Source organism: Planctomycetota bacterium (assembly GCA_035574235.1).
Lineage (GTDB): Bacteria > Planctomycetota > MHYJ01 > MHYJ01 > JACPRB01 > DATLZA01.
Genome location: DATLZA010000019.1, coordinates 1 through 49,172, shown reverse-complemented (window position 1 = coordinate 49,172; position 49,172 = coordinate 1). Strand labels below are relative to the sequence as shown.

Here is a 49,172-nt window from a genome sequence, read left to right as displayed (position 1 = left end):
GGATCTGCGCGACTCGGATTTCCTGGCCCGCGAGGTTCGCGGCCGGACGGCCTTTCCTGCGGGGACCCGCGCGGAAGGGGCGGCCCTCGAAGCGATGAGGAGCCTTCCGGGGGCGATGTTCCCCGTGGCTTCGCGGGCGCGACTCCTGGAGGCGGCGCGGGCCGCGGAATACCTCGCGCGCGGGGGGCGGTCGCCGGCGCGCCCTTTCCGGCCGGACCCCGTCCAGGACGCCGCTGCTGCGCCCGTGTACTGGCCGGCCGCGCCCCGGGCGGAAGTGCTCGTGACGCTTCCGGACGACGCGGCGCGGCTCCGGCTGGTCAACGCTCTTTTGACCGCCGGGCATGGTGCGCGGGAGCAGCGCGGCTGGAACCTGCCGCAGGGGACGAAGGGGAAGATCGACGTGGTCGTCGTCGCCCTTGCGGACGCGGCGCGCGCCGCGGCGGAGATCCGGCGTGAGCCGATGCTCCAGTTCTGCGCGATCCTGGCGGTCGGCGAGGACGCCCGCGGCCCCGCGGCGTTCAAGGCGCTTCAGGGCGGGGCCAACGACGTCCTGTCCCTGCCGGTGCGCCCCGAGGTGTTTCTGGAAAAGGTGCGCGCCTGCGTGGGGCTTCAGGGCAAGAGGCTTCGATGGGCTCCCTTCGTCCTTTCGGAGCGGCGCGCGGGGCCGCGCGAACGCAAGCCGACCACCTGCCGGCTCCGCGATCCGTTTCTCTCCAAGCCGCTGCCGATCAGCACCGCCACGGTGCTCGACCTTGCGGACGGCGGAATCCGGATCGAATACGGGCTGCTCGAAGGAATCGATCTCCGGCACTACCAGCCCCACGCGGTGCACCCCTCGCACTTCTTCTACGGATATGCCCGCCTGAACCCGCTGGGGCGGGACCTCGAGGTGGCGATCGTGCGCCCGGGACTGCCGGACCTCGTTTCGCCCGCGCGCGTCGTCCACGTATCGCGCGCGCTCAACGCGGAAGTCGCCGGGCTCGCGTTCATCAAGAAACAGCCGGGGATGTCCACGCGAATCCGCCCTGTCATCGATCGTTCCTAGACGTATTACTTAAGGCGGGAACGAAGAGAAGAAAGGAACGGCCGGTCCCGGTGGACAAGCCGTCCCCGCTTTGATAGGCTCAGCCCCGATGTCCGCTTCTCCATCGAAAGATTCATGACGTCCTCTCCGCGGCCCAAGGACTGGACCCGCCACCCCGTCACGCGGTTCCTCGGCTCGCTCTGGCTGCTTCTGCCGCTGCTGGTGCTCATGCTCCTCGTGCTCGTGGGCAGCAGCAAGTGGGGCCTGGACGAGTCGACCGGCGCCATCCGCAAGGACGTCTATCAGCCGGCGTTCAACGTGCTCATGGGGCTGCTCGTGGTCAACCTCGTGACCTGCACGCTCATGCGCCGGCCTTACAAGGTGTGGATGTGGGGCTTCCTCTGCACGCACGCGGGCGTCTTCACGATCATGCTCGGCTCCTGGATGAGCTACAACTGGAAAGAATACGGGCAAATGCGGATCCGGGAGGGGGAGACCGATCGGTTCTTCGAGCTCGAGGACGTGCGGACGCTCGTGGTGGAAACGTCCGGGGACCGCCGGTACGAGCACGCGATCGAGGAGAACCTGTACCGGCCGTCCGAGCCCCGCAAGGTCTGGCGGATCGCCGAGGAGGATCTGACCGTCTTCATCGACCGGTATCTCCCGCACACGGAATTCAAGCCGCCCAAGTATCCGGCGTTCGAAGAGGTGCCCGAGGGCGGCCAGCCGGCGGCCGAGATCGAATATTTCTTCGAGGGCCAGTCGAGCGGCACCCAGTGGATTACGGAGGGGATCAGCGAGGGCGTAGGCGGCCTCGAGATGCTCGTCCTCCAGCAGATGAGCGAGGAGAAGTTTCGCGAGTTCACCGAGCGATTCAAGGACGGCGTGGCGGTCTCGGCGGTGTTCTTCGTCCGCCTGCCGTCCGGATGGAAGTACGTCTTCATGAGCCGGCGGGGGGCGTCCCCGGAGATCGGCGACTATACGCCGGGAACGCTCGTGCGGTACCCGTTCATGCCGATGCGGCTGGAGTTCCGGATGAACCGGTATCTCCCGCGCGCGGAGAAGGTTCCGGTGCCCCGGGAAATCCAGAAGGACGATCCCGACAAGTTTCCGGCCCTCTACGTGCGTTTGCGCGGTTCTTCCGGGGAGCGCGGCGGATGGGTGTTCTGGCGCGAGCCCCGCACGCTGGAGCTGCCGGACCGCAGCGTGCGGCTACGGTTTACGGGCAAGCAGCGGGACGCCTTCGGCCTGGAGGTGCGCCTGCTGGCGTTCCGGAAGGTGGACCATCCGGGCACAAGCCAGGCCCAGAGCTTCGAGAGCGACATCGAGGTGATCGACCACGCGCGCGGGGGGGTGTCCTTCAAGGAAACCGTCAAGGTGAACGATCCTCTGGACTACCGGGGCGTGGTCTTCTACCAGGCTCAGTACAGCCGCGATTCCGACGGCCGCTGGGTGAGCATTTTTCAGGTATCGCGGGACCCCGGCAAGAAGATCGTCTACCTGGGAGTGCTCATCACGATCTCCGGTTCCATTTACATGTTCTATCTGCGCCGGTTCCTCATGCGCCTGATGCAAGGCATGGTGGGGGCCTCGGACCCGCCGCTTTCGAGCGCGGCCCAGCTGGGGTACCTGGCGCTCGGCACGTCCGGAACGCTCGCCGGGTTCCTTCTCGTGGGCATGGCGGAGTGGCCGATGCTGGCCGTTGTGGGCGCGGTGCTCGGCCTGGACGTCCTGGGGCTGGCGATCATGATCCTGCAGGCGCAGGGATGGGCGGCCGTTCGGCCGGCGCGACCCCTGGCACGGCCGCTGGCGATGCTGGCGGGAGGGGCGGCGCTGGGGGCGGGACTGGTGGCCTGGGCGTTCCGGCTGCCCTGGACGGGGCCGGCGACGGCGGCGGCGGTGCTGGCGGCGGCGGTCGGGTATCTTTTCTACCTGGGCGCGCGGCCCACGGTGCAGGCCCGGCCCGGACGGGCGGGACAGGTGGGCCAGCTCCTGGCGTGCTCCTGGCTTCTCAACACGGCGGGGCTGACGGTGCTGCTTCTGACGCAGACCGCCTGAGCGGGAGGACGCATGCACAAGCTCGGCGACTTCGAGCTGCACGCCATCAGCGACGGGTTCTTCCGCCTGGACGGAGGCGCGATGTTCGGAATCGTGCCGAAGCCCCTCTGGGAAAAGGTCCTGCCACCGGACGATCGCAACCGGGTGCGGCTCTCCCTGACGGCGCTTCTGGTCAAGACGGGACGGGTCAACGTTCTGGTCGACACGGGCATCGGCGCCTCGAAGCGGTCGGGGAAGTTCCTGGAGCTTTATGGAGTCGAGCAGCCGCCGCGCCTGGAGGAAAGCCTGGCCGCCGCGGGAGTGGGGCCCGAGGACATCGATTTCGTGGTTCTTTCGCACCTCCACTTCGACCATGCCGGAGGAGCCACGGTCCGGCGGGGGGAGGCCTTCGTGCCGGCGTTTCCGAAGGCCGTGTACGTCGTCCAGGAAGGAACCTGGGAGGAGGCGCTCGACCCGAATCCGCGCACGCGGGGAAGTTATATGCAGGAGGACTTCGTGCCCCTGCGGGAGGAGGGCCGGGTGCGTTTCGTTCGGGGTGAGGAGGAACTTGCGCCGGGCGTGCGTGTCCGCCGGAGCGGCGGGCACTGCGGGCACCACCAGGTGGTGGAACTCGAAAGCGGCGGTCGCAAGGCGATTTATTGGGCGGACCTTCTGCCCACGACCCGGCACGTCCGTCCCGCGTGGGTGATGGGCTATGACCTCTATCCCGCGGAAGTGGCGGCCCTCAAGGCGCGGCTTCTCGAACGGATCGCGGCGGAACGGTGGGTGAACGTGTTCGAGCACGATCCCGAGATCGCGATGGCCTACGTGGTCCGGAAGGAGAAGGACTTCGCCGTGGAAACGATTGAACGCGTCCCCGAAAGGCCGTTAGGATAACCGCTATGAGGAAGTCGCTCGCCGCCCTGTCGTTTCTGGCTCTCCTGGCTTCGTGCTCCCGCCGCGAACCGGCCAGTCCGGGATTCGACTTCGACACGCTGGCTTCGGTGGCGGTACTCGACGGCGGAAGGCACAAGCCGCTCGATACGCAGGCCCGGGAGCTTCTGCACGAACTGACCGGCAAGGAGAACTTCCGCGGATTCAAGGGGCCGGACGGAGCGTTCGTGGAGGTCTTTCCGAGCGCGCATCCCGTGGAGTCCGTGATCCGGATGGCCGCGCAGCCGGAAGTCTACAAGTCGAAGCCGCTCATTCGAATCCAGTTTCCCGAGGTGCGGGAAAAGTACGGCAAGGACCGCTCGCGCCAGTACTTCTCGCCGGAGGAACTGACGCGGTCGGCGGGCGAGCTTCAGCGGGAGCTCGAAGAGATCTCCCGCATGGAGGCCAAGGATCGCCGGCCGTACCACCGCGCGGTCCAGCATCTGGCCGAGCAGATGGGCGTGGTCCGCACGATTTTCGACGAGGTCCGTTTCCAGATCGTCCCGACCCCATACGGCGAAAAATCCCGCTGGCCGAGCATCGTGGATCTCGAGGGATATCTCGAAGAGGGCGACCGCGTCCGCGGCCAGAACCCTTCCGGGGACATCAAGGCGTTTCTGGACGTCATGGATCGCTTCGACCGCGCGAAGCTCAAGCGGATCGTGGACCTCTGGGGATCGCTCAAGAAGAATCTGGCCGAGGGGAAGGCGGCGGACTTCAACCGGGCGGCGGCGGAGCTGCGGGACGCCCTGAAGACCCTGAATCCGGTGTCGTATCTTCCGGAGGACAAGATCCAGGTTGAGCTCTTCTATAATGCATTCCGCCCCTTCACCAAGGCGTGGCTCTGGGGCTACGGACCCGGGGTGCTCTTCTTTCTTCTGTCCTTCGCGTTCTCCTCGTCGCGCTTCCGGGCTCTGGGGCTCGCCGCGCTTCTGGCGGGCATCGCGCTTCACGTGTACGGATACGTGCTCCGCTGGCAGATCGCGGCGCGCTATCCGCTGGCGAACATGTACGAGTCGATGATCGCCATGGGGCTTCTTCTGGCCCTCATTGGAACCGCGATGGAATTCATCATGAAATCCCGCGTCTTCGGGATCAGCGCGGCGACGATCGCGACGCTGTGCGTCGTGGCGGCGGAGGAGATCACGATCTTTTCGCCCTTCGTCTCGCAGCAGCAGCCCGCCCTTCTGAACGAAGTGCTCATGACGATCCACGTGCCGACGATCATGGCGGCGTACGGATGCGGACTGCTCTGCACGGGGGTGGGCTTCGCGTACATCCTCACGTGGCTCTTCGCTCCGCACAAGGAGGAGACGCTCCGCCATCTCGACCTGTGCCTGTACCGGATTCTTCAGATCACCACGTTGCTTCTCATCGGGGGCATTTCGCTGGGGGCGGTGTGGGCGGGGGAGGCGTGGGGGCGCTGGTGGGGGTGGGATCAGAAGGAGGTGTGGTCGCTCATCACGCTTCTCTGGTATCTCGCCATGCTGCACGCGCGCTTCACGGGGAAGGTGAAGGGCCTGCTTCTGGCCAACGCGGCGCTCGTGGGGTTCGCCGTCATCATGCTTTCGTACGTGGGCGTCAACATTCTCTTCGGCACGGGACTTCATTCGTACGGCCACGTTCTCGGAGCCACGTGGGGGCCGCTTCTGGGCATCTTCGCCGTCGAAGCCGCGCTCATTCTGACGAGCGCCGTCGTTTACCTTCGGCGCCGGGCGCATGGACAAGCTCGAATCCCTTCGGAAATCCCTGGCTGACATGGGAAGCGTTCTCGTCGCCTTCTCGGGCGGCGTGGACAGCACCTTCCTGCTCAAGGTCGCGCGCGACGTCCTCGGGGACCGCGCGGTCGCGGTCACGGCGCTGAGCGAGTCCTTTCCGGAGGCCGAGCGCCGCGAATCCGAGCGGCTGGCCCGGCTGATCGGCGCCCGACAGATCTTCGTCGAGACGAAGGAGCTCGACCGGGAGGGCTACCGCGCCAACGCTCCGGACCGGTGCTTCTTCTGCAAAGACGAGCTTTTCACCCGCCTGGCGCCCCTGGCGGAGCGGGAGGGCTGCCGGTACGTCGTCTACGGGGAGATCGCCGACGACCGCGCGGATCACCGGCCCGGAGCGCGGGCGGCGCGCCTGCACCGCGTGCGGGCGCCTCTGGCCGAGGCCGGCCTGACCAAGCTCGAGATCCGCCGGCTCTCCCGCGATCTCGGGCTTCCCACGTGGGACAAGCCCTCCATGGCCTGCCTTTCTTCGCGTATCCCGTACGGGAGCGAGGTGACGCCGGAGAAGCTCCGGGTCGTGGAGCAGGCCGAGGACGTCCTTCGGGGTCTGGGGCTGCGCCAGTTCCGCGTGCGTCACCATGACACGATCGCGCGCCTGGAGCTCGATCCGAGGGATTTCGAGGAGATCGTGCGGTCGCCCGTGCGGGATCTGGTGGTCGGGCGGCTCAAGGAACTGGGGTTCCGATACGTCGCCCTCGACCTTCAGGGGTATCGGACGGGAAGCCTCAACGAAGGAGTCGTGCCTCCCGCGGCTACGCGCGCGGATGATGGCGCCGGTGGACGGCCTTGAGGCGCGCCTGGTCCACCTGCGTGTAGATCTGAGTCGTCGAAATCTTCGCGTGCCCGAGCATTTCCTGAACGTAGCGCAGGTCGGCCCCGTTCTCGACGAGGTGCGTGGCGAAGGAGTGGCGCACCGCGTGGGGATAGGCGCGGCGGTCGATTCCCCCCCGGCGCGCGAGCTTGCGGACGATCCTCCAGACGGTTTCCCGCGCGAGGGGTCCGCCCCGGAGACTGCGGAACAGGGGAGCGTCCGGGGGCGCCTCGGGATCCTCCGCCAGGTACGCCGCGAGGGCCTCCCGGGCGGGCCGGCCGAGGGGAATCACGCGTTCCTTGGACCCCTTGCCCAGGCAGCGCACGTAGCCCGCGTCCAGATGCGCGTCCGATCGTCTCAGGCCGGCCACCTCCGAGGCGCGCAGGCCGCAGGCGTAGAGAAGCTCGGCGAGCGCCCGGTCGCGGGCGGCCAGCGGTCCCGAGGACGGGGCTTCGAGGAGCGCCTCGACCTGATCCCGGGACAGAGGATTGGGGAGGAGGCGGGGAATCTTCGGCGTCGGGACGTGCGAGAGGAGGTCCTCCCGCCCCAGGAAACGGAGGAACGAGCGGAGGCTCGCGGCCGCGCGGGCCAGGCCCGACGCGCGCGTCCGGCACGTCCGGAGGGCGGCGAAATAGGCGCGGATCCCCTCGCGGGAGAGCGGCCCGCGGAAAAACGAGAGATCGCGGCGGTACGCCTGCCGGGTGTGGGCGCTGTATCCGCGCTCCACCTCCAGATGCGTGAGGAATTCCTCGATCCGGTCCTGCATCGCGCCTTCCCGGAAAAGATCGACACGTTCCGGGGACGTTCTTGACAGCGCCGCGAAGGCGTCCGTATGATGCGGTCGTCATGCCCCTTCTGCGCGTTTTCGCGCCCGCGCTGATCCTGGCCGCCTGGAGCGCGTGTTCGGGCGGCGGTCCGGAACGCCCGGCGGATCCCGCGCGGGCGACCCGCCCCGCGCCGCCGGAGACGGCGATCCGGCCGCAGGACGCCAACGGGGCCGACGGCCCGCTGCCGGGCGTGCTCGCCGACGGCATCGCCGCGCGGATCAACAACGAGATCATCACCTGGAAGGACGTGGACGACAGCCTCCGGAACGTGAAAGGGGAGATTACGCCGGAGCTTCGCCTGTCGAAACGTCGCGAGCTGGCCGAAGAGAAACTTTTCCTTCAGGCCGCCCGCCAGCACGGCGTCCAGGTGAGCGAGCAGGAGCTTGAGGATTATCTGCGCCGGGAACGCAAGAACTTCCGGGACGAGGACGACTTCGAGCGATGGCTGCGCCTTCAGGGGATCACCCGCACCGAATACCGGGAACTGCGGCGGCGGACGTACCTGGTCTTCAAGCTCTACCGGCATTTGCTCCAGAAGTCGTTCACGAACCCGGACGAGAAGACGCCCGGCCTCATGATCGACTCCGTGCCTCCGGAGGAAATTCGCCGCTACTACGACAACCACCGCGAGCAGTTCAAGGCGATCGAGAACGTCAGCGCGGTGCGGGTGGCCTTCCAGTTCTCCACGGAGCGCGAGAAGGAATATAAGCGCGCCCTCGCTGAGTCCGTGCTGCGGAAGCTCCAGGAAGGGGCGGATCCTTACCTCGTGGCGCATTTCTATTCGGATGTCCGGCGGGGCGCGGGCGGCGAAGTGATCCTGCGGGGCGTGTCGCGCGAGGACGCCTCGAAGTTTTTCTCGCCGGCCACGGTGCGGCTCCTTTTCGACACGATGAAGGTGGGAGAGACGAGCGACATCGTGGAGGACGGATCGACGCTGAACATCTTCCGGCTCGAGCAACGCATCAACCAGCGGGAGGAGACCTTCGCCGAGGCGCAGGGCCGGATCCGGAGCTTCCTCGAGAACCAGAAGCGGGAGGAGAACCGCCGGAAGCTTCGCGACCATCTGGTGCGACAGGCGTACGTGTGGCCTCCGGACCTTTTCGCCTCCGAATGAAGAAGATCCTGCTCGTTCGGGCCCCGGGCCTTTCCGCCGGCGAGGCGGTTCGGGGAGACGTGGCCTGGACGCTCTCGGACCTCATCGCCGAGGGCTCGTTCGCGGCGCTGGCGGAACCGCCGGACTGGACCGCCCTGGCGGGGGAAGCCGGCGTGGAGGCCGTCGAGATTCCCTACCGGGACGCGGCGTCCTTCGACGCGGCTCTTTCGGAGGCGCTCCGCCGGGCGGGCGATGCGCCGGTGGCGATCGTTTCCGAAGAGGTTTTCGTCAGTCGCCGCTTCTTTCGGGAGCTTCGGCCGGGGGCGCGGCTGCGGGCGGAGGACGTTCTGCGGCTGATTCGAGGGATGAACGGCTAGGGTCCCGGGGGCGGCGCATGGATCGGGCGCGGCTGCGGGAGAACCTGGAGAAGGTGCGCGGGCGGATCGCCGAGGCCTGCCGTCGCGCGGGGCGCGACCCGGCGGGCGTGACGCTGGTGGTGGTAACCAAATCGGCGCCCGTGGAACTTATTCCTGAGCTGGCCGCTCTGGGGGTCACCGACGTGGGAGAGCACCGTCCGCTCGAAGGCCTGCGCCGGGTCGGGCCGCTGCGCCAGTTCCGGAGACACATGATCGGCCACATTCAGACCAACAAACTGCGCAGGACGCTCGAATGGGCGGAAATAATTCATTCGCTCGATCGTCCGGCCCTCGTGGAGGCCATGGCCCGGACGGAGCCCAAGCGGCCGGTCTACGTGCAGGTGAACGTCTCGGGCGAAGCCACGAAGGGAGGCTATCGCCCGGAGGAGGTTCCCGCGGCGGTCGCCGCGGCCCGCGGAGCGGGTCTTGAGGTGCTCGGCTTGATGACGATGGCTCCCCGCGGGGGCGATGCCCGCGGCTGCTTCCGGCGGCTGCGCGAGCTGGCGGCGCGCGAAGGGCTCGCGGGGCTCTCGATGGGGATGTCCGAGGATTTCGAGGCCGCCGTCGAGGAGGGATCCACCTGCGTTCGGATCGGCAGCGCGGTTTTCGAGGGCGTTCGGGTATAATTAGCCGGGGGTTCGAGCCGCGCCGGACGATACGAACAGGGGCTTTCGGGCTATCTCCGGAGGGAGCTCCGCCGCCGAGCCGGCGCGTCGGAACGGGAAGAGGGTATGCCGTTACTCATCGTCGAGAAGGGCCACGACAAGGGCAGGGCGGTGCCCGTCCCTTCCAAAGGCACGGTCCTGCTCGGCCGGGACTCCTCGACGGCCCTTCCGCTCCGGGACACGATGGCCTCGCGGATGCACTGCAAGATCGAATCCCGCGAGGACGGATACTACCTGACCGATCTTGAGAGCCTCAACGGGACCTACCTCAACGGCGCCCGGATTCGGGATACCGTCAAGCTTTCCTTCGGCGATCTCGTCAAGGTGGGGGAGACGCTCTTCACGTTCCAGTCCGACGAGGCGTCCACCACGAGCCTGGCCGGCCAGAGAATCGGCGGCTACCGGATCCTCGAGCGGCTCGGGCGGGGCGGCATGGGAACGGTCTACAAGGCCGAGCAAATCGATCTCCAGCGCCTCGTGGCCCTCAAGGTGATTTCCGAGGAGCATACGAAGGACAAGGACTTCGTCGAGCTGTTCATCCACGAGGCGCGGGCCGCGGCGAAGCTCAACCATCCCAACGTCGTGCAGGTCTACGACGTCAAGCGGCACAACGACGTCTACTACTTCTCCATGGAGTACGTCTCGGGCGGGAGCGTCCAGGATGTGCTCAATAAACAGCGGCGCATTCCCGTGGACCAGACGGTCCGCTGGATCCTGGACGCCGCCCGCGGCCTGGATTACGCCCACAAGAAGGGGATCATCCACCGGGACGTGAAGCCCGACAACCTGATGATCTCCGAGACCGGGATGGTCAAGATCGGGGACATGGGGCTGGCCCGGGGCCTGAACGAAAAAGTCGGTCCCGAGGAGGAGACCTCCGTCATCGGCACGCCGCATTACATCGCGCCGGAGCAAGTGCTGGGGCGCCCCGCCGATTTCCGAAGCGACATTTATTCCCTCGGAGCCACCGCCTACCGGATGCTGGCGGGGGTGACCCCCTTCCAGGCCCCGAGCGTCCGGGAGCTCGTCAATAAGAAGGTGCGCGAGGATGCGCCTTCGGTCCGCGACTTCAACCCGGACGTGCCGGAGGAACTGGCCCGGATCGTGACGCGGATGATGGAGCGCGATCCGGACAAGCGGTATCAGACGATGGCGGAGGTCGTGGCCGATCTGGAGCGTTTTCAGCGCGGCCAGGCGGGAGCCGAGGCGGCCGCCCGGGGCGAGGGTTCCACGGCGATTCAGATGCTCGTGACCCACAAGAAACTGCTCGGAGCGGCCGTGGGGCTTCTCATCGTGGTGGTCGTGGGGGGGATCGTGGGCGCCTCCTTCTTCCGGGAAGCGCCCCCGCCGCCTCCCCCTCCGACGCCCGCGGTCGATCCGCGCCAGGCGCAGCAGGCCCTCGAGGTGGTCGTCCTGACGGAGCTCAAGAAGATGGACCGCTCCGACCCGCGCTCGATCGAGCGGGTCATGGAGGACTACGCGCGTGTGATCCAGGCGTACCCGGGGACCGAGGTCGCCAAAAAGGCCGCCGAGAACCGGAACGCGCTGGCGAGGCTCCTTCGCGAAGTCCGGGCGGAGCAGCGGTTCAAGCTCCTGGAGGCTCAGGACGTCGCGCAGTGGCGTCAGGCCGTGGAGACCGCCGGTCCGGCCGGGCCGGATCTTTCCCTCATCGAGGGCACGGCGGCGGAGTACGAGGCGTTCGCCCGCTCGGAGGAGGCGCGGGGGACGCCGGCGGCCGACCGCGCGCGCGCGCGCACTGAGCATATCCGGCGGTGGAAGGAGGCCGTGGAGCGGCAGCGCGCGGAATTCGAAAGCGCGGTCCGCCGCGCTCAGGCGCTGCGGGATCAGAAGAAATACGGGGAGGCGTGGAACCTCCTGGCCGCCTTCCAGGAGGAGGCGCGCAAGGCGGCGCTGGAGTGCGACTTCGCCAAGGACCGGTACCGGTCGGTCCTCTACGACCAGGCGGCCGCGCGGGAAATCCAGGCGCTCGTGGCGGAGGCGCGCTTCACCTGGGGGCAGGTGGAGGAGCAGGCCCGGGCGCTGGCGCGCGAGAAGAACTTCGAGGCGGCGCTGCGGCTTCTGGAGGGCGTCCTGCAGGACTCCGTCCCGGAGGTGGCGCAGCTCGCCCGGCCGGTGAAGGAGGCCCTGGAGCTGGAGGCCGCCGCGATCGTCCGGGCGGAGGAGATGGCCCGGGAGGCCGCGCGGGAGGCGGCCCGCGCCCGCGCCCGGGCGGCCATCGCCCAGGAAGCGCGGGCGATCCGGGAGCTCGTCCTGCGGTTCGACTTCAAGGGAGCGCTTCAGCGGATGAAGGCCCTCCGGGACGCCCACGGAATCGAGGATCTGCGCGAGCGCCTCGACCGGCGGGTGTCGGAGCTGGAGCGGTGCGCCCACCTGAAGGAAAGCCTCATCAACGTGATCAACGCGCGCGTCGCCGGAGGAGTCAATCCCCACCGCTTCCGCAGCGAATTCCAGACGGCCACCGGCAGCGGCACCATCGAGAGCGCGGACGAGAAGTCCCTCAAGATCCGGCTCTCCGGAGGCGGGGGCACGTTCGAATACTACTGGAGCGAGTTCACGGGGTCGGCCTTTTACGAGTTCATCAAGCGGCATTGGAAATACAACCGGGAGCAGAACGCCGATCCCAACGACCGGTGCAACCTCGCGGCGATCTGCATGGAGTTCGGACTCTACGAAGACGCCCTGGCGGAAATCGAGTCGGTCCTGACCTCCATGAAGGACCCGCTGTTCGTCGTTTCGGAGTCCGTCCGGAAGTTCTGCACGGAGTACAAGGAGCGGATCGAGCGGGGCGAGTCCGCGGAGGAGGACGAGATCGAGGCCCAAAAACGGCTGGTGCGGCTGGAAATCTTCATGAAGAACGACGAACTCAACGCCGCCCGGCGCGAGATCGACCTTCTGCGCGGCCGCTACGGCCGGACCGACGCGGTGCGGCAGGCCCAGGCGCGCCTCGAGGAGCACGCCCAGAAGATCCGGGAGAAGGGGGGAGAGCTTCTCAACCGGACCCGGCGCGAGGAACGCTGGCAGAAGATCCAGACCCGGGTGGGCGAGGAGGTGGCGGCCGCCCGCCGGTCCTATCAGGACGTGGTTTCCCGACTGACCCGCCTCGAAGATTCCTTCGAGCGCAACCTCCACCTGGGCGCCGCCGCCGCGGCGGTGGGCGACTGGCGGACCGCCGCCGAGCGGTACAACGAGGCGCGCCGCGCCGGAGACGCCATGATGATCCGCCGGGAGGTCGGCCGGGATTTCGCGCGGATCCTGGCGGAGCAGGTGTACGGCGAGCTCTACCGGTGCTATGTCCTCCTCAAGGACCGCAAGTCCGCCGATCTCGTGCGCGCCGAAGGGACGCGCCGCTTCATCAACCCCGACACGCGCGCGGAGGAGGAGTGGTGGACCGCGCTCGTGAAGTGGCTGACCTACTGGAGCGAGGAGGCGTATCCCCTCCACGAGAAGAAAGCGGCCCAGCTTCGCGAGGAACTCAAGAGCAACCCCGAGGATCCCCAGAAGATCTGGGCCCTGGCGCAGGTGTCGGGAGCGCTTCAAAACTTCGCCGAGGCCCGGGGGTATTACGCCTATCTCCTCGAGAACCACCCGGAGTTCTCGCAGGTGCAGAACGGAAACTGCCTCTACGCACTGGCGGAGCTCCTGTTCGCCGCGCGCGACGTCGTCCAGGCGAGGAAGCGCTACCAGGAACTGGAATCCCAGCACCGCCAGCATCCCAAGGTGGTCGATACGGAGGCGCGCGACGGCGTGCGGCGCCGGCTGGACGAGTGCTACAAGCTCCTCACCAAGATGGGGTATGCGTCCCCGTCGGGCGGCCGCGACCGCGCGAAGTAGACCCCCCTACGCCGCTCCGGACAGCTCCCGCAGGCGATCGAACGTGTAGATGCCCGAAGCGTGGCCGTCGCTCCAGACGAAGTTGAGGGCGTAGCGGCCGACGGGACGGATCTCCTGGGGCCACACCTCGCGGGAGACGGCCGCCGGATCCAGACGGCGCGCCCCCGTGACCTCGTCCACGCACTGCGCGCAGGGGCAGTTCACCCGCAGGTCGTAGGTGCGCACCGCGCTCGTGCGGCCGTCGCTCCAGGTAATCGTCAGCTCCTGGCGGCTGCGAAGCTCGATCTTCTGCGGCACGGGCCGATCCTCCGGGGCGCCGCCGGCGGCCCGGACGCTGATCTGGGCGGCCAGATTCTCGGCGATCCGGAAGAAGGCCTGCGCGGCGGGCGAGTCGGGCCGCGAAACGACGATGGGCCGCCCCGCGTCGGACGTTTCGCGCACCTCCGCCGAGAGGGGGATCTCCCCGAGGAACGGGATGCCGCGCTCGAGGGCGTACCGCCGGGCGCCTCCGGAGCCGAAGACGTCGTCCCGCCGGCCGCAGTGGCTGCAGACGTAGCCGCTCATGTTCTCGATCAGCCCCAGGACGGGCGTGTTGAGCCGGTGGAACATGATGATCGCCTTCTCCGCGACCTTGAGGGCCACGTCCTGCGGAGTCGAGACGACCGCGGCTCCGGTCAAAGGAATCATCTGGCAGAGGCTGAGCTGGATGTCCCCGGTGCCGGGCGGCAGGTCCACGATCAGGTAATCGAGCTCGCCCCATTCCACCTGACCCAGGAACTGCTCCATCGCCTTGTGAAGCATGGGGCCGCGCCAGATCACGGCGTCTCCGGGCCGGATGAAAAAGCCCATGGAGACGACCTTGACGCCGTGAACGACGGGGGGCACGAAACGGTTGGGGTTGCCCCCCGGCGCCGGAACCGCGCCCGTGAGGGTGGGGATGCTGGGCCCGTACACATCGGCGTCCATGAGCCCCACCTTGGCCCCCATCTTCGCCAGCGCGAGCGCCAGATTCGCGCTCACCGTGGATTTGCCCACGCCCCCCTTGCCGCTGGCCACGGGGACGACGTTTTTCACCTGCGGGATCAGGCGCTCCTTGGCTTCGGACCGGGCCGCCGGGCCCCGGACCTGGGAGGTCATCTTGATGTCCACCTGGCGGACGCCGGGCACGGACATGACCTGGCGGTAGGCCTGCTCCTTCATCTGCTCCCGGACGGGGCAGGCGGGGGTCGTCAGCTCGATGGCGAAAGAAACCACGCCGTCGCAGACTTTGAGGTCCTTGACGAATCCCAGCGAGACGATATCCCGGTTGAGGTCCGGGTCCTTCACGTGGCGGAGCGCTTCGAGGATTTGCTCTTGCATGACGAGGGCAGACTATCAGAATGGATCGCGATGGTCAACCTCGATGGGTCCCGGGGCGAAGGGGGCGGCCAGATGCTGCGCACGGCCCTCGTCTGGAGCCTCGTCACGGGCCGGCCGTTCCGCATGGACAACATCCGCGCCCGGCGGCCGAATCCGGGACTCAAGCCTCAGCACGTCCAGGTCCTCCAGTCGCTTCGCTTCCTGGGCCCCGTCCGGTTCGAGGGGGCCGTGCCGGGGTCGCCCTCGGTGACCTTCCACCCCGCGCCCCTCCGGGGAAGCTCCTTTCGGGTGGATATCGGGACTGCGGGATCGGTTACGCTGCTCCTTCAGACGCTCCTTCCGGCCCTGCTGGTGGCGGAGGGGCCGAGCCGCGTCGAGATCATCGGCGGCACGGACGTCCCCTGGAGTCCTCCCGCGGACTTCCTGAAACGGGTGGTGTTGGAGCTCGTGGCGGCACGGAGCCGCCGTCTGAGCTTCGAAATCCGCCGCCGCGGGTTTTACCCCAAGGGAGGGGGGGAAGTCGTGGTCGAAGCGGAAGGACCGCTTGCGCCGCTTCCCTTCAGCCTGACCGAGCGGGGCGCGCTCCGCGAGATCCGGATCGTCTCTTTCGCCTCGGAGGAGTTGGCTTCAAGAAGGGTGTCGGAACGGCAGGCGGAGGCGGCCGCGCAGGCGCTGGCCGGACTGGGCGGGCGGACGGAAACCGAAGTCCTTTACGGGGCGACACGGTCTTCCGGCAGTGTCCTCGTGGCCGTGGCGGGCTTTGAGGGAGAGGCGCGCCTTGGAGCCGGCGCGCTGGGGGAGCGGGGCAAGCCTGCGGAAGAGGTCGGCCGCCAGGCGGCCCGGGCCTTGGCACAAGAGATAGCCTCGGAAGCGGCGGTGGACGAACACGCGACCGATCAGCTGGTGCCTTGGCTTGCATTTTGCGGAGGATCGCTTCGCGCCAGCCGCCTGACGGAGCACACGCGGACCAATATATGGGTGACGGAGCAATTCACGGGCCCACTCTTCGAGATCCATGGGACGACGATTCAATGCACAAAGCCCGTTCGAGCCTCTTCTCGGTCATGATGTTAGGATGACTGATCAATCACGCGGCCGCCTGTGCGCGCGCGTTGCCGGGCACGCGATTTGCCCAAACGCAGACGAGCGAGCGTCGTATAAATGATGTGTTGCCCGGAAGGGGCAGAGGAATAAGCCCTTGGGCTCGAGCGTTTTTTAGTTGACAGCTCTTTGGAAGGGGGCTATACTTCGGGGTAGAAGGAACCCCCAAAGGCGGGTGTAAGGGGAGAGGGAGCTGGAAGCAAAGTTTGGAAGAGAAGTCATGGGGAAGCGGAAAACGCCTCCCCCGACAGATTTAAGTCGAATGCTCTTTAGGTGCCCTTAGGGGCGCCGAAAATGGGGCTCGCCCGGCTGTGGGCAGGGGACCCAAAGCTTCGGGCACGACGAGGCCAAGCTAGGATTGAGTGCTCAGCACGTATGTTTGGCCTCTCAAGCCCAAAATCTGTTTCCCCCTCTCTCCAGGGCCAGGCCGCCTGACAGGGTTACCCCTCGAAGCGGTGGCCTGGCTCCTTTTATTTTAAATCCAAGCATCCGGCCGCTATACTTCCGGCGGGGACGGGAAAGATATGGGACCTCGAGTCTTCAGCGCCCGGGAAGCCACGGCGCTCATTCCCCAGATCGAGCGGATTCTGGGCGAACTGGATCAGATCCGGGACCGTCTCCGCAAGATCAAGGCCAAGTCGGACGTCCTCGAAATGATTTGGGGGGAGGAAGTCCAGTCGGAGACCAACCCGGACCATCGGGAGTACACCCACTACCTGGCCGAGCTGGAGCAGGCCAAGAAAGACTTCGACGCCACCGTCCGCAAGCTTGGGGAGCTCGAGGTGGTCCTCAAGAGCGTCGAGCACGGGCTGATCGATTTCTACGGAGTCATCGACGGAAGGCTGGTGTTCCTCTGCTGGAAGCGGGGAGAGCGGGCGGTGGAGTACTACCACCACCTGGAAGACGGCTTCCAGGGCCGACACCCCATTCCCGCCGAAGAGCTGGCCCGCTGAACCATGCCGTTCGAGGACTACAACGCCACGGTCATGGACCACTTCCTCAACCCCCGCAATACGGGGGAGCTTCCGGGGGCTACCCACCAGTCTCTCGTGCGTAACCCCGCCTGCGGGGATATGGTCAAGCTTACGTTGCGGGTCGAAGGAGGGATTATCCTCGACGCCCGGGCCAAGACATTCGGCTGCGCCGCGGCCATCGCCTCAAGCTCCGCCTTGACCGAGCTCCTGAAGGGCCGGACGGTGGCGGACGCCCGGCGGATCCGCAACGCGGACGTGGTGGCGTTTCTGGGGGGCCTGCCGGAACACAAGGTGATCTGCTCGGTGGTGGCCGAAGAGGCGGTCCGGGAGGCCTTGCGGGGGGAGCCGGCGGCATGATCCGGGCGGGGTACGCGGTCTACTTCCTGGCTCTGGCTCTCTGGGTCGGAGGGCTGGCTGCCCTCTCCCTGGTCGCCGCCCCGGTCGTCTTCAAGACCGCCCCCTCTCGACCCGTCGCCGGCGAAATCTTCGGGTCCGTCCTTCGGGCGTTCGGCTACGTGGAGATGGCCTGCGCGGCGGTCCTGGCGGTCTCCTCGGTCGTCCTGGGACTCCGATCGCCGGAAGAAGGGTGGGTAAAGGGCGTTCGTCTGGCCCTGGTGGGGCTCATGCTGCTGCTTCTGGTGACCTATGCGCTGGGGGTCCACCCCGCGATCGCCCAGGAACGGGCCCGGATCCCCAACTTCGCCGCCCTGGGCGAAGGGGATCCCGCCCGGGCGCGCTTCGACCGCCTCCACCGCTGGTCCGTCCGCCTCGTGGGCGCCAATCTCCTGATCGGAGCGGCGCTTCTGGTTTTCTCGGCCGCGGTGCTGAAACCGGCGCGGTGAAGGACGACCCCCGGTATCGAGAGGGCATCCGCGCGTTCAACGAAGGCGACTACTACGCCGCCCACGACGCGTGGGAATCGCTCTGGCTGGAGCGCTTCGGGGAGGAAAAGGACTTCCTCCAGGGACTGATCCTGTGCGCCGTGGCCCTCCACCATTACGAACGCGGGAACTGGAACGGGGCACGGTCGCGGTTCCGCCTGGCCCTGGAGAAGCTGGAAAAGTATCCGGCCGAGTACGGCGGGATCGATCTTCTCAACTTCGTACGCCGCATGCGGGGGGCCCTGCATCGGCTTCTCACCGAGGCGTCTCCGCCCCCCTTGGATCCCCGCCGGGTCCCGAAGATCCGCCCCCCGGGCGATTCGGGCTTGCCCCCCGACGCTCCGGGTCTATAATCACGGCGGAGCGCGTTATAAGGAGGGAGGCCCGGGAGACCGATGCCGTGAATCTGCTCAAGAAAGTCCTCCTGACGATCCAGGGGTACGACCTGATCCGCCCCGGCGAGACCGTCCTCTGCGCCGTCAGCGGCGGGCCGGATTCCATCGCCATGCTCCATATCCTCCGGGAGCTCAACGACCTTCAGCAGTTCAACTGGAAGCTCCACGTCGCCCATGTGAACCACGGCCTGCGGGGGAAGGCCTCCGACGAGGACGAGGCCTTCGTCCGCGCCCTTTGCGAGACGCTGAAGATTCCGTTCCATGCGACTCGGCTCGATGTCCGGGCCGCCCAGAAGCGGGAGAAGAAGTCCCAGGAGGAAGCCGGGCGGATGCTCCGCCACGAGTTCCTCCAGAAGGTGGCTCTCCAGGTGGGGGCTCAGAAGATCGCGCTGGCCCACAATCTGGATGACCAGGCGGAAACCATTCTTCACCGGATCCTGCGGGGCACGGGCCTCCGGGGCCTCAAGGGCATGGCCCCCATCCGGGTTATTTCCCGTAAGCACGATCTTTTCGTGGTGCGCCCGCTCATCGAAATCGAGCGGCACGAAATCGAAGCTTATCTGCGGGAGAAGAAGATCGAGTACCGCACGGATCTTTCGAACTTCGACACCTCGATCACGCGCAATAAGATCCGGCACAAGCTCATCCCGATGCTCGAAGCCGAATTCAACCCGCGCGTCAAGATGGCGCTCGTCAAGCTGGGGCAGACCGCCGGATCGTTCTACCTGCTCCTGCGGGAGATCGCCAACGAGGTGTATGAGAACACCAAAATGATCTCCGGCGAGGGGGAGGTCTGCCTCTCCGTGGAAGAGTTCCACAAACTGCCGCCCGCCATCCAGACGCTCATCATCGACCGGGCGGTCAAGACCGTGCTCGGACGGATGCCGCAGCTCAACTTCGAGCATTACCTCGAAATCATTTCGCTGTGCGGGGATCAGGCCTACCACAAGGCGATCCGCCTGCCCCGGGGGCTGGAGGCCCGGCGGGAGGGGTACATCCTTCGGATCGCCCGCCCCCAGGAGCCGCCGCCGCCCCTCAAGTTCACCCATCGCAAGCTCAAGGTGCCGGGCAAGACCGTCATCAAGAAGCTCAATCTCCAGATCGAGACCGAGCTTCTCGAGGGAAAGGTCGTCGGCCTCAAGGAGTACATCCGGAACAAGGACTACACCGAGGAGATCGTCGATTACGACAAGCTCCAGGGACCGCTCATGGTCCGTTTGCGCAAGGGGGGCGACCAGTTCGTTCCGCTGGGCTCCAAGGGATCGACCAAGCTCAAGAAGTTTTTCATCGACAACAAGGTGCCCAAAGCGCTGCGCGACCGGGTGCCCCTGATCACGGACGGCTCGCGCATCGTCTGGGTCGTCGGCTACCGCATCGGCGACGACGTGAAGATTACGGACGCCACCAAGCGCGTCCTCAAGCTCAAGGTCAAGCGCATCGAGGCGCCCGAGCCCGCGCCGTGAACGCTCCTTCGTTCCAGGATCCCTTCGAGGAGGCCCGGCGCGCGATGGTCGCGTCCCAGCTCGCGGGGCGCGACATCCGCGACGCCCGGGTGCTGGAGGCCTTTCGGCGCGTGCCGCGGCATCTTTTCGTTCCCCCGGGGGAGGAGGGCCGGGCCTACGAGGACCGCCCCGTCGGAATCGGCTACGGCCAGACCATCTCGCAGCCGTACATGGTCGCGTTCATGACGCAGGCGCTGGACCTGCGGGGCGGCGAGAAAGTGCTCGAAATCGGAGCCGGTTCGGGGTACCAGACGGCGATCCTCCTGGCTTTGGGCGCCCGCGTCTGGTCGGTGGAGCGGATTCCGGAGCTGGCGGACTTCGCCCGGAGGAACCTCGAGCGCGCGGGCTTCCGGGAGGCGCGCCTGCGGGTCGCCGACGGGACGCTCGGGTGGCCGGAGGAGGCCCCCTTCGACCGCGTGCTGGTCGCGGCCGGAGCGCCGTCGCTCCCGGTGGCGCTCGTGGAGCAGCTCCGGGAGGGCGGACGGCTGGTGATTCCCATCGGGAGCCCCGAGGAGCAGGACCTTTATCTCGTGACGCGCGAAGGGGGCCGGGTCGAGCGGCGGAAGCTTTGCGCGTGCGTTTTCGTGAAGCTGGTGGGGCGCGAGGGATGGTGAAGGGACGGGGGCGCCGCGCGGGGATCCTTCTGATGCTCGGGCTGGCAGCCTGCCATGGGGCGGGGGAACCGCCTCCCGTGGCCGTGCCGAACGACCGGGAGGAGCTGCGCCGGACGCTCGCGGAGATCGCGGATCGGCGGGACATGGAGGCGTCCCTCGCCCGGGCCCGCATTTACGCGCGACTCCGGGAGCTGGAAGGAACCTCGCCGGAGCTGCTCGGCCGCGGCGACGGAGCGGACATCGAGGTCCTTTCTCAGCCGTCCCCGATCGAGTACAGGCTCGAATCGGCGGCGCGCCTGGCGCGGAACTTCCGGGAGCGCGGCCGGCGTCCGGAGCTTTGCCGGACGGCTCTCGAGGGGCCGGCGGCAGGCGCGTTGCGGCGGTTCGTCCTCTTCACCGCGGCCGCCTGGTACGGGGAGTACGTCTCGCGGGCCGAGCACGCGCGGGCGCTCGACGGGCTTTCGGAGGCCGCGCAGGAGATTTCACGCCTGCCGGAGCTCCGAGCCGAGGCGCGCGGGGCGTGGGACCTGAGGGCGCGGCAGTACGCGCTTCGCGCGGAGGACCTGCGGGCGGCGGACGCGCCCCGTTCGCCGTCTCCCGAGGCGCGGGCGTTCTGCGAACGGGACCTGGCGCGGCATCTGGAGGAGGCGGCGCGGACGGCCGACCAGGCCACGCGCGAAAGGGCCGACCGGGGCGATCCGGAGCGGGTCCTGGAAGGATACCTGGCGTCGCTGACGCACTACGTCGTCGTGCGGGAATGCCTGTGGGACGCGGGGTCCGCCCAGGAGCGCCGTCTGGACGGCATGGGGCTCGTGGCGCGATGCGTCACGGATCTTTTGTGCCGGTAGGGGGCGCAACAGACGGCCAAGGCGCGCGGAGCAGGCGCCGGACGTTTCGCGCCGTCGCGGGAGGCGCTCCATCGCGAAGCGCTCAAAGCTTCCGAAAAGTCTTCGCGTCATGAGCGGCCTGGAGGTCGGGGATGCGGGAGCGGAGGCGCCACGAGCGCCGCAGCCGCTCGCCGGGCGAGAGCCGGAGCCACAGGTCCCGGTAGGGATCGGGTACCGGCGGGGGAGGGGAAAGCGTCCTTGGGCGCGGGATGCGTCTCATGGTTTTCTTATATCCTCCGAAGAAGCCTCCGGCAAGCGTGGACATCCGACGCTTGTCTGCGGAGCGGCGGCGGAGTTGGATCGCCTCGCGAACGCGTCCCGCGGGGGCGTCGCCGTTTCGGCGTTCGGCGACGTCGGACGCCTGCGGCTTCAGTCGATCTTCTTGTAGTACCGCCGGAGGTTTTCTTCGGTGGGCCAGTCCTTGGGGTCGGAGGCGGATCCGCCGACCGCGCCGGAGGCCAGGGGATAGCCCGGGGGAGCGGCGCCCGTGGGCCGGACGTTCCCGACGAGGTCGCGCCGATAAACGACGGCGGTCTCGTTCATGACGAAAAGATACTTCCCGAAGCCAATGGAATCCGGATAGGCGCCGAAGGCATAGCCGGACATGTTGTGGTGCAGGTTGGCGGGCTGGTCGTCGGTGGGCTGCTGGTAATCCACGGCGGCGCCGCCGCTCAGGTCGCTGTCCAGGGCGAAGAACCAGTGGCCCGATTTGTGGGACCGGGTCGCCAGCGCGGTGATGTCCAGAGCGGCGTATCGGGGCGTGGAAAAGGGGGTTCCTCCGCCGGGCGTGGCGTCCGCGCCCGCCACGGCGGGGTCGATGAGCTTGATGGGAGAGTTCGGCGTGGATGCGGGGTAGATCGTGTAGAGGCCCGCGACGTCCTTCGTCCAGAAATCGTTGACGAGGTTCTGGTCGCGGTCGTTGGTGCGGAAGTCCATGGAGGCGGGGGCCAGGGTTCGGAGGGTGGCCGCCGTGCTTTGTTCGTGGCCGCTGCGCTGCGTGGCCAGGAGCGCGGGGATGGAGATGGCCGCGAGGATCGCGATGATGACGATCACGATCATGAGCTCGATGAGCGTGAACGCCCGGATCGCGCTCCGAACCCTCATCCCTTCCTCCGGCGCCTCCTGAGATTGTAAGGGAAGGCCCCCCGGCCCGTCGGGACGAGCCGGGGGGCCCATGGCGAACTCTCCGCTTAGTCGAGTTTGCTCGCCAGCTTGATGTCCGTATCGCTCGGCCAGTTATCCCAGCTCGAAGGATGTCCGGACCCAGTATTGATCGGACGGGCACCCGGAGGGAAAGACGCCGGATTCGGCCTTACCGTCCGGTTCAGGGGGAACTTGATCACCGTGGCCGACTCGTTAATCATGAACAAGCTCCGGCCAGAACCGAAGCTATCCGGAAAACAACCGAAGCCGAACTTGGAAGGATGGTGCACGTTCGCAGTGGTTCCATCCGTCGAACCCTTGTATGCCTCCAGGCTTCCTTCGCTTGCGTCAGACACCAAGGCGTAATACCAATACCCGGACTTCGGTCCCCGAGTAGGAATATTGGCAGTTTGACGTCGATACACCCACGGGGCCAAAGCTCCAGGATCAGCCGTGACGTCGGCTTCGTTCATGGCATCCGCGCCCGCGATTGACGGATCGATCATTTTGATCATCGGACTGAAAGTTGCACCGTCATCACCGCTCGTTTCAAGAACGAAGAGGCCCGCCACGTCATACGTCCAAAAGTCGTTGATGCGGTTGCCATCCCGGTCATTGGACCGGAAGTCGATCTCGGCGGTGGCCAGCGTCTTGAGCGACGCCGAAGCGTTGCGCTCGTTGGCCGCCCGCTGGCTCTGCAGAAGCCCCGGGATCGCAATCGCCGCGATGATCGCGATGATCGCAATCACGATCATCAGCTCGATCAGCGTAAAACCTTCTCTACGTCTCATGCTGCAATCTCCTAAAATGGAATCCCACGAATCTTGCCGGTAACCTTCGAGTTGAGTTGAGTCGCCCCACCCACCTCCTTTCGCTGCCGATCACGAAGTCCCACTCGGGCTTAAGCTGAGCAAACGACGTGCCATTAAGAATCGGCAGGCGCGCGCAAGTTCTTGAGGATCACAGGATTGGCCCATTGTGTATGCATCATCGGTCGATGCCCCCCAAAGTGACAAAAAGTGTCACCAGTCTGTGTCCGGCTGACAATTTGCGTCCACCCTGGGGGCGCTCCGTTGAACTCCCCCCCAGACCCCGGATAGAGTGCTCTTCATGCGCTCCGCCGTCATCGTCGCCGCTCGACGCACCCCTCTCGGCCGCTTTCTCGGCCATCTTGCGCCCCTCCATCCCGCTGAGCTCGCCGCCCTTGCGGCCCGGGCCGCCCTTCAGGACGCCGGAGTCCACCCGTCCGACCTTCAGGAAGCCCTCTTCGGCTGCGCCCGCCAAGCCGGAGTGGGCCCCAACATCGCCCGCCAGGCCGCCCTCCGCGCCGGACTTCCCGAAAGCATCCCCGCCTTCACCGTCAACCAGGCCTGCGCCTCCAGCCTTCAGGCTCTCATCCTCGCCGCCCGCTCCATCGCCCTGGGAGAAGCCGACCTTCTCCTCGCCGGCGGCATGGAATCCATGTCCCGCGTCCCCTTTCTCCTGGATCGCGCCCGCACGGGCTACCGCCTCGGCCATGCGGAGCTGATTGACGCCATGTACCGGGACGGCTTTCTCTGCCCCCTCTCGGGCCTTCTCATGGGCGAAACCGCCGAACGCCTGGCCGAGCGCTGCCGAATCTCCCGAGACGAACAGGACGCCTACGCCGCCGAAAGCCAGCGCCGCTGCGAAGCCGCCCGCCGCGAAGGACGCTTCGACGACGAAATCGTCCCCGTGCCGGGGGAAGGTGAACCCCTCCGACGCGACGAAACGCCCCGCGACGGCGTAACCGTCGAATCCCTGGCGAAGCTTCCGCCCGTCTTCAAGCCCGGAGGTACCGTCCACGCCGGCAACTCCTGCGGGATCGCCGACGGCGCGGCGGCGCTGGTCGTGGCTTCGGACGAACGCGCCCGGTCGCTCGGCCTGCCCGTGCTGGCGCGCATCACGGGCTGGGCGTCCGCCGGCGTCGCCCCCGCGGACATGGGCCTGGGGCCCGTGCCGGCGATCCGGAATCTCGAGCGCGCGACCGGCCTTCCGCTCGGCGCCTTCGACCTCGTGGAGCTCAACGAAGCCTTCGCCGCGCAGGTCCTGGCCTGCGACCGGGAACTCCGCTTCGACCGCGCGCGCCTCAACGTCAACGGCGGCGCGATTGCGCTGGGGCACCCGATCGGCGCCACGGGGGCGCGTCTGGTGACCACGCTCCTCCATGAGATGCGCCGCCGCGGCGCCCGCCGGGGACTCGCCGCGCTCTGCGCCTCGGGAGGCCTGGGCGTGGCGGTCGCGTTCGAACGCTAGAATTCCGGGAGGACAACTTCTTGCACTCCCCGGAATTTCCGCTATCATCCCCGCCGGTATGGACTTCGACAAGCTCCAGGAACGCGTCGCCGACCTCGAGAAAATCGCCGCCGGCCTCCCGCAGGCCGATCCCGCCGCGCTCCGGCGTTTCGCCCTCGGGCTTCGCGACGTGCTGGTCGCTTTCCTCAAGGACCGGCGGGAGCCCATCCGTCCCGGGCAGATCTTCAAGGACGCCGCCGCCAAGAGCATCGTCCCGGGCGACATCGCTCCCCGGGCGGACGCCCTTCTGGTCCGCTGGACGGGCTCCGTCACTCCCCAGGATCCCCAGGCCGTCAAGGAAGATGCCTCCCGCTGGGCCGCCGTCGCCGAGAAAGTCCTCCCCATTCTCAAGGCGTACCGGAAGGAGCGTTGAAAAGGAGCGCCCCCGGCCTTGCACAGGGTCGTTCAGGAGCGTATCCTCATGCCGGCGATGCCCCGAAAGGCGCTCGACGACCGGCTGGCGCAGGCGCTGGGAGACCCGGACACGGTGGCGTGGTACCTTCTGAGTCCCCAGAAGCGGTTCGCCGAATCCCAGCGGCTCTGGGTGAACTTCCTGGCCTTGGGAGGAACATGTGACCCCGAACCCGATCCGCAAAGTCCTTTCTACGTTCCGGCGTCGGAAGGTTCGGGCGCTCCTGATGGGAGGACAGGCGTGCATTCTGTACGGAGCCGCCGAGTTCACCCGAGACATCGATCTCGCCGTCGCCGTTAGCTCCGTCAATCTGCGGCGGCTTCGACAGGCGTTGGCGGACCTGAGAGCGGAAACGATTTATTTTCCCCCTCTCTCCGCAAGCGCTTTACGCCGCGGTCACGCCTGCCATTTCCGAAGTCGGCTGCCGAGCCTGCACGGCTTGAGAATCGACGTCATGAGCCGCATGCGCGGGGTCGCCCCGTTCGCGGAACTTTGGAAGCGGCGCGTCGAGGTCCCTATCCGCGGGGTCGGAACCGTGGCCGTCCTGTCCCTGCCTGATCTTGTCCGAGCCAAGAAAACGCAGCGCGACAAGGACTGGCCGATGATCCGCAGACTGGTGGATGCGGACATTGCCCGAGCCGGAGCGCGCGCGGATCCGGCCCGGCTCTCTTTCTGGTTCGCGGAATGCCGTTCCTTCGAGGTGCTCCGCCTCCTCGCCCGGCGCTACCCGGAGGAGGCTCGCCGGGCCGCCCGAATCCGGCCGGCGGTCCGTGCAGCCCTCCGGAACGACCCCCGAAAAACCGAACTTCTTTTCCGAAAGGAAGAGGACAAGGAGCGCGAGCGGGATCGGATCTACTGGAAGCCGTTGCGGCTGGACCTGGAACGCTGGAGGCTTGAGCGCCGGTAAGCCGGCCCGCCGCGCCTCGCTCTGGACGCCCCGGGCCGCCGTAAGTATCATCTCCCCCTATGAACATCCGCGCCGTCGGCGTCGTCGGGTGCGGCCTCATGGGCTCCGGCATAGCCCAGGTCTGCGCCCAGAAAGGCTACCCCACCGTCGTCCGGGAAATCGCCGCCGGCCCGCTCGAGAAAGGCCTCGACCGCATCCGCTCCTTCCTGGCCGAAGGCGTTCGGCGCGGAAAAGTCTCCCCCGAGGAGCGCGATCAGACCCTCGCCCGCATCCGCGGCACGACCGACCTCGGCGAGCTCCGCGACTGCGATCTCGTCATCGAAGCTGTCGTCGAAAACCTCGACGAAAAGCGCCGCGTCTTCGCCGAGCTCGACCGCCTCGCCCAGCCCCAGGCGATCTTCGCCTCCAATACCTCGAGCATCCCGATCCACCGCATCGCCTCGGCCACCCGCCGCGCGGACCGGTTCCTGGGCCTTCACTTCATGAACCCCGTGCCCCTCATGAAGCTCGTCGAAATCGTCCGCCCCGACGCCGTCCGCGAAGACGTCTACCTCGCCGCCAAATCCTTCGTCGAATCCCTGGGCAAGGTCACCGTCACCGCCCGGGACACCGCCGGCTTCATCGTCAACCTCCTCCTCGTGCCCTACCTGGGCGAGGCCGTGCGGGCCGTCGAACGGGGACTCGCCACTCCTCGCGACATCGATACCGCCATGAAGCTCGGCTGCGGCATGCCCATGGGACCGCTGGAGCTCCTCGATTTCGTGGGCCTGGATACGACGCTGGCGATCCTCGACGTCCTTCGCCGCGAGTTCAACGATCCCCGCTACGAGGCGCCGCCGCTCCTGCGCCGCATGGTGGCCGAAGGGAAGACCGGCAAGAAGGCCGGCCGCGGGTTCTACGAGTACGCCCAGCCATGAATGCCCTCCTCGCCGCCGCCGTCCTGGCCTCGGCCGCCCAGGTCAAGCTCACGATCGAGGCTCCCGAGAAGATCCTGCGGCCCGGCCGACCCATGCTCGTGCGCTGCACGATCGAAAACGTCGGGTCCTCCGAAGCGCGCCTCGACGAGCCGGAAGATTACCTCGAGGGCTTCGAGATCCGCGACTTCGAGGACCGGATCGTCAAGGCCACCGGCCGCACCCGCGGCATCACCCGCCGCTCGCCCGTCGTCGACCCCGGGGGATTTTTCGGCCGCACCGTGGACCTCTCGGGCGCCTTCGCCGTCCCGGAGGACCGCGAAGGCTGGTACCGCCTGCGCTGGTCCTTCGGCGATCAGGTCTCCAACGAACTCCGCGTCCTCGTTCTGCGGGACTGGGTGGCCTCGATCGAGACCAACCACGGCTCGATCGCGATCGAATTCTTCCCGGACGTCGCCCCCAACCACGTCCTCAACTTCGTCCGCCTGGCCCGGAGCGGCTTCTACGAAGGGTCGATCTTCCACCGCATCATCCCCGGGTTCATGATGCAGGGCGGCGCGCCGCGCGACCCCAAGAACGAGCTTAAAACCCCGCTCCAGGCGGAGTTTTCCGACCGCAAGCACGTCTTCGGCACCGTCTCCGCCGCGCGCACGAACGACCCGCACAGCGCGACCTCGCAGTTCTTCATCTGCTTCGCCCCGGCCCCCCACCTCGACGGCCAGTACAGCGTCTTCGGGCGCGTCGTCGAGGGGGCCGACGTGGTCAAGGAGATCGAAAAGGTCAAGACCGACCACAGTCCCTGCAAGGGCTGCGGGGCCGTCGCCCCGCGCCCGGGGCCCACCCGGTGCTGCGGCAGCCATCACCAGGACCGGCCCGAAGCCGACGTCGTCATCAAGAAAGTGACGCTTTCCGAACGAAAGAAGGGAAAGGAATGACCATGCCCGCCATCCTCGCGTTCGCCCTGGCCGCGCTCGTTCAGGCCGAAGCCCCGAAGTCCGACGTCACGCTCTCCGCACGGGCCGACAAGACGGACTGCGTCCTCGGCGAAGACGTCCAGGTGGAAGTGACCCTGACGAACTCCGGCGACCGCGATCAGGACGTCGGCGAACTCACGTTCGACGAGCGCTCCGTAAGCTTCGACGTCACCTTCCAGGTCGGGCCCGACAAGACGCGGCAGTTCGTCTACGCGGTGACCCGGCCCGATCCCCACTTGGCCGAACGGCTGCCGCCCGCCCGCCTGACGCTGCAGCCCAAGAAGTCTCTCGTCGCCGCCTTCCGGGTGCCGACGCTTAAGACGGGAAATCTCACGATCGCCGCCGTCTACAAAGGCCTCGACAAAGAGCTGCGCTCCGCGCCCCTCACGGTCAAGGTCGCCCCCCAGGCCGGCGATGCCGCCCGACTGGCCGCCATCGTCGAAACCACGATGGGCGCCTTTCAGATCGACCTTCTTCCCGAGGAGGCCCCCCTCAACGTTTCCAACTTCGTCTCGCTCGCCCGCCGCGGCTTCTACAACAACCTCATGTTCCACCGCGTGATCAAGGACTCCTGGGTGCAGACCGGCTGTCCCTACGAAAACGGCTTCGGCGGTCCCGGATACGCCGTCCGTTCGGAAGCGGAAGGACAGACCGTCGAGCACGGAGCCGGGACGGTCTCGATGTCCGGTCACCTGAAGACCGGCTTCCACGGATCGCAGTTCTTCGTTTGCCTGTCCCGCTTCCCCGCCTTCGACAAAAAGTACACCGTGATCGGAAAGGTGCCCGAAGCGGGCCTCGAGACGCTCCGCAAAATCGCCGCCGTGGAAGTGGACCGCACCACGGACCGCCCCCTCAAGGACGACGTCCGGGTCAAGGAAATCAAGATCGTGGCCGTGAAGTAAGCGGAGTTTCGATGAGCGTCGTGCGGATCGAGGAACGGGACGGCATCGCCACGATCACCGTCCATCGGCCCGAGAAACTCAACGCGCTCACCGAGGAGGTCCTGGACGCCCTCCGGGCGGCCTTCGAGCGCTGCCGCGACGAAGCTTCCGTCCGCGCCGCGATCCTGACCGGAGCGGGGGACCGCGCCTTCATCGCCGGAGCGGATCTCGGCGAGCTGGGCCGGCTCGATCCCGCCGGAGCCCGCCGCAACGCCCTCAAGGGCCAGGCGCTCACGCTCCTGATCGAAAACCTCGGGAAACCCGTCGTCGCCGCGATCAACGGCTTCGCCCTCGGAGGCGGCTGCGAGATCGCGCTCGCCTGCACCTTCCGCGTGGCCGCCGAGGGGGCCCGCCTCGGCCAGCCGGAAGTGAAGCTCGGAATCATCTGCGGTTACGGGGGATCGCAGCGGCTCCCGCGCCTCGTCGGGCGCGGGCCCGCGCTGGAGATGCTCCTGACGGGCGAACCCGTGGAAGCCGCCCAGGCGCTTCGGATGGGTCTCGTTCACCGCGTGGTCCCGCGGGAACAGCTCCTCGAGGAGTCCCGCGCGCTGCTCGCGAAAGTTCTGGCCGCCGGACCCCTGGCCGTGCGCGCGACGCTCGAGGCCGTCCGGCGCGGCATGGAGCTGCCCCTCGAGGAGGCCCTCCGGGTGGAGGCCGATCTCTTCGCCCGCTGCTTCGAGACGCGGGACATGAGGGAAGGGGTCTCCGCGTTCCTGGAGAAGAGGCCTCCGAAGTTCACCGGGAGCTGACATGGCCGAGGACCCCGTCGTCATCGTGGAGGGGGCGCGGACCCCCTGGGCGGAATATGCGGGCACCCCCGGGTTCGGCGCTTTTCGGGACGTCACGGCGGTGGACCTGGCCGCCCATGCCGCCCGCGCCGCGATCGAGAAAAGCCGCGTCCCCGCGTCCGCTTTCGACCATTGCGTGATCGGCAACGCGCTGCAGACGGGGCCGGACGCGATCTACGGCGCGCGCCACGTGGCGCTCAAGGCCGGCCTCAGGATCGAAGCGGGCGCGGTGACGGTCAACCGCCTGTGCGGATCCGGAATCGAAGCGGTCGCGCAGGCCGCCCGGCTGCTCCGCGCGGGAGACGCCTCCTGGGTCCTGGCCGGCGGCATGGAAAACATGAGCCAGGCGCCTCACCTCGTGCGCGGCCTGCGCGGGGAGCCCGTCCGCTTCGGCCGGGACCTGGCGCTTGTCGATTCGCTCTACGAAGCTCTGCGCGATCCCTTCTGCGGCCTCTTCATGGCGCAGACGTCCGACGCGCTGGCGCGCCAATACGGCATCTCGCGCGCCGCGCAGGACGAATATGCGCTGCGCAGCCACCGCGAAGGCGTCCGCGCCTCCCGCGAAGGACTCTTCAGGGCCGAAATCGCCCCCGTTCCGGTGACGCGCAAGGGAACGGCCGCTCTCGTCGAGGCGGACGACCACCTCAAACCCGACACGTCGCTCGAAAAGCTCGCGGCCCTTCCGCCCGCCTTCGGCAAGGACGGCACCGTAACCGCCGGAAACGCCAGCGGCATTGTGGACGGCGCGTGCTGTCTGGTCGTAACCACGGAGTCGCGCGCCCGGGAAGCGGGCGTCCGGCCGATCGGCCGGGTCGTGTCGTACGCCGTCTCGGGCGTGCCCCCCGAGATTATGGGGATCGGCCCGGCGCCGTCGATCCGGGAGGCGCTGCGCCGCGCCGGACGGCGTCTCGACGAGGTGGACCTTTTCGAGATCAACGAGGCCTTCGCGGGCCAGTACCTGGCGGTCGAAAAGGAACTCGGGCTGGACCGTTCCCGCGTGAACGTCAACGGCGGCTCGATCGCCCTGGGGCATCCCCTGGGGGCCACCGGCGCGCGGCTGCTCCTGACCCTTCTTTACGAGCTCCGGCGCCGCGGCCGCCGCCTGGGCGTCGCCTCGGCCTGCATCGGAGGAGGGCAGGGGATCGCCATGCTCGTCGAGGCGCCGTGAGCCCCGATTTCGTCGCGCTTCCCAAGGCGGAACTTCACCGGCACCTCGAGGGAAGCGTCCGGCCGGAAACCCTGGTGGAACTGGCCCGGGACGTCGGCCTCGACCTCCCGCGACGGGAACTCCTGCGGCGAACCTCGATGCGGGGGGAACGGCCGGGCTTCGCGCGCTTCCTCTCGAAGTTCGCGCTCTTTCGGGGCCTTTACCCGTCCCGCGAGTGGATCGAGCGGGTGGCCTTCGAGGCCGCCGAGGACGCCCGGCGCGACGGCGTGGTCTATCTCGAGCTCCGGTTCAGTCCGGCCCACTTCGCGCGGCGCCTCCGGGTGTCCGGCGAAGACGTGGCCGCCTGGATCGCGGCGGCGGCGCGCCGCAGCGGGCTCGAGATCCGGTTCATCGCCACGTTCGGGCGGGACTTCACGCTGCGCGAGAACGAGCCGACCGTGCGGGCGGTTCGGGGAACGGATCTCTTTTCCGGGTTGGACCTGGCCGGGGACGAGGCGCGTCCGGCGGAGCCGTTCCGCGAGCTTTTCCGGAAGCTCGATCTGCCGGTCACTCTTCACGCGGGCGAAGCGGGGGGCGCCGCCCACGTCCGGGAGGCGATCGAGCGCTTCGGCGCACGCCGCATCGGCCACGGGGTGCGCGTCCTGGAGGACCCTCGAACGCTGGCCCTGGCCCGCGCGCGCGGCGTCCACTTCGAGCTTTGCCTGACGAGCGAAATCCAGACGGGCGCGGCGCCCTCCTGGAAGCGCCACCCGGGCCTGCGGATGGTCCGGGAAGGGCTCTCGGTGAGCCTCAACACGGATGATCCCTCGATCTGCGGCGTCCGCCTGAGCGGCGAATACGGCCGGGCGCTCCGCTCGGGCTGGACCGAAGAGGAGCTGTCGCGGGCCGCGGCGGCCGCGGCGGAGGCCGCGTTTCTTCCCGGGTCCGCCCGCGCGCGCCTGGCGCGGCGCCTGCGTTCCGCGTGGGAAGGGGTGCGCGTATGACGGGCGCCGCGCGCCTGCGGGCGCTCGCGGCCCCCGGGATTCCCTTTCTCGTATCGCTCGGACTTTCCCTTTCGACGGTCGGGACGCATGTGTTCTGGCAGGACTCGGGCTTCTTCCTGTGCGCGGCCAGGGAGCTGGGCGTCCTCTACCCGCCGGGGTTCGCGCTCTATGTGATTCTGGCGCGCGCGTGGGCGTGGCTCTTCTTCTTCCTGGACTTCACGCTGGCCGTTCACCTGTTCTCCTCGTTCTGCGCCGCGCTCGCGGCGGCTTTCCTGGGGCTGGCCGCGCGGGACGCGCTCCGGTCGCGGAGTACCGTCCTCGGGGCGGCGGGCGAGGGCGACCCGGGCCCGGCCGATGCGATCGGCGCGGCGGTCGGAACGCTGGCGGCCGCCGGATTCACGTTCTGGTTCTCCGGCGTCTACGCGAAGGTCTACGCGCTCCTCTTCGCCGCCACGGCGTTCCTCCTCTGGAGAATCGTTCTCGCCGAGGCGCGGCGGAAGCCGCGGGACCTCACGGCGGCGGCCGTCGCGATCGGCCTGGCCTGGCAGGCTCATCCTTCGATCACGCTGGCCGGTCCGGCGCTGGCGGCGTTCGCGGCGCGGCATGCGCGCGCCCTGGGATGGAAAGGCTTTCTGGGCCGCGTGGGATTGGCCGCGGGGACGGCCTTGGGTCCGTCGCTTCTGCTTGCGGTCCTCGCGCGGGGACCGGCGCGCCTCATGTTCGGAGAGCCTCGAAATCTCGCAGAGGTCCTCGGATACCTGACCGCAAGGCGCTTCACGGGAAAAAGCGAGTTCCTGTCCTACGACCCGTCGCGCTGGGCGGCGCTTTCGCAGTATTTTTGGGAAGAGTTTCTGGGGGTTTCGCTCGTCCTCCTGACCGTCGGGGCGGTGTGGCTGGCGCGGACCCGCCCGCGCTTTCTGGCGGGCATCGCCCTCTGGACGGTGCCCTTCGTGATCGTCACGACGCTTTTCGTTCGGGAAGGGCAGCAGGATTTCTGGTATGTGGCGGCCTGGATGCCGCTCTGGCTGGCGGTGGCCGTGGGGCTGCGCGAGGCGGCCGCGCGCCTCGGCCGCGGGGCGGTCGCCGCGGCCGCCGTGGCCGGGCTGGCCTGGTCCCTGGCGGCCAATTATCGGGACGTCAATCAGCGCGGGTACGACCTGGCCGAGATTTTCGGAAGGATCCATCTCGAGCGCCTGGCTCCGGAGGCCATTCTTATCCTGGGATCCGATGACAGTTCCTCGACCACGCATTATCTTCAGGTCGTCCGGGGGGCGCGGCCGGACGTCACGCTCGCCCGGATGGCCCATCTGGGAAACGCCGCGTGCAGCGGGCCCGGCTGGTACGATGCGCGGCTGCGCGCCTCGGATCGCCGGCTGCGGGAGCCGGACTATGCGGGTTTCCGACGCCGGTTTCCGAAGGCCCCGCGGAACCTCGTGGCGGCGGCGGCGTTCGCCCGGGCGCAGGCGGAGTCCGGTCGGCCGATTTATTTCGAAGTTCCCCCGCCGGCCGAGATGCTCGAGAGCGGCTGGCGCCTGGTTCCGGCCGGGCCTCTCTATCGGCTCGTCCGGGGGGAGGAGGCGGACATCGATCCCCGCCTCTGGGAGTTTCCTCTCTCGCCGGAAGAGGTTCGGGCCCGGTATCGCCGCGCCCGGGGACAGCAGGTGCACGAGACCCCGGAGGGCCCCCGCACGAAGCCGGAGCCGTACGAGCGCCGTCTCTTCGTTCTCCTGCTTCGGGCGCGGATGATGCTGGCGGACTGGAAATTCTCCCGGGGGGAATATGGACCCGCGGCGGAGCTCTACGAATCGATTCTCGCGCTCGACGCGGAGACGCACGACCTTCCGGAGATCCTCCATCCGCTGGCGCTGGCCTACCGGGCGCTGGGCCGTCCCGAACGGGCGCGTCCGCTGCTGGAGCGCCTGCGGGCGCTGGGCGTGGATCCGGGAGGCTTAAAATCGCCGCGGTAGGGGGAAGTCCGCAAACCCTTTCCCGGCGCGCAAAGGTGAAGTAGAATCCCAGGCCTTATGACCGTGCGCACCCGCTTCGCTCCGAGTCCCACGGGGGACCTCCATATCGGAGGCCTCCGGACGGCGCTCTACAACTTCCTCCACGCCCGGCACGAGAAGGGCGTCTTCGTTCTGCGGATCGAGGATACCGACCAGCAGCGCAACCGGGAGGAGTCGCTGCAGACGATCCGCGACGGGCTCTCCTGGTGCGGCCTGGCGTGGGACGAAGGGCCGTATTATCAGAGCCTGCGTCTCGACCGGTACCGGGAGTGCGCGGCGCAGCTCGAGAAATCGGGCCGGGCGTACTGGAAGGAGGATCCCGACAAGGGCCGGGCGCTCTACTTCCGCATCGACCGCGAGCGGATCGCCTGGAACGATCTCATCCACGGCACGCTGGCCTTCGACACGTCCGCGGATCCGGATCTCGTGATCGTCCGGTCGAACGGATTCCCCACGTACAACTTCGCGGTCGTGGTGGACGACCACGACATGAAGATCACCCGGGTCCTCCGGGGAGACGAGCACGTTCCGAACACGCCCAAGCAGATTTCCCTGTACCGGGCCTTCGGGTGGACGCCTCCCGAGTTCGGGCACATGCCGCTCATCCTGGACCCGCAGGGCGGAAAACTGTCCAAGCGCGAGATCGACAAATATCGCGCGATCGGGCTTCCCGTCACGGTGGAGGAATGCCGGCGGCTCGGCTATCTTCCCGAGGCGATCCTCAATTTCCTCGCGCTTCTCGGCTGGTCGCCGGGGAACGACCTCGAGCTCATGACGCTCGACGAGATGATCCGTCTTTTCACCCTCGACCGGGTCAATAAGACCCCGGCCCGTTTTCTGGTGGACAAGCTCCAGTGGATGAACGGGCACTACATCCGGAAGTCCCCGCTCGACCGGCTGGTGGAGCTGTGCCGGCCGTACCTGGCGGCGGCGTACGATCTGTCCGGCGTTCCGGCGGACACGCTCCGCGAGGCGGTCCGACAGCAGCAGGAACGCCTCAAGCGGCTGGACGAGATCGTGCCGCTCACGCGCTTCGTCTTCAGTGAGCGGATCGACTACGACCCCAAGGCCGTCGGCAAATGGCTTCGAACCGACGGCGCCAAGGCCCTTTTGGAGGAGCTGCGCGCCCGGCTTTCCGCGATGGACGCGTTCGGCAAGGAGGCCGTCGAGGGACTGCTCCGGTCGATGGCGGAAGCGCGCGGGGTCAAGCTGGGGCAGGTGGCCCAGCCGCTGCGGGTGGCCCTGACCGGCGGCGAAGCGAGCCCGCCCATGCACGAGACCCTGAGCGTCCTGGGACGGCGGCGCGTCCTGGAGCGGATCGACGCGGCGCTCAGGATGCTATGACGAGCGTTCTCGTCGTGGGGAGCGTGGCGCTCGACACCATCGAGACGCCGCACGGCCGGGCCGCCGAGGTGCTGGGCGGATCGGCCACGCATTTCGCGCTTTCGGCCTCGTGCTTCGCGCCGGTGCGTCTGGTGGGCATCGTGGGCCGGGATTTTCCGCGGGAGCATCTGGAAACCCTTCAGGTCCGGAAGATCGACCTGGCCGGCCTCGAGATCGCCGAAGGGCGCACGTTCCGCTGGCACGGCCGCTTCGAAGGGGACATGAGCCGCGCGCAGACGCTCTCCGTTCAGCTCAACGTCTTCGAGTCCTTCCGCCCCCGTATCCCCGCCGCCTTCGCGGATACGCCCTACGTCCTTCTCGGGAATTCCAGCCCGAGGACGCAGGCCGCGGTCCTCGACCAGCTGCGCTCCCCGCGGTTCGTGCTGCTCGACACGATGGACTTCTATATCGCCTCGGAACGCCGCGCGCTTCTGGATCTCCTGCCGCGGGTGAGCGCGATCTGCGTGAACTTCGACGAAGCCAAGCAGCTCGCCGAGGCGCACAACGGGGCCTCCGCGGTGGCCCGCCTCCTGGACCTCGGGGTGCGCGCCGTGATCCTCAAGCGCGGCGAACACGGAGCGACGCTGGCAACGCGCGATTTCCACTTTACGATCCCCGCGTACCCCACGAAGCGCGTCGTGGATCCGACGGGGGCGGGGGACTCCTTCGCCGGGGGGCTCCTCGGGTACCTGGCGGCGGCCGGCGACGAAGCCCGGTCGCTCCGGCGGGCGCTCGTGTATGCTTCGGTCATGGGCTCGTTCGCCGTCGAGGAATTCGGGACGCTGCGAATCCAGCGCGTGACGCGGGAGGAGATCGAGTCCCGGGCCCGCGCGCTTCTGGAAATGATCGCGGTCTGACGCCCATGTCCGACAAGAAGGAGTGGATGCTGGGGCTGCCCGGACACAACGAGGTGCTCCGCCTCGAAGACGTGCTTCTCCTCGTGCGGGGCGGCCAGCTCCGTCCCACGGACCTCGTCAAGAAGCTCGGGCAGCCCTGGAGGGCGGCCAACGAGATTCCGGAGCTGATGCCGTACTTCCGGGACGAGCCGGCGCGGCGGCCTTCGGAAACGGCGGCCCCGGCGGCCGGCCGCGGGGATCCCGCGCGCTCCACCACGGGAAGCGTTCCGAAGGCGGATCGCCCGCATCCGGCGTCGCGGACGTCCGCAAACGCCGCGGCCCCTGCGCCCGCCAAGGCGGCGCGGCCCACCACCGCCCGCGCGACGGTTCGGGCGGAACGCAAGGCCTCCACGACGGCGGTGCCGAAGCCCCCTGAAGCGCCGGCGCGCGCGTCCGAGCCCGCGGGAAGCAAGCCGCCGCCTCCGCCGGTCCCCGGTCCCGAAAGCACGGACCTTCCGGTCGCGGAAAAGCCCGCGCCGGCCCGCGAGCCCTCGCGGCCCGTGCCCAAAGCTCCGGCGCGCCCGCGGCCCGTTCTGGAGCCCATGGTGGGGAAATATTTCTCCCCCGTGGACCTTCTGCGCTCGGCATCGTTCGCCTTCGAGCCGCGGAAGCTCGCGCTTTCGGCGGCTTTCGCGGTGCCCGTGGCGACCGCGTTGAGCGGCGTTCTCTTCTTCGGCCGGGACGCGCGTCCGGGCGCCGCCCAGGCCCTGGCGGTCGGGGCGGCGGGGGTGGTGATCTTCGGCGTGGCGCTCGCGCTGACCGCGCTGGCCTACGTCACGCGGCGGCAGATCGAGGGAAGGGAATACGCCGCCGGCGAGGTCTTCGGATACACCCGGGGCCAGCTCCGGACGGCGTTCCTGTATCCGGTCCTGGTTCTCCTGCCTTCGGGCCTGGCGCTGGGCGTCCTCTGGCTTCTTCGCTTCGTGAGGAATTCGTCGGGCGCCGCCGCGGCGGTGCTCAAGGCGGTCTACCTGGTCCCCATGTTTTTCGCCTTCGTCGCCGTGCTCGGGGCGTTCGTGTACCAGATCGCCTCCATGTACGTGCCCGCGGCGGCGGCCGTGGAGGGAAGGGGACTGGCGGGGTCGGTCCAGGCGGCCTGGACTCATATGCGCCGCCAGTGGGGCCGCGTGGTTCTGCACTGGCTGATCGTCACGGTCGCCTTCGGGGTGATCGCGACGGTCTGCCTCGGTCTGGCGCGTCTGGCCCTGGAGCTTCCGGAAATCGTGTTCGGAGACCCCGATCAGGAGGGCGGCGCCGCCGTCGCGGAGGCGTGGGCGGGATTCGGAGTTCTCTTCGCGCTCTATCGGGGCGTGACGTTCGGATTCGGCTTGACGCTCCCTCTGTCGCTTTTCGCCACCCTCGGAACGCTCTCGTATCTTTCGCTGCGCCATCCGGCGTCGGCGCCGCTGGGGCCCTCGGCCTTCGACGAAACGAGCGGCGTGGCCATCCAGGCCGCTCCCGGTCTTACGCCGGCGCCGCCGGAAGCGACTCAGCCCGCGGAGACGCGTCCGGCCCCCACGGAGGCCACGCGTCCCGGTCCTCCCGAAATCTCGGACGACCGGGACGAAGCTCCCCTCGCGCGGCCATAGGCGGATTTAAAATAAAAAAAGCCTGGCAACGACCTACTTTCCCGCCGATGTTATTCCCGGCAGTATCATCGGCCCCAGGGGCTTAACGACCGTGGTCGGAATGGGAACGGGTGTTGCCCCCTGGGAATCGGGTCACCAGGCGGGAGTATATATAGGTTTTCCCTTCCTCCCTGTCAAGCGCTTTGATATATTTTCCGCGCCTCGCACGGGGAAGAAACGGACGACGAGGCCTTCCCCGTCCTCCGGGCCGCGGGGGCAGGAACGACACCCATGCCGCTGAAAATCGCCGTCCCGAACAAGGGCCGCCTCATGGAGGAGACCATCGAGCTTCTCCGGGCCGTGGGGCTGCGGGTCCCCCGACAGGCGGACCGCACCCTCATCGCCACCGTCAACGGCGGCCGCTACCAGGTCCTCTTCGCGCGCGCCCAGGATATCCCGGAGTTCGTCGAAGTGGGCGCCGCGGATGTGGGAATCACGGGGCTCGATCTCGTGGAGGAAACGGGCTGTCGCGTGGAACGGCTCCTCGACCTCAAGTACGGGAATTGCCGGCTCGTCGTCGCCGCGCCCGATACGTCGGCCCTCTCGTCCGTGGAGGCGATTCCGCCGGGGGCGCGGGTCGCGACGGCGTTTCCGAACCTCACGCGGCGCTACTTCGAACGGCTCCGCAAGACGGTGGCGATCGTCCCCGTCTCGGGGGCCACGGAAATCGCGCCCTCGATCGGCGTGGCCGATCTCATCACGGACCTCACCCAGACGGGCTCCACCCTCAAACAGAATCACCTGAAGCTTCTGGACGTGATCCTGGAGTCGTGGGCGGTCTTCATCGCCGGTCCTTCCGTCCAGGGTACCGTCCGCCAGGAGGCGGAGGACCTGGCGCACGCCTTCGACAGCGTGGAGAACGCCCTCCGGAAACGTTACCTCATGGCCAACGTCGAGCGCGCGCGGCTCGAGGAGGTCGTGCGCCTCATCCCGGGCCTTAAGGCGCCCACCGTGCTCGACACCGCCGACCGCTCGACCGTGGCGGTCCACGCGGTGGTGGACGAGGACGCGATCACCTCCCTCGTTCCGCGCCTGAAGAAGGCCGGGGCCAGCGGGATCCTCGTCCTCCCCATCGAGAGGATGGTGCCGTGATTCCCGTTTCTCCCCTGACGCCGGAGATCCGCCGGCGGTATCTCTCCCGCCGCGGCGCGATCGAAGGCGCCGTCCGGGAAAGCGTCGAGGCCATCCGCGAACGGGTCCGCCGGGAGGGGGACGCGGCGCTCCGGGCGCTGACGCGGAAGTTCGACGGTCCCGATCTCGAGCGGCTCGAAGTGGGACCCGACGAATGGGCCCGCGCGGAGCGGGCGCTGCCGCAGAACGTCCAGGCCGCCGTCCGGTCGATGTACGACAGCGTCGTGCGCTATCACAAGCAGGACCTGGCCCGGCCGTTCGAGTTCCAGCCCCTCAAGGGCGTCCTGCTCGGCAAGCTCGTGGTTCCCTTCGAGCGCGCGGGGCTGTACGTGCCGGGCGGGCTGGCGGTCTACCCCTCGAGCGTCGTCATGGCCGCCGCGCCGGCGCAGGTCGCGGGCGTCCGCGAGATCGTGCTCTCCACCCCGCCCACGCGCGAGGGAACCCTGCCGGACGCGGTCCTGTTTGCGGCGCGCGTCTCGGGCGTCTCCCGCGTTTTCAAGGTCGGCGGCGCCCAGGCGATCTTCGCGATGGCGTACGGGACGGAAACGGTGCCGCGCTGCGAAGTCCTGGCGGGCCCCGGGAACGCCTACGTCACCGCCGCCAAGAAGCTCGTCCAGGAGGAGACGGCCATCGATTTCCTGGCGGGACCGACGGAGCTTCTGGTTCTCTCCGACGGAACGACGTCGCCGCGCTTCATCGCGGCGGAACTGGCGGGTCAGGCGGAGCACTCCCCGGACGCCTGCTGCGTGCTCGTGACGACGTCCCGCGAGCAGGCCGAGGCCGTGGCGCGGGAGCTTGAGGAGCAGGTCCGCGTCCTGGAACGCGCCGAGATCATCCGCCGGGCGATGACGTCCCAGGGAGCGCTTCTGGTGGCCGCGTCGTTCGACGAGGCGGTGGCCTTCGCCAACGCGTTCGGGGCGGAGCACCTGACGATCTCCACGCGCCGGCCGGTCGAGGCCCTCAAGCGCATCCGCAGCGCGGGATCGGTCTTTCTGGGCGAGTACTCCCCCGTGGCGGTCGGAGACTACGGAGTGGGTCCGAACGCGATCCTCCCCACGTACGGCGAAGCCTGCCGCCGCGGGGGCCTGAGCGCCAACAGCTTCCTCAAGACGATCTCGTACCAGATGCTCTCGCGCGAGGGCCTCGAACAGGTGGCCCCGACGGCGACGACCCTGGCGCGGGTCGAGGGCCTGACGGCCCATCTCCGGTCCATCGAGGTGCGCCTTGGACCTTGAGCACCTCCTGCGCCGGTCCGTGGCGGGGACCCAGCCGCCGACGTACCCGGGGCCCGAGCCGGGGGTATTGCGCCTGGACGCCAATACGAACCTGATCGGGCGCAACCCCGCGATCGACCGCGGCGTGCGCCGGGCGGCGACGATCGACTTCAACCAGTATCCGACGTGCCTCTCGGACGAGCTTCGGGCGGCTCTGGCGCGCGAGCACGGCCTGTCGCCCGACGAGGTTCTCGTGGGGGACGGGTCGGACGAGGTCCTGGACGTCCTGTGCAAGACGTTCGTCAACCCGGGGGACGTCGTGGCGTGCGCGTCGCCGAGCTTCGTGATGTATTCGTTCTTCGGGAAGCTCCACCTGGCGCGGGTGGTCGAGGTTCCTCTCCGGCGGCCCGGCTGGACGCTCGACGTGGACGCCCTGCTTCAGGTCCGCGCGAAAATCGTCTTCGTGGCCTCGCCGAACAACCCGACCGGGAACGCCGTGCCGGCCGACGACCTGGAGCGGTTGATCGAGGGGTCCCCGGGGATCGTTCTTCTGGACGAGGCGTACGCGGACTTCTGCGGGCAGGACTTCGCCCGTCGGGTGCGGGAGTTCGAGAACGTCGTGGTGTCCCGCACGTTTTCGAAGAGCCACGGGCTGGCGGCGCTTCGCGTGGGCTACGGGCTGGCGAACCGCCGGCTCATGGAGAAACTCTACTGCGCCAAGACCCCGCTGACGCTTTCGGCGCTGAGCGAGGCGATCGCGCTGGAGGCTCTGGCCGACAAGAGCTTCATGAGGGAGACCGTGGAAACGGTGCGCCGGGAGCGCGTGCGCCTGGCCGAACGGCTGCGGGATCTGGGATTCCGCCCGGAGCCCACGGACGCGAACTTCATGATCGTGGATCTCGGGACCCCCTCGGCCTCCGCCCGCGCGTTCCTGCGGGCGCGGGGGATCGTCACGCGCGACATGGGCGACTTCAAGGGACTGGAGAATCATCTGCGGGTGACCGTAGGCCGGCCGGAGCATACGGACCGGCTGGTGGCGGCCCTGGCGGAATGGAAGGTCTCATGCTCCCGGTGACGCTTCTGGACTACGGCGTGGGGAACATCCACAGCCTGAAGAAGGCCTTCGAGCGGGCCGGCGCCTCGGTCTCGGTGGAGACCGATCCCGATCGCATTCTCAAGGCCCGCGTTCTTCTCCTGCCCGGGGTGGGCGCCTTCGGCAAAGTGGCCGCCCAGGTCGCGCCGTTCCGGGCGGAGCTTCGCGCGCGGCTCGAGGAAGGCCTGCCGGCCTTCGCCGTCTGCATCGGCATGCAGATCCTGTACGAGTCGAGCGAGGAGGGCGAAGGGGAAGGGCTCGGATTCTTTCCCGGGCGGGTGCGGCGCCTGCGTCATGCGCGACTGCCGCACATCGGATGGAACACGGTCGATCATCGCGGAACGGGTCCCTTCGAGGGAACGCCGGCCGGCGCGGCCTTCTATTTCGTCCACTCGTACGCCCCGTCGGAGTGTTCGGAACCGTGCGTGGCCACGGCCGACTACGGCGGCCGGTTCGCCGCGGCGGCGGCGCGGGCGAACGTCTGGGCGGTACAATTCCATCCGGAGAAGTCGAGCCGGGCGGGCCTGGAACTCATCGATCGCTTCGTGCGTTTCGCCGGAGAACGCGCATGATCATCTTCCCCGCGATGGACCTCATGAACGGGAACGTCGTCAAGCTCGAGGCCGCCCAGCACCGGCGGGAGGAGAAGGTCTACGGGACGCCCGCGATCGTGGCGGACCGATGGCTTTCCGCCGGGGCGGAGTGGCTCCACGTGGTGGACTTGAATGCGGCGCTCGGGGAGGGGATGCCGAATCATCTGGCGCTGCTGTCGATTCTCCCGAAGGTCGCCCGCCACAAAGCGCGGCTCCAGTGGGGCGGCGGCGTGCGGGACGCGGCGACGCTCCGGCTGCTTCTGGAGGCGGAGCTGGGGGACACGGGCGCCTCGATCGACCGGGTCGTCGTGGGAACCCGCGCGATCAAGGACTGGAACTGGCTGGTCGGCGCCGCGGAGGCGTATCCGGAGCGGATCGTCGTGGCGGTGGACGCGGTCGGCCGGGAGATCGTCGTCGGCGGCTGGCAGGAGAAGGCGGGCGTGGACGTGGTCGATTTTCTGCGGCAGGCGGGAGACCTCCCCATTGCCGCCTTCCTCTACACGAACGTGGCCGTCGAGGGGAAGGGTCAGGGGGTCCAGTGGGATCCCGTCAAAGCCGTCCTCGAGGCCTCCCCGAAGCCCGTGATTTTCTCCGGGGGTGTGACCACGCTCGAGGAGGTCGCCCGTTTCAAGAGCCTGGGCGCCTACGGGCTGGTCATCGGCTCGGCGCTCTACTCGAACCGGATCGATTTCGTCCAGGCGAAGGCCGTGGCCCGATGAGAACCCGACGCGTCGCCCGCAAGACCCGGGAAACCGATATCGCCGTCCGGATCGGTCTGGACGGCCCGTGCCGGTACCGCCTGGACGTGCCGGACCGCTGGCTGCGGCACATGCTGGAGTCCGTGGCCCGGTTCGGCAAGTTCGCCCTCGAGATCCGGGCGTCCGGGGACTTCGGCCACCACGTGATCGAAGACGTGGCGATCACGATGGGGAAGGCGCTGCGGGAGGCCCTGGCGGGCCGCCCGGTGGAACGGGTCGGCTGCGCCACGGTGCCGATGGACGACGCGCTCGTGACGGTGGCGGTGGATCTGGTGGACCGGCCCTTCTGCGAGGCGCCGCTTCCCGACGAGATGTTGGAGCACTTTCTGCGGAGCTTCGCGATGGAGGCGCGGCTGACGCTGCATGTCCTGGTCCATCGGGGGAGGAATTTCCACCACGTCAATGAGGCCGCCTTCAAGGCGCTGGGGATGGCGCTTCATCAGGCCACCCGGCCGGCGGCGGAGCTCCGTTCGACGAAAGGCAAGGTCCGCTGGAAGCGCTGATGCTGACCAAACGGATCATTCCGTGTCTGGACGTCCGAGGGGGGCGCGTCGTCAAGGGCGTCCGTTTTCAGAATCTCGCGGACGTGGGGGACCCCGCGGAGCTGGCGGAGCGGTACGAGCGCGAGGGAGCCGACGAGGTCGTCTTCCTGGACATCGGCGCCACGGTGGAGGCGCGGCGCACGATCCTGGAGACCGCGCGCCGGACGGCGGAGCGTCTCTTCATCCCGCTCACGATCGGCGGCGGCATCCGATCCTACGAGGACGTCAAGGAGACGCTGCGCGCCGGAGCGGACAAGGTTTCGATCAACACGGCCGCGGTTCAGGATCCGGATCTTATCCGGCGGGCGGCGCGCGATTTCGGCTCCCAGTGCGTGGTCGTGGCGATCGACACGCGTCGGGAGGCCGGGGGGCACCGGGTGTATACGCATGCCGGGTCGCGTCCGGCGGGGCTGGACACCGTGGCGTGGGCGCGCCGGGCGGCGGATTTGGGCGCGGGGGAGATTCTCCTGACCAGCATCGACGCGGACGGCACGACCGCGGGGTACGATGTCGAGGTCACGGCGGCCGTGGCGGAAGCGGTTCCGGTTCCGGTCATCGCCTCGGGAGGATGCGGTTCGGCGGAGCACATCTACGACGTCCTGACCCGGGGGAAGGCGGACGCGGCGCTGGCGGCGTCCATCTTTCACTACGGAACGACGACGGTTGCGGCGGTGAAGGATTTTCTTCGGCGGAAAGGACTTCTTCTTCGATGAAGCTCATTCCCGTCATCGCCCAGGACGTGCGGACGAACGACGTCCTCATGCTGGCCTATGCCGACGCGGAGGCGCTGCGCCGGACGCGGCGGACGGGCTACATGCACTACTGGAGCCGGTCGCGCCGGCGCCTCTGGAAGAAGGGCGAGGAGTCCGGGCACGTCCAGAAGGTGGTGAGCCTCCACTACGATTGCGACCGGGACACGATTCTGGCCCGCGTGATCCAGGAGGGGCCGGCCTGTCACCGGGGGACCCCCACGTGCTTCGCGCGCAAGCCCTGGCGGGCGCGGGGCATCCTGGACGAGCTCTGGCGCGTGTTCGAGGACCGCCGGAGGAAGCCCCGGAAAGACTCCTACACGAACGCGCTCCTGGCGGATCCCGCCAAGCTTCGGGCGAAGCTTCTGGAGGAGGCGTGCGAGCTTCTGATGGCCTCCCGCGGCCGGCGCAAGGACCGGATTGCGGAGGAGGCGGCGGATCTCCTGTACTTCTATCTCCTGCTGCTGTTCGCCTCGGGGGTGCCGTTCGAGCGGGTGGAGAGGGTGCTGGAGCGGAGGAGAGCGAGGAAACCTTGATCCGTGTTCAACGGAGGGGTTCCGCCCCTTCAGGATTCAGAAGCTCGAAACCCTCCTGTTGCGCGGCCCTGTTGAGCGTTTCATCGGAGCACACGAAGACCAGCGTCGAAAGCCCCAGCTGTTCTCGTATCTTGCGCACCTCACAGGCGGCCGCCAAGTGAACCGCATCGGCGCCGCGAATCGCATACCGGCGGGCCATGTCCATGGCGAGCGACAGAACGCCTTTCGTTACCTCGATGACGATGAGGTCATTTTGAAGATGGCGATGGAAAGCCTCGAGCGCGATGGTATAGGCGTTCTCGTCGAGATCCTTCTCCCGGCGACGACGCGTCAATGCGCTGACGATTTCGGGTCCGGCGAGCCGGCACAAAAAAAGATCATGATCCTCATCTTGAAAAAGGGAGCGAACTTGCTCCGTTCCGGCTTCCAAGACATAGCGCTTCACGCAGGCACTTGAATCCAGAAAGAAGGCGCCCATTATCGACGATCGCGCAGGAGGGTTCGAGAAACAGGCTCGCCGCGAACGGCAATGGGTTCAAAATCCTCCGAGAGTTTGCCGGTATCCTCGGCGCCGCTGAAAGGCAGAACCAGCCCCTGCTCGAGAAGAATCTGATAGAAATACTCATCCAACCGGGAGGGCCGGCGACACAGAGCTTCGATGTCCTTGGAAACCTGTCGTACGGCCCAACGCGCTCTTTCCATGAGAGCTCGGAGCGAAGACTTTTGAAGAGCGATTTCGCCCTCAACGGCCAAGACGAGTGCGGTGAGGCAGAAGTCGAGCGCCGTCGATCCTACCCAGAGACTATCCACGAGGCGGATGAAGGCCGGACTTGTGTCGGGCCAAGCGCTTATTCTCCGCCAGTCTGCCAGGAACCGCGACACGGTTTTAAAATAGGACCCGAACAAAGCGCGGACCCGGCGCGAATCGGCCCCGATGCGGGTCCAATCCTGAGACTGAAGGGACCCTACATAATCCTGGAGGCGCCTGCAGACCTCGTTCAGGCCTTGGGGTCCGAAAATCTTCAATAGCATCCGCAAGAGAAGGATTCGGTAGGGAGAGTACATCTCGATGGCCCGCTGCAGAGCTTGAGAACTGTCCCGTCCTCGGAACCGGGCAAAGGGGACAAAGCACTTCGCAATGGCTTCGCGCGTCAAGGCAAGGAGGGTTTCCCGTCCGCTCGGTTCAAGGCGGCCGTTCAAACCGGCGATCGTTCGTGGGGTAAGAACCAGGGGATACTCGACGTCCAACAGGCTCATCGCTGAAAGTCCATATTACGGATCGACCGCCGGCGGGTCCAGGACGGTTCTGAAGATTCAGTCGTCCTGAGACCGCCGCCAGAGATAGTAGCTGAGGGCGAACGGCGCCGCCGCCAGGGCCAGGGCGATCGCCAGGTCGACAATCTGGCCCACCGCTCCCAGGGTCTGACCCAGCGCCGTACAGCCTCCGAGACAGGCCGCCGGCCCCGCGGCCAGAAGGAGCCGCCGCTTCACGCGTCCAGCGCCAGCTCCCCGTCGCCCAGGAAATGCCTCCACAGACCGTATTCCTGAGAGCGTACCTTGTCGATGAGGACGGGGTTTTTCTTGGGAACCGTGGGGGCCTTGCGGAGCTTCATGGAGGCTTCCCACGGCATCCGACCTCCCTTCAGGGTATTGCACGGGTTGCAGGCGGCCACCACGTTCGTCCAGGTGGACTTCCCGCCCCGCGATTTGGGGACCACGTGATCGATCGAAAGCTGCGAGGCGGGGAACCGCTTGCCGCAGTACTGACAGCGGTGCTCGTCCCGCGCGAGGATATTGCGCCGGCTGAACTTCACCTCCCGCTTGGGAATCTTGTCGTAGCCGACCAGGCGGATGACCCGCGGGACCAGGATCGCGGCCCGCGGGGTCCGCACGAACCGGTCGAACGCCGCCGGGCTCTCTTCATGCACGCGGGAGTGCAGGATCCAGCCGGAGAAGTCGAAGGCGTCGAACTCGTCGGCGTGAGCGTCGATGACCTCGGCAAAATTCTTGTACACCAGGATGAACGCCCGCCGGGCGGACACCACGCGGATCGCGGCGTAGTTCCGGTTGAGCACCAGAACGCTCGAGGAGAGGGGATGGTCGGAGGCCGCTGGGGGGCCTGCACTGCCGTTGTCGTCCATAGGGGATCCACCGCGAATTATCCCCCTTCCGGCGGCCGTTTTCAAGCCCCCGCCGGAGCGCCGTTCCGGGGCGGCTATTCGGCGTCCCGCAGGTTGCCTTTTTCCGCCTCGAACCACTGCACCCACGCGCGCACGGCCGCCGCGCGGTTGGTTTTCTCGTCGGAGGCGCGGAACTTCCTGGCCGCGTCGGGGCTGCCTTCGGCGTCCGGGTTGATCCCGGTCACCTCTTTGAGCGCTTCATAGGCGGCGTTGCGGACATCCTGCGTCTCGCGGCCGCTCTCGTCGCCCATCGACTGGATCAGGCGCTCCACGACGCTGCGGAGCTTGGCCTTCTCGCCCATCGCTCCGATCGCCCGGCAAAGGGCCATCCGAACGCCCGGATCCGGATCCCGCAGGACGCGCGGCGGATTAAGGTCCACCAGGCGCTCGCTGAGAGCTTTGGCGTACGCCGGCTCCGCCATGTCGCCCAGGGCCAGCGCGGCGCCGATCCGGTCGTCGGTCTTGCGCCGTTCGTCGCGGAGCGCTTTCAGGCACTCCTCGGAAGCGACCTTGGGATCGGTCTGGTGGACCTTGCGGAGGGCGACCGTGGCGGCCTCCCGCACGGCCCGCATCTCGTCGCGGCGCGCCCGCAACAGGAAAGGCGTGGCGGAGGGATCGGCGATCGCGCCGAGAGCCTCCACGGCCAGCGCGCGGATGTTCTTGTCCCGCGCCTTCTTGCTCGGACCGCCGGGCGCGTCGGGCTCGTCGGCCACCATGGCGCCGAGCGCCTGGATCGTGTCCGGATTCTTAGGCTTCAGGGCGAAGAGCGCCCGCAGGGCGGCCGCCTGGACGTTCGGGTCGGCGTCGGAAACGGCCACCCGGGTCAGATCCGCGGCGGCGGACTCTTCCCCCACCTTCGAGAGCGCCCAGGCGGCGGCCTCGCGCACCTCGGGTTCGGTGGCGGAAAGCCCCTGAGCCTGAAGCGCCTGGCGGTCGGCGGCCTGGGCGAGCGTGCGCGGGAGAAATCCCAGGGCCAGCGCGGCGCCGGCCTTCTGGGCGCCGTCTTCGCCCTGGATGAGCTTGTCCCGCAGCTTGTCGTTGCCCTGGGGCGGCGAATGCTTTTCGACGATCCGCGCGCAGGACTGCGCCACGAAGGCGCGAACGGCGCCGCTCGGCTTGGCCGGGTCGCGCTCCGTCTTGCCGCCGAGGAAAGGGATCAGGCGGTCCAGCGCCTCCGCCCCGAGATCGACGGCGTCCTGGACGAAGACCTCCTTGCGGCGCTGGAAGTCTTCCACGACGCGTTTGGCGCGCTCCTCGGTCGCCTTGGGATCCAGCGCCGACCAGAGGCGCGACTCCACCTCCCGCAGATACGTCTCCGGATCGAACAGGCGCGCCGCGTTGACGTCTTTCCACTGCGCCTGGAAGGCCCAGAACCGCTCCACGAGAACCGGCACGCCGCCCGTCTGCTCCCACCATTCCTTCCACTTGGCCTGCGCCTTGCGGCGCTCCTGGAGGGGCTTGTCGGGCTCGTAGGTGCGGGGCAGGCCTTTGTCGTCCTTTTCGTACTCGAGGTCCCGGTCCGTGATCCGGCGAAGGGCGCGGAACGCGGCATGACGCACCCGGGCGTCGTTATCGTCGAGCGCCTCGATGAGGGCCGGCAGGGACTTGATCAGGCCGATGCGCTCGAGGGCCTCCGCGGCCGCCTGGCGGACGGCTTCGTCGTTGGGCCAGTCGGCCTCCGAGGGGTTCGGGTCGCGCGCCGGCTCGTACTGGACCGCACGGATCAGGGCGTCGGCCAGCCGGTGCTTGTCCGCCCCGACCGAGGTGTCGACCGCTCCGGCGGCCCGGACGCAGGCCTCGCGGACGTTGCGGTCCTTGCTCTCGATTCCCTTGAGGAGGGCGTCCACGAGCGATCCGGAGATGTTTCCGATCCAGGATGCCGCCTGGGCGGCTTCGCGCCGGGCCTGCGGGTCGGCGTTCTCGTCGGCGATAATCTTCTCGAGCGCCCCCTGGATGTCCGCCGTGGCGAGGCCGGCGGGAATGTGCCGGCGGATCTCCTCGGCGGCCTTGCGGAGCTTGGAGGCCTCCTCGCGGAGTTTGGCGTGGTGCGCGGAGGCGCGGCTGTCGGCCTGAAGAGGGATTTCGAGGTCCCGCTCGAGCTCTCCGGCGCGGCGTTCGAGATCCCGCGCGTTGTTCCACTTGCGGAAGATCTTCTGGAAGGCGGAGGAAGCGCCGGCGCGGGCGTTCGGATCCGGGTCGTTGAGCTTGGCGATGACCGCGGTCAGGCCCGCCTCGTCGACGACCTCGGCCAGGCACTCGCCCGCGAACGTCCGGATGACTTCATCCGGATGGCCCAGGCCCCAGAGAAGGCCCGGGACCGCCTCCGTGTCGAGCGCCTTGATCTTTTCCCACGCGGCCGCCTTCTTCTCGACCAGGAGCGGCGAGAGCGGGCTCCGGTCGGCGGACACCCGCCAGGGGTCCAGGGCCGCATGCAGCCGGCGCAGCCACACATCCACGCCCTTGTAGGAAGCGCGTTCACGCGCCAGGTCCGCCCAAGGCTTGACGTCCCCGAACGATGAAGCGACGTCTTCGTAGGCGGCCTTGGCTTCCGCGATGCCCTCGGGGTCCTGTTTCTCGTAGCAGCCGGCCAGGCGGACCAGGGCCTGCGCCCCGATTTCGCCGTTCTTCTCCTGCTTGGCCTTCTCCGCCGCCTTCTTGTACTTGGCGATGGCGACGGCGAGGTTGGGCTTGGGGCCCGTCTCGGCGCGATATCCCTCGTGGAAGACGGCGGTGGCGCTCTTGTGGCGGTCGGGATCGTTCTCCTGGGCCAGGGCCGG

General features: G+C 68.0%; 48 protein-coding genes and 1 rRNA gene. 38 read left to right on the top strand and 11 right to left on the bottom strand.

Annotated features, from left to right (window positions below; all coding sequences use genetic code 11):
- The 5 genes from VNO22_01390 to larE form a co-directional block, all read left to right on the top strand.
- The coding region (locus tag VNO22_01390) for a hypothetical protein (protein ID HXG60001.1) at positions 1-1,045 on the top strand (1,045 nt) is incomplete at its 5' end.
- A 114-nt stretch (positions 1,046-1,159) separates the two neighbouring features.
- Positions 1,160-3,082 carry a cytochrome c biogenesis protein ResB gene (locus VNO22_01385; GenBank protein ID HXG60000.1) on the top strand — a complete coding sequence of 641 codons (1,923 nt, stop codon included), beginning with the start codon at positions 1,160-1,162 and terminating at the stop codon, positions 3,080-3,082.
- A gap of 12 nt (positions 3,083-3,094) precedes the next feature.
- Positions 3,095-3,958, top strand: coding sequence for an MBL fold metallo-hydrolase (locus VNO22_01380; GenBank protein ID HXG59999.1), 864 nt, complete (start codon positions 3,095-3,097; stop codon positions 3,956-3,958).
- 5 nt (positions 3,959-3,963) lie between these two features.
- Complete coding sequence (gene ccsA, locus VNO22_01375; protein ID HXG59998.1) at positions 3,964-5,751, top strand: cytochrome c biogenesis protein CcsA; 1,788 nt, start codon at positions 3,964-3,966, stop codon at positions 5,749-5,751.
- A gap of 1 nt (position 5,752) precedes the next feature.
- Entirely contained in the window at positions 5,753-6,556 is an 804-nt protein-coding gene (gene larE, locus VNO22_01370) for an ATP-dependent sacrificial sulfur transferase LarE (protein ID HXG59997.1), read from the top strand.
- Here the strand turns inward: larE and VNO22_01365 are convergent.
- Positions 6,519-7,343: a tyrosine recombinase XerC gene (locus VNO22_01365; protein HXG59996.1), complete on the bottom strand. Its 825-nt coding sequence runs from the start codon at positions 7,341-7,343 to the stop codon at positions 6,519-6,521. The genes larE and VNO22_01365 overlap by 38 nt on opposite strands.
- Before the next feature lie 80 nt (positions 7,344-7,423).
- Between VNO22_01365 and VNO22_01360 the strand changes: the two genes are divergently transcribed.
- The 4 genes from VNO22_01360 (at position 7,424) to VNO22_01345 (ending at position 13,430) form a co-directional block, all read left to right on the top strand.
- Positions 7,424-8,518: a peptidylprolyl isomerase gene (locus VNO22_01360; protein HXG59995.1), complete on the top strand. Its 1,095-nt coding sequence runs from the start codon at positions 7,424-7,426 to the stop codon at positions 8,516-8,518.
- On the top strand, positions 8,515-8,874 hold the full coding sequence (locus VNO22_01355) for a hypothetical protein (GenBank protein HXG59994.1): 360 nt from the start codon (positions 8,515-8,517) through the stop codon (positions 8,872-8,874). Before VNO22_01360 ends, VNO22_01355 begins: the two co-directional genes overlap by 4 nt.
- A gap of 17 nt (positions 8,875-8,891) precedes the next feature.
- Entirely contained in the window at positions 8,892-9,539 is a 648-nt protein-coding gene (locus tag VNO22_01350; protein ID HXG59993.1) for a YggS family pyridoxal phosphate enzyme, read from the top strand.
- A gap of 105 nt (positions 9,540-9,644) precedes the next feature.
- Positions 9,645-13,430: a protein kinase gene (locus VNO22_01345; protein HXG59992.1), complete on the top strand. Its 3,786-nt coding sequence runs from the start codon at positions 9,645-9,647 to the stop codon at positions 13,428-13,430.
- A 6-nt stretch (positions 13,431-13,436) separates the two neighbouring features.
- On the opposite strand, the gene VNO22_01340 is transcribed toward VNO22_01345, so the two are convergent.
- Positions 13,437-14,789: a P-loop NTPase gene (locus tag VNO22_01340; GenBank protein ID HXG59991.1), complete on the bottom strand. Its 1,353-nt coding sequence runs from the start codon at positions 14,787-14,789 to the stop codon at positions 13,437-13,439.
- 30 nt (positions 14,790-14,819) lie between these two features.
- Between VNO22_01340 and rtcA the strand changes: the two genes are divergently transcribed.
- The 8 genes from rtcA (at position 14,820) to VNO22_01300 (ending at position 21,104) form a co-directional block, all read left to right on the top strand.
- Positions 14,820-15,857 carry an RNA 3'-terminal phosphate cyclase gene (rtcA, locus tag VNO22_01335; protein HXG59990.1) on the top strand — a complete coding sequence of 346 codons (1,038 nt, stop codon included), beginning with the start codon at positions 14,820-14,822 and terminating at the stop codon, positions 15,855-15,857.
- 557 nt (positions 15,858-16,414) lie between these two features.
- Positions 16,415-16,843, top strand: coding sequence for a DUF2203 domain-containing protein (locus VNO22_01330; protein HXG59989.1), 429 nt, complete (start codon positions 16,415-16,417; stop codon positions 16,841-16,843).
- 3 nt (positions 16,844-16,846) lie between these two features.
- Entirely contained in the window at positions 16,847-17,221 is a 375-nt protein-coding gene (locus tag VNO22_01325) for an iron-sulfur cluster assembly scaffold protein (protein ID HXG59988.1), read from the top strand.
- The gene (locus tag VNO22_01320; protein ID HXG59987.1) at positions 17,218-17,706 is read left to right on the top strand and encodes a DUF4149 domain-containing protein; all 489 of its coding nucleotides are present in this window, start codon (positions 17,218-17,220) and stop codon (positions 17,704-17,706) included. The genes VNO22_01325 and VNO22_01320 overlap by 4 nt, the downstream gene beginning before the upstream one ends.
- Entirely contained in the window at positions 17,703-18,098 is a 396-nt protein-coding gene (locus VNO22_01315; GenBank protein HXG59986.1) for a DUF309 domain-containing protein, read from the top strand. The genes VNO22_01320 and VNO22_01315 overlap by 4 nt, the downstream gene beginning before the upstream one ends.
- Before the next feature lie 47 nt (positions 18,099-18,145).
- Positions 18,146-19,603 (top strand): tRNA lysidine(34) synthetase TilS, encoded by a 1,458-nt coding sequence (gene tilS / locus VNO22_01310; GenBank protein ID HXG59985.1) that lies wholly within the window; start codon positions 18,146-18,148, stop codon positions 19,601-19,603.
- Positions 19,600-20,256 (top strand): protein-L-isoaspartate(D-aspartate) O-methyltransferase, encoded by a 657-nt coding sequence (locus tag VNO22_01305; protein HXG59984.1) that lies wholly within the window; start codon positions 19,600-19,602, stop codon positions 20,254-20,256. The genes tilS and VNO22_01305 overlap by 4 nt, the downstream gene beginning before the upstream one ends.
- A gap of 32 nt (positions 20,257-20,288) precedes the next feature.
- Positions 20,289-21,104: a hypothetical protein gene (locus tag VNO22_01300; GenBank protein HXG59983.1), complete on the top strand. Its 816-nt coding sequence runs from the start codon at positions 20,289-20,291 to the stop codon at positions 21,102-21,104.
- Positions 21,105-21,186: 82 nt separating this feature from the next.
- On the opposite strand, the gene VNO22_01295 is transcribed toward VNO22_01300, so the two are convergent.
- From VNO22_01295 to VNO22_01285, 3 genes are all read right to left on the bottom strand, one after another.
- The gene (locus VNO22_01295) at positions 21,187-21,363 is read right to left on the bottom strand and encodes a hypothetical protein (protein HXG59982.1); all 177 of its coding nucleotides are present in this window, start codon (positions 21,361-21,363) and stop codon (positions 21,187-21,189) included.
- A 149-nt stretch (positions 21,364-21,512) separates the two neighbouring features.
- Positions 21,513-22,247 (bottom strand): prepilin-type N-terminal cleavage/methylation domain-containing protein, encoded by a 735-nt coding sequence (locus VNO22_01290; protein ID HXG59981.1) that lies wholly within the window; start codon positions 22,245-22,247, stop codon positions 21,513-21,515.
- Between the two features lie 86 nt (positions 22,248-22,333).
- Positions 22,334-23,077: a prepilin-type N-terminal cleavage/methylation domain-containing protein gene (locus tag VNO22_01285; GenBank protein ID HXG59980.1), complete on the bottom strand. Its 744-nt coding sequence runs from the start codon at positions 23,075-23,077 to the stop codon at positions 22,334-22,336.
- Between the two features lie 319 nt (positions 23,078-23,396).
- Here VNO22_01285 and VNO22_01280 point away from each other — a divergent pair, with 319 nt between their 5' ends.
- From VNO22_01280 to VNO22_01220, 13 genes are all read left to right on the top strand, one after another.
- Positions 23,397-24,560 carry a thiolase family protein gene (locus tag VNO22_01280; protein ID HXG59979.1) on the top strand — a complete coding sequence of 388 codons (1,164 nt, stop codon included), beginning with the start codon at positions 23,397-23,399 and terminating at the stop codon, positions 24,558-24,560.
- A gap of 58 nt (positions 24,561-24,618) precedes the next feature.
- Positions 24,619-24,972, top strand: a complete 354-nt coding sequence (locus VNO22_01275; protein ID HXG59978.1) for a hypothetical protein — start codon at positions 24,619-24,621, stop codon at positions 24,970-24,972.
- A gap of 493 nt (positions 24,973-25,465) precedes the next feature.
- On the top strand, positions 25,466-25,918 hold the full coding sequence (locus tag VNO22_01270) for a hypothetical protein (protein ID HXG59977.1): 453 nt from the start codon (positions 25,466-25,468) through the stop codon (positions 25,916-25,918).
- Between the two features lie 59 nt (positions 25,919-25,977).
- A complete protein-coding gene (locus VNO22_01265; protein HXG59976.1) occupies positions 25,978-26,835 on the top strand; it encodes a 3-hydroxybutyryl-CoA dehydrogenase in 858 nt (285 codons plus the stop codon).
- On the top strand, positions 26,832-27,767 hold the full coding sequence (locus VNO22_01260) for a peptidylprolyl isomerase (protein ID HXG59975.1): 936 nt from the start codon (positions 26,832-26,834) through the stop codon (positions 27,765-27,767). The genes VNO22_01265 and VNO22_01260 overlap by 4 nt, the downstream gene beginning before the upstream one ends.
- A gap of 2 nt (positions 27,768-27,769) precedes the next feature.
- A complete protein-coding gene (locus VNO22_01255) occupies positions 27,770-28,708 on the top strand; it encodes a peptidylprolyl isomerase (protein ID HXG59974.1) in 939 nt (312 codons plus the stop codon).
- Between the two features lie 11 nt (positions 28,709-28,719).
- Positions 28,720-29,496: an enoyl-CoA hydratase-related protein gene (locus VNO22_01250; protein HXG59973.1), complete on the top strand. Its 777-nt coding sequence runs from the start codon at positions 28,720-28,722 to the stop codon at positions 29,494-29,496.
- Position 29,497: 1 nt separating this feature from the next.
- Positions 29,498-30,703 carry an acetyl-CoA C-acyltransferase gene (locus VNO22_01245; GenBank protein HXG59972.1) on the top strand — a complete coding sequence of 402 codons (1,206 nt, stop codon included), beginning with the start codon at positions 29,498-29,500 and terminating at the stop codon, positions 30,701-30,703.
- Entirely contained in the window at positions 30,700-31,686 is a 987-nt protein-coding gene (add, locus tag VNO22_01240; protein ID HXG59971.1) for an adenosine deaminase, read from the top strand. The genes VNO22_01245 and add overlap by 4 nt, the downstream gene beginning before the upstream one ends.
- Positions 31,683-33,653, top strand: coding sequence for a DUF2723 domain-containing protein (locus tag VNO22_01235; protein ID HXG59970.1), 1,971 nt, complete (start codon positions 31,683-31,685; stop codon positions 33,651-33,653). Before add ends, VNO22_01235 begins: the two co-directional genes overlap by 4 nt.
- A gap of 57 nt (positions 33,654-33,710) precedes the next feature.
- The gene (gltX, locus tag VNO22_01230) at positions 33,711-35,036 is read left to right on the top strand and encodes a glutamate--tRNA ligase (protein ID HXG59969.1); all 1,326 of its coding nucleotides are present in this window, start codon (positions 33,711-33,713) and stop codon (positions 35,034-35,036) included.
- Entirely contained in the window at positions 35,033-35,932 is a 900-nt protein-coding gene (locus tag VNO22_01225) for a PfkB family carbohydrate kinase (GenBank protein HXG59968.1), read from the top strand. Before gltX ends, VNO22_01225 begins: the two co-directional genes overlap by 4 nt.
- Positions 35,933-35,937: 5 nt before the next feature.
- Positions 35,938-37,560: a hypothetical protein gene (locus VNO22_01220; GenBank protein ID HXG59967.1), complete on the top strand. Its 1,623-nt coding sequence runs from the start codon at positions 35,938-35,940 to the stop codon at positions 37,558-37,560.
- A gap of 20 nt (positions 37,561-37,580) precedes the next feature.
- Here VNO22_01220 and rrf read toward each other — a convergent pair.
- Positions 37,581-37,700, bottom strand: a 5S ribosomal RNA gene (rrf, locus tag VNO22_01215).
- 130 nt (positions 37,701-37,830) lie between these two features.
- Between rrf and hisG the strand changes: the two genes are divergently transcribed.
- Genes hisG through hisIE form a run of 8 tightly spaced genes read left to right on the top strand, consistent with a single transcriptional unit; the run spans position 37,831 to position 44,215 of the window.
- Positions 37,831-38,691, top strand: coding sequence for an ATP phosphoribosyltransferase (gene hisG, locus VNO22_01210; protein HXG59966.1), 861 nt, complete (start codon positions 37,831-37,833; stop codon positions 38,689-38,691).
- Positions 38,688-39,965, top strand: coding sequence for a histidinol dehydrogenase (hisD, locus tag VNO22_01205; protein HXG59965.1), 1,278 nt, complete (start codon positions 38,688-38,690; stop codon positions 39,963-39,965). Before hisG ends, hisD begins: the two co-directional genes overlap by 4 nt.
- Positions 39,955-41,019 (top strand): histidinol-phosphate transaminase, encoded by a 1,065-nt coding sequence (gene hisC, locus VNO22_01200; protein ID HXG59964.1) that lies wholly within the window; start codon positions 39,955-39,957, stop codon positions 41,017-41,019. The genes hisD and hisC overlap by 11 nt, the downstream gene beginning before the upstream one ends.
- Complete coding sequence (gene hisH, locus VNO22_01195) at positions 41,007-41,609, top strand: imidazole glycerol phosphate synthase subunit HisH (GenBank protein ID HXG59963.1); 603 nt, start codon at positions 41,007-41,009, stop codon at positions 41,607-41,609. The genes hisC and hisH overlap by 13 nt, the downstream gene beginning before the upstream one ends.
- On the top strand, positions 41,606-42,349 hold the full coding sequence (locus VNO22_01190) for a HisA/HisF-related TIM barrel protein (protein ID HXG59962.1): 744 nt from the start codon (positions 41,606-41,608) through the stop codon (positions 42,347-42,349). Before hisH ends, VNO22_01190 begins: the two co-directional genes overlap by 4 nt.
- A complete protein-coding gene (locus VNO22_01185) occupies positions 42,346-42,891 on the top strand; it encodes an imidazoleglycerol-phosphate dehydratase (GenBank protein HXG59961.1) in 546 nt (181 codons plus the stop codon). The genes VNO22_01190 and VNO22_01185 overlap by 4 nt, the downstream gene beginning before the upstream one ends.
- Positions 42,891-43,643 (top strand): imidazole glycerol phosphate synthase subunit HisF, encoded by a 753-nt coding sequence (gene hisF, locus VNO22_01180; protein HXG59960.1) that lies wholly within the window; start codon positions 42,891-42,893, stop codon positions 43,641-43,643. The genes VNO22_01185 and hisF overlap by 1 nt, the downstream gene beginning before the upstream one ends.
- On the top strand, positions 43,640-44,215 hold the full coding sequence (hisIE, locus tag VNO22_01175) for a bifunctional phosphoribosyl-AMP cyclohydrolase/phosphoribosyl-ATP diphosphatase HisIE (GenBank protein ID HXG59959.1): 576 nt from the start codon (positions 43,640-43,642) through the stop codon (positions 44,213-44,215). Before hisF ends, hisIE begins: the two co-directional genes overlap by 4 nt.
- A 7-nt stretch (positions 44,216-44,222) precedes the next feature.
- Here the strand turns inward: hisIE and VNO22_01170 are convergent, their stop codons facing one another.
- The 5 genes from VNO22_01170 to VNO22_01150 all read right to left on the bottom strand — a co-directional run.
- Positions 44,223-44,693: a type II toxin-antitoxin system VapC family toxin gene (locus VNO22_01170; protein HXG59958.1), complete on the bottom strand. Its 471-nt coding sequence runs from the start codon at positions 44,691-44,693 to the stop codon at positions 44,223-44,225.
- Positions 44,693-45,472, bottom strand: a complete 780-nt coding sequence (locus VNO22_01165) for a hypothetical protein (GenBank protein HXG59957.1) — start codon at positions 45,470-45,472, stop codon at positions 44,693-44,695. The genes VNO22_01170 and VNO22_01165 overlap by 1 nt, the downstream gene beginning before the upstream one ends.
- A gap of 57 nt (positions 45,473-45,529) precedes the next feature.
- Complete coding sequence (locus tag VNO22_01160) at positions 45,530-45,706, bottom strand: hypothetical protein (GenBank protein HXG59956.1); 177 nt, start codon at positions 45,704-45,706, stop codon at positions 45,530-45,532.
- The gene (locus VNO22_01155; protein ID HXG59955.1) at positions 45,703-46,356 is read right to left on the bottom strand and encodes an HNH endonuclease; all 654 of its coding nucleotides are present in this window, start codon (positions 46,354-46,356) and stop codon (positions 45,703-45,705) included. The genes VNO22_01160 and VNO22_01155 overlap by 4 nt, the downstream gene beginning before the upstream one ends.
- 74 nt (positions 46,357-46,430) lie before the next feature.
- Positions 46,431-49,172 (bottom strand): HEAT repeat domain-containing protein (locus tag VNO22_01150; GenBank protein HXG59954.1); only part of this gene is annotated, 2,742 nt, incomplete at its 5' end.

Coding starts and splice junctions, on each gene's coding strand:
- VNO22_01385 (HXG60000.1), top strand. CDS start 1,160: ATGACGTCCTCTCCGCGGCCCAAGGACTGGACCCGCCACCCCGTCACG.
- VNO22_01380 (HXG59999.1), top strand. CDS start 3,095: ATGCACAAGCTCGGCGACTTCGAGCTGCACGCCATCAGCGACGGGTTC.
- ccsA (HXG59998.1), top strand. CDS start 3,964: ATGAGGAAGTCGCTCGCCGCCCTGTCGTTTCTGGCTCTCCTGGCTTCG.
- larE (HXG59997.1), top strand. CDS start 5,753: ATGGGAAGCGTTCTCGTCGCCTTCTCGGGCGGCGTGGACAGCACCTTC.
- VNO22_01365 (HXG59996.1), bottom strand. CDS start 7,343: ATGCAGGACCGGATCGAGGAATTCCTCACGCATCTGGAGGTGGAGCGC.
- VNO22_01360 (HXG59995.1), top strand. CDS start 7,424: ATGCCCCTTCTGCGCGTTTTCGCGCCCGCGCTGATCCTGGCCGCCTGG.
- VNO22_01355 (HXG59994.1), top strand. CDS start 8,515: ATGAAGAAGATCCTGCTCGTTCGGGCCCCGGGCCTTTCCGCCGGCGAG.
- VNO22_01350 (HXG59993.1), top strand. CDS start 8,892: ATGGATCGGGCGCGGCTGCGGGAGAACCTGGAGAAGGTGCGCGGGCGG.
- VNO22_01345 (HXG59992.1), top strand. CDS start 9,645: ATGCCGTTACTCATCGTCGAGAAGGGCCACGACAAGGGCAGGGCGGTG.
- VNO22_01340 (HXG59991.1), bottom strand. CDS start 14,789: ATGCAAGAGCAAATCCTCGAAGCGCTCCGCCACGTGAAGGACCCGGAC.
- rtcA (HXG59990.1), top strand. CDS start 14,820: ATGGTCAACCTCGATGGGTCCCGGGGCGAAGGGGGCGGCCAGATGCTG.
- VNO22_01330 (HXG59989.1), top strand. CDS start 16,415: ATGGGACCTCGAGTCTTCAGCGCCCGGGAAGCCACGGCGCTCATTCCC.
- VNO22_01325 (HXG59988.1), top strand. CDS start 16,847: ATGCCGTTCGAGGACTACAACGCCACGGTCATGGACCACTTCCTCAAC.
- VNO22_01320 (HXG59987.1), top strand. CDS start 17,218: ATGATCCGGGCGGGGTACGCGGTCTACTTCCTGGCTCTGGCTCTCTGG.
- VNO22_01300 (HXG59983.1), top strand. CDS start 20,289: ATGCTCGGGCTGGCAGCCTGCCATGGGGCGGGGGAACCGCCTCCCGTG.
- VNO22_01295 (HXG59982.1), bottom strand. CDS start 21,363: ATGAGACGCATCCCGCGCCCAAGGACGCTTTCCCCTCCCCCGCCGGTA.
- VNO22_01290 (HXG59981.1), bottom strand. CDS start 22,247: ATGAGGGTTCGGAGCGCGATCCGGGCGTTCACGCTCATCGAGCTCATG.
- VNO22_01285 (HXG59980.1), bottom strand. CDS start 23,077: ATGAGACGTAGAGAAGGTTTTACGCTGATCGAGCTGATGATCGTGATT.
- VNO22_01280 (HXG59979.1), top strand. CDS start 23,397: ATGCGCTCCGCCGTCATCGTCGCCGCTCGACGCACCCCTCTCGGCCGC.
- VNO22_01275 (HXG59978.1), top strand. CDS start 24,619: ATGGACTTCGACAAGCTCCAGGAACGCGTCGCCGACCTCGAGAAAATC.
- VNO22_01270 (HXG59977.1), top strand. CDS start 25,466: ATGAGCCGCATGCGCGGGGTCGCCCCGTTCGCGGAACTTTGGAAGCGG.
- VNO22_01265 (HXG59976.1), top strand. CDS start 25,978: ATGAACATCCGCGCCGTCGGCGTCGTCGGGTGCGGCCTCATGGGCTCC.
- VNO22_01260 (HXG59975.1), top strand. CDS start 26,832: ATGAATGCCCTCCTCGCCGCCGCCGTCCTGGCCTCGGCCGCCCAGGTC.
- VNO22_01255 (HXG59974.1), top strand. CDS start 27,770: ATGCCCGCCATCCTCGCGTTCGCCCTGGCCGCGCTCGTTCAGGCCGAA.
- VNO22_01250 (HXG59973.1), top strand. CDS start 28,720: ATGAGCGTCGTGCGGATCGAGGAACGGGACGGCATCGCCACGATCACC.
- VNO22_01245 (HXG59972.1), top strand. CDS start 29,498: ATGGCCGAGGACCCCGTCGTCATCGTGGAGGGGGCGCGGACCCCCTGG.
- VNO22_01235 (HXG59970.1), top strand. CDS start 31,683: ATGACGGGCGCCGCGCGCCTGCGGGCGCTCGCGGCCCCCGGGATTCCC.
- gltX (HXG59969.1), top strand. CDS start 33,711: ATGACCGTGCGCACCCGCTTCGCTCCGAGTCCCACGGGGGACCTCCAT.
- VNO22_01225 (HXG59968.1), top strand. CDS start 35,033: ATGACGAGCGTTCTCGTCGTGGGGAGCGTGGCGCTCGACACCATCGAG.
- VNO22_01220 (HXG59967.1), top strand. CDS start 35,938: ATGTCCGACAAGAAGGAGTGGATGCTGGGGCTGCCCGGACACAACGAG.
- hisG (HXG59966.1), top strand. CDS start 37,831: ATGCCGCTGAAAATCGCCGTCCCGAACAAGGGCCGCCTCATGGAGGAG.
- hisH (HXG59963.1), top strand. CDS start 41,007: ATGCTCCCGGTGACGCTTCTGGACTACGGCGTGGGGAACATCCACAGC.
- VNO22_01190 (HXG59962.1), top strand. CDS start 41,606: ATGATCATCTTCCCCGCGATGGACCTCATGAACGGGAACGTCGTCAAG.
- VNO22_01185 (HXG59961.1), top strand. CDS start 42,346: ATGAGAACCCGACGCGTCGCCCGCAAGACCCGGGAAACCGATATCGCC.
- hisF (HXG59960.1), top strand. CDS start 42,891: ATGCTGACCAAACGGATCATTCCGTGTCTGGACGTCCGAGGGGGGCGC.
- hisIE (HXG59959.1), top strand. CDS start 43,640: ATGAAGCTCATTCCCGTCATCGCCCAGGACGTGCGGACGAACGACGTC.
- VNO22_01170 (HXG59958.1), bottom strand. CDS start 44,693: ATGGGCGCCTTCTTTCTGGATTCAAGTGCCTGCGTGAAGCGCTATGTC.
- VNO22_01165 (HXG59957.1), bottom strand. CDS start 45,472: ATGAGCCTGTTGGACGTCGAGTATCCCCTGGTTCTTACCCCACGAACG.
- VNO22_01155 (HXG59955.1), bottom strand. CDS start 46,356: ATGGACGACAACGGCAGTGCAGGCCCCCCAGCGGCCTCCGACCATCCC.